Source organism: Kitasatospora sp. NPDC087315 (assembly GCF_044744345.1).
Classification (GTDB): domain Bacteria; phylum Actinomycetota; class Actinomycetes; order Streptomycetales; family Streptomycetaceae; genus Kitasatospora.
The window spans coordinates 100,672-147,126 of record NZ_JBIUYD010000014.1 but is presented as its reverse complement, the minus strand read 5'-3'; the positions used below and the strand labels follow the sequence as shown (position 1 = coordinate 147,126).

40 protein-coding genes, 2 tRNA genes and 1 pseudogene (1 of these 43 only partly in view) are annotated in these 46,455 nt (G+C 73.5%); 16 read left to right on the top strand and 27 right to left on the bottom strand.

Annotated elements, in window-relative coordinates:
- Positions 1-129: 129 nt before the first annotated feature.
- Entirely contained in the window at positions 130-852 is a 723-nt protein-coding gene (locus tag ACIO5D_RS21425; protein ID WP_363614141.1) for a VTT domain-containing protein, read from the bottom strand.
- Between the two features lie 343 nt (positions 853-1,195).
- On the opposite strand from ACIO5D_RS21425, the gene fbaA reads away from it, so the two are divergent.
- The 3 genes from fbaA to ACIO5D_RS21410 all read left to right on the top strand — a co-directional run bounded on the left by fbaA (position 1,196) and on the right by ACIO5D_RS21410 (position 3,812).
- A complete protein-coding gene (gene fbaA / locus ACIO5D_RS21420; RefSeq protein WP_363614139.1) occupies positions 1,196-2,218 on the top strand; it encodes a class II fructose-bisphosphate aldolase in 1,023 nt (340 codons plus the stop codon).
- A gap of 55 nt (positions 2,219-2,273) precedes the next feature.
- Complete coding sequence (locus ACIO5D_RS21415; protein ID WP_363614137.1) at positions 2,274-2,687, top strand: DUF3151 domain-containing protein; 414 nt, start codon at positions 2,274-2,276, stop codon at positions 2,685-2,687.
- Between the two features lie 189 nt (positions 2,688-2,876).
- Positions 2,877-3,812, top strand: a complete 936-nt coding sequence (locus ACIO5D_RS21410; protein WP_400796989.1) for a DUF3152 domain-containing protein — start codon at positions 2,877-2,879, stop codon at positions 3,810-3,812.
- A gap of 116 nt (positions 3,813-3,928) precedes the next feature.
- Here the strand turns inward: ACIO5D_RS21410 and ACIO5D_RS21405 are convergent, their stop codons facing one another.
- From ACIO5D_RS21405 to purS, 4 genes are all read right to left on the bottom strand, one after another.
- Positions 3,929-4,756 (bottom strand): sterol carrier family protein, encoded by an 828-nt coding sequence (locus ACIO5D_RS21405; RefSeq protein WP_400796986.1) that lies wholly within the window; start codon positions 4,754-4,756, stop codon positions 3,929-3,931.
- Positions 4,757-4,822: 66 nt separating this feature from the next.
- A complete protein-coding gene (gene purL / locus ACIO5D_RS21400; RefSeq protein WP_363614131.1) occupies positions 4,823-7,078 on the bottom strand; it encodes a phosphoribosylformylglycinamidine synthase subunit PurL in 2,256 nt (751 codons plus the stop codon).
- Positions 7,078-7,755, bottom strand: a complete 678-nt coding sequence (gene purQ / locus ACIO5D_RS21395; protein WP_363614129.1) for a phosphoribosylformylglycinamidine synthase subunit PurQ — start codon at positions 7,753-7,755, stop codon at positions 7,078-7,080. The genes purL and purQ overlap by 1 nt, the downstream gene beginning before the upstream one ends.
- Positions 7,752-8,006 (bottom strand): phosphoribosylformylglycinamidine synthase subunit PurS, encoded by a 255-nt coding sequence (gene purS, locus ACIO5D_RS21390; protein ID WP_363614127.1) that lies wholly within the window; start codon positions 8,004-8,006, stop codon positions 7,752-7,754. The genes purQ and purS overlap by 4 nt, the downstream gene beginning before the upstream one ends.
- Before the next feature lie 467 nt (positions 8,007-8,473).
- Here purS and ACIO5D_RS21385 point away from each other — a divergent pair, with 467 nt between their 5' ends.
- The 7 genes from ACIO5D_RS21385 (at position 8,474) to ACIO5D_RS21355 (ending at position 13,114) form a co-directional block, all read left to right on the top strand.
- A complete protein-coding gene (locus tag ACIO5D_RS21385; protein WP_238860361.1) occupies positions 8,474-8,791 on the top strand; it encodes an Lsr2 family protein in 318 nt (105 codons plus the stop codon).
- A gap of 128 nt (positions 8,792-8,919) precedes the next feature.
- Positions 8,920-8,992 (top strand) — tRNA-Gly (locus tag ACIO5D_RS21380).
- A gap of 40 nt (positions 8,993-9,032) precedes the next feature.
- Positions 9,033-9,108: transfer RNA gene (locus ACIO5D_RS21375), tRNA-Gly, on the top strand.
- A 198-nt stretch (positions 9,109-9,306) separates the two neighbouring features.
- Positions 9,307-10,314, top strand: a complete 1,008-nt coding sequence (locus ACIO5D_RS21370; protein WP_400658287.1) for an ABC transporter ATP-binding protein — start codon at positions 9,307-9,309, stop codon at positions 10,312-10,314.
- Entirely contained in the window at positions 10,311-11,150 is an 840-nt protein-coding gene (locus ACIO5D_RS21365; protein WP_400658285.1) for an ABC transporter permease, read from the top strand. Before ACIO5D_RS21370 ends, ACIO5D_RS21365 begins: the two co-directional genes overlap by 4 nt.
- A gap of 91 nt (positions 11,151-11,241) precedes the next feature.
- Positions 11,242-12,462, top strand: coding sequence for a sensor histidine kinase (locus tag ACIO5D_RS21360; RefSeq protein ID WP_363614121.1), 1,221 nt, complete (start codon positions 11,242-11,244; stop codon positions 12,460-12,462).
- A gap of 31 nt (positions 12,463-12,493) precedes the next feature.
- Positions 12,494-13,114, top strand: a complete 621-nt coding sequence (locus ACIO5D_RS21355; RefSeq protein WP_363614119.1) for a response regulator transcription factor — start codon at positions 12,494-12,496, stop codon at positions 13,112-13,114.
- Between the two features lie 28 nt (positions 13,115-13,142).
- Here the strand turns inward: ACIO5D_RS21355 and ACIO5D_RS21350 are convergent, their stop codons facing one another.
- The 4 genes from ACIO5D_RS21350 to purD form a co-directional block, all read right to left on the bottom strand.
- Positions 13,143-14,042, bottom strand: a complete 900-nt coding sequence (locus tag ACIO5D_RS21350) for a phosphoribosylaminoimidazolesuccinocarboxamide synthase (RefSeq protein ID WP_363614117.1) — start codon at positions 14,040-14,042, stop codon at positions 13,143-13,145.
- A gap of 109 nt (positions 14,043-14,151) precedes the next feature.
- Entirely contained in the window at positions 14,152-15,693 is a 1,542-nt protein-coding gene (locus tag ACIO5D_RS21345) for a N,N-dimethylformamidase beta subunit family domain-containing protein (RefSeq protein ID WP_363614115.1), read from the bottom strand.
- A 246-nt stretch (positions 15,694-15,939) separates the two neighbouring features.
- Positions 15,940-17,523 carry a hypothetical protein gene (locus tag ACIO5D_RS21340; RefSeq protein WP_363614113.1) on the bottom strand — a complete coding sequence of 528 codons (1,584 nt, stop codon included), beginning with the start codon at positions 17,521-17,523 and terminating at the stop codon, positions 15,940-15,942.
- 538 nt (positions 17,524-18,061) lie between these two features.
- Positions 18,062-19,309 carry a phosphoribosylamine--glycine ligase gene (gene purD / locus ACIO5D_RS21335; protein ID WP_400796983.1) on the bottom strand — a complete coding sequence of 416 codons (1,248 nt, stop codon included), beginning with the start codon at positions 19,307-19,309 and terminating at the stop codon, positions 18,062-18,064.
- Between the two features lie 462 nt (positions 19,310-19,771).
- On the opposite strand from purD, the gene ACIO5D_RS21330 reads away from it, so the two are divergent.
- Positions 19,772-20,557, top strand: coding sequence for an SLATT domain-containing protein (locus ACIO5D_RS21330; RefSeq protein WP_363614109.1), 786 nt, complete (start codon positions 19,772-19,774; stop codon positions 20,555-20,557).
- A 133-nt stretch (positions 20,558-20,690) separates the two neighbouring features.
- On the opposite strand, the gene ACIO5D_RS21325 is transcribed toward ACIO5D_RS21330, so the two are convergent.
- The 3 genes from ACIO5D_RS21325 to ACIO5D_RS21315 form a co-directional block, all read right to left on the bottom strand.
- On the bottom strand, positions 20,691-21,338 hold the full coding sequence (locus ACIO5D_RS21325; RefSeq protein ID WP_363614107.1) for a hypothetical protein: 648 nt from the start codon (positions 21,336-21,338) through the stop codon (positions 20,691-20,693).
- A 115-nt stretch (positions 21,339-21,453) separates the two neighbouring features.
- A complete protein-coding gene (locus ACIO5D_RS21320) occupies positions 21,454-22,563 on the bottom strand; it encodes a GntR family transcriptional regulator (protein ID WP_400761685.1) in 1,110 nt (369 codons plus the stop codon).
- 136 nt (positions 22,564-22,699) lie between these two features.
- Positions 22,700-23,497, bottom strand: coding sequence for a carbon-nitrogen family hydrolase (locus ACIO5D_RS21315; protein ID WP_363614103.1), 798 nt, complete (start codon positions 23,495-23,497; stop codon positions 22,700-22,702).
- A 171-nt stretch (positions 23,498-23,668) separates the two neighbouring features.
- On the opposite strand from ACIO5D_RS21315, the gene ACIO5D_RS21310 reads away from it, so the two are divergent.
- Positions 23,669-24,490: a maleylpyruvate isomerase family mycothiol-dependent enzyme gene (locus ACIO5D_RS21310; RefSeq protein ID WP_400761688.1), complete on the top strand. Its 822-nt coding sequence runs from the start codon at positions 23,669-23,671 to the stop codon at positions 24,488-24,490.
- A gap of 150 nt (positions 24,491-24,640) precedes the next feature.
- Positions 24,641-25,447: a Bro-N domain-containing protein gene (locus ACIO5D_RS21305; protein ID WP_400796980.1), complete on the top strand. Its 807-nt coding sequence runs from the start codon at positions 24,641-24,643 to the stop codon at positions 25,445-25,447.
- Between the two features lie 83 nt (positions 25,448-25,530).
- Here the strand turns inward: ACIO5D_RS21305 and ACIO5D_RS21300 are convergent, their stop codons facing one another.
- The 3 genes from ACIO5D_RS21300 to ACIO5D_RS21290 all read right to left on the bottom strand — a co-directional run bounded on the left by ACIO5D_RS21300 (position 25,531) and on the right by ACIO5D_RS21290 (position 29,595).
- The gene (locus tag ACIO5D_RS21300; protein WP_363614100.1) at positions 25,531-26,877 is read right to left on the bottom strand and encodes an MFS transporter; all 1,347 of its coding nucleotides are present in this window, start codon (positions 26,875-26,877) and stop codon (positions 25,531-25,533) included.
- A 71-nt stretch (positions 26,878-26,948) separates the two neighbouring features.
- Complete coding sequence (locus ACIO5D_RS21295) at positions 26,949-28,178, bottom strand: M64 family metallopeptidase (RefSeq protein ID WP_400761694.1); 1,230 nt, start codon at positions 28,176-28,178, stop codon at positions 26,949-26,951.
- A 184-nt stretch (positions 28,179-28,362) separates the two neighbouring features.
- Positions 28,363-29,595 carry a benzoate/H(+) symporter BenE family transporter gene (locus ACIO5D_RS21290; protein WP_400796976.1) on the bottom strand — a complete coding sequence of 411 codons (1,233 nt, stop codon included), beginning with the start codon at positions 29,593-29,595 and terminating at the stop codon, positions 28,363-28,365.
- A gap of 222 nt (positions 29,596-29,817) precedes the next feature.
- Between ACIO5D_RS21290 and ACIO5D_RS21285 the strand changes: the two genes are divergently transcribed.
- Positions 29,818-30,780, top strand: coding sequence for a hypothetical protein (locus tag ACIO5D_RS21285; protein WP_363614094.1), 963 nt, complete (start codon positions 29,818-29,820; stop codon positions 30,778-30,780).
- A 68-nt stretch (positions 30,781-30,848) separates the two neighbouring features.
- Here ACIO5D_RS21285 and ACIO5D_RS21280 read toward each other — a convergent pair whose 3' ends face one another.
- The 3 genes from ACIO5D_RS21280 to pdhA are packed head-to-tail and all read right to left on the bottom strand — an operon-like array spanning position 30,849 to position 34,416.
- Positions 30,849-32,273: a dihydrolipoamide acetyltransferase family protein gene (locus ACIO5D_RS21280; RefSeq protein ID WP_400796973.1), complete on the bottom strand. Its 1,425-nt coding sequence runs from the start codon at positions 32,271-32,273 to the stop codon at positions 30,849-30,851.
- Positions 32,274-32,287: 14 nt separating this feature from the next.
- Positions 32,288-33,262, bottom strand: coding sequence for an alpha-ketoacid dehydrogenase subunit beta (locus ACIO5D_RS21275; RefSeq protein WP_400660056.1), 975 nt, complete (start codon positions 33,260-33,262; stop codon positions 32,288-32,290).
- The gene (gene pdhA, locus ACIO5D_RS21270; RefSeq protein ID WP_400660053.1) at positions 33,262-34,416 is read right to left on the bottom strand and encodes a pyruvate dehydrogenase (acetyl-transferring) E1 component subunit alpha; all 1,155 of its coding nucleotides are present in this window, start codon (positions 34,414-34,416) and stop codon (positions 33,262-33,264) included. The genes ACIO5D_RS21275 and pdhA overlap by 1 nt, the downstream gene beginning before the upstream one ends.
- Before the next feature lie 428 nt (positions 34,417-34,844).
- On the opposite strand from pdhA, the gene ACIO5D_RS21265 reads away from it, so the two are divergent.
- Together ACIO5D_RS21265 and ACIO5D_RS21260 are read left to right on the top strand one after the other, a co-directional pair.
- The gene (locus tag ACIO5D_RS21265; protein ID WP_363613757.1) at positions 34,845-35,504 is read left to right on the top strand and encodes a response regulator transcription factor; all 660 of its coding nucleotides are present in this window, start codon (positions 34,845-34,847) and stop codon (positions 35,502-35,504) included.
- Between the two features lie 67 nt (positions 35,505-35,571).
- The gene (locus ACIO5D_RS21260) at positions 35,572-36,660 is read left to right on the top strand and encodes a phosphotransferase (protein WP_363613759.1); all 1,089 of its coding nucleotides are present in this window, start codon (positions 35,572-35,574) and stop codon (positions 36,658-36,660) included.
- Between the two features lie 109 nt (positions 36,661-36,769).
- Here ACIO5D_RS21260 and ACIO5D_RS21255 read toward each other — a convergent pair whose 3' ends face one another.
- The 9 genes and pseudogenes from ACIO5D_RS21255 to ACIO5D_RS21215 all read right to left on the bottom strand — a co-directional run.
- Positions 36,770-38,545 (bottom strand): protein kinase domain-containing protein, encoded by a 1,776-nt coding sequence (locus ACIO5D_RS21255; RefSeq protein ID WP_363613761.1) that lies wholly within the window; start codon positions 38,543-38,545, stop codon positions 36,770-36,772.
- Between the two features lie 111 nt (positions 38,546-38,656).
- Positions 38,657-40,021 carry a protein kinase domain-containing protein gene (locus tag ACIO5D_RS21250; protein ID WP_363613763.1) on the bottom strand — a complete coding sequence of 455 codons (1,365 nt, stop codon included), beginning with the start codon at positions 40,019-40,021 and terminating at the stop codon, positions 38,657-38,659.
- Between the two features lie 291 nt (positions 40,022-40,312).
- On the bottom strand, positions 40,313-40,918 hold the full coding sequence (locus ACIO5D_RS21245) for a bacterial proteasome activator family protein (RefSeq protein ID WP_363613765.1): 606 nt from the start codon (positions 40,916-40,918) through the stop codon (positions 40,313-40,315).
- Between the two features lie 194 nt (positions 40,919-41,112).
- Positions 41,113-42,030 (bottom strand): hypothetical protein, encoded by a 918-nt coding sequence (locus ACIO5D_RS21240; protein ID WP_400796969.1) that lies wholly within the window; start codon positions 42,028-42,030, stop codon positions 41,113-41,115.
- 138 nt (positions 42,031-42,168) lie between these two features.
- On the bottom strand, positions 42,169-43,146 hold the full coding sequence (locus ACIO5D_RS21235; protein WP_363613769.1) for an NAD(P)H-quinone oxidoreductase: 978 nt from the start codon (positions 43,144-43,146) through the stop codon (positions 42,169-42,171).
- Between the two features lie 46 nt (positions 43,147-43,192).
- Positions 43,193-43,756 carry a YbaK/EbsC family protein gene (locus tag ACIO5D_RS21230; RefSeq protein WP_363613771.1) on the bottom strand — a complete coding sequence of 188 codons (564 nt, stop codon included), beginning with the start codon at positions 43,754-43,756 and terminating at the stop codon, positions 43,193-43,195.
- A gap of 54 nt (positions 43,757-43,810) precedes the next feature.
- Positions 43,811-44,845, bottom strand: a complete 1,035-nt coding sequence (locus ACIO5D_RS21225; RefSeq protein WP_400660060.1) for a potassium channel family protein — start codon at positions 44,843-44,845, stop codon at positions 43,811-43,813.
- Between the two features lie 17 nt (positions 44,846-44,862).
- On the bottom strand, positions 44,863-46,089 hold the full coding sequence (locus tag ACIO5D_RS21220) for a molybdopterin molybdotransferase MoeA (protein ID WP_400761073.1): 1,227 nt from the start codon (positions 46,087-46,089) through the stop codon (positions 44,863-44,865).
- Positions 46,086-46,455: pseudogene (locus ACIO5D_RS21215) on the bottom strand (NTP transferase domain-containing protein); it runs 569 nt beyond the window's last position. The gene ACIO5D_RS21220 and the pseudogene ACIO5D_RS21215 overlap by 4 nt, the downstream one beginning before the upstream one ends.

The window sequence follows — 46,455 nt, the reverse complement described above, 5'->3', positions numbered from 1 at the left end:
ACCCCCCACCCCCCCCCCCACCCCCCTGCCCGCCGGGGCTCTCGGGCCGGGGGCCCCGGGGGGGGGGGGGGTTTTTTTACACACCAACCACCCCCCCCGGCCCCGGCCGTTCGTCGTCGGAAGCGGTGCTCAGCCGCGGCGGTGGCGCCCGCCACCGGCCTGCACGGTGTCCTCGTCGGCGGCCTCGACGGCGCCGCCCGCCTTCTTCTTCCTGCGCTCCCGTACGACCTCCACCAGGATCGGCGAGATCGAGAGCAGCACGATCAGCAGCACCGCGGGAATCAGGTACTTGTCGATCACCGGGGCCAGCGCGTCACCGAAGAAGTAGCCGATCATCAGCATCGACTCGGTCCACAGCACGCCACCGATCACGTTCCACAGGAAGAACGTGCGGGCCGGCATCTCCAGGGTGCCCGCGACCGGGTTGAGGAAGGTCCGGACGATCGGCATGAAGCGGGCCAGCACCACGGCCTTGCCGGGTCCGAACTTGTTGAAGTACTCCTCCGCCTTCAGCACGTACTCGCGGCGGAAGATCTTCGATTCGGGCTTGTCGAACATCTTCGGTCCGACCTTCACCCCGATCTGGTGCCCGAGCTGGGCGCCAGCGATCGCGGCGAGCGGGGCCCCGATGGCCAGCGCCGTGATCGACAGCCGGGCCCCGTCCCCGAGCACCGACGAGGCGGCACTGGAGGCGGCCACGCCTGCGATGATCAGCAATGAGTCACCCGGGAAGAAGAACCCGACCAGCAGGCCGGTCTCCGCGAAGATGATCGCGATCAGCCCGATGGCGCCGACGGACGAGATCAGTGATTTGGCGTCGAGGAGGTTGACGGCCAGCTGGTTGTAGTCCACGGCCGCAGGATAGCGGTCCCGGATAAACACGGGCATCGGCCCACAGGTCGAGGCGGCCACATCCTCCGGTCGCACGCGAGGAGTGGCCCCGCGGGCGCCGCCGTCCCGACTGGCGGGCCGCATGGTGAACCCGGAGCACGAGTCTGGGAAGATGGCACAGGCGTCCGGACCGCGGTCGCAAACACCCTCATTGTCGTGCCGCGGCGGTCACCTCGAACCTTGGTACAGGCGAGCCGCCCCGCAGAGCCGCGCGTCGGCGCCGGTACCCCGGAGTCGTAACGAAGGCGTACACAGCGTCGGACAGCACCGTCCGTACGCCGCAACCCGACAGGAGCGGATTCGCATGCCCATCGCAACTCCCGAGGTCTACAACGAGATGCTCGACCGGGCCAAGGCGGGCAAGTTCGCCTACCCGGCCATCAACGTGACCTCGTCGCAGACCCTGCACGCCGCGCTGCGCGGCTTCGCCGAGGCCGAGAGCGACGGCATCATCCAGATCTCGACCGGTGGTGCGGAGTTCCTGGGCGGCCAGCACAACAAGGACATGGTGACCGGCGCCGTCGCGCTCGCCGAGTTCGCGCACGTGGTCGCCGCCAAGTACGACGTGACCGTCGCGCTGCACACCGACCACTGCCCGAAGGACAAGCTGGACGGCTACGTCCGCCCGCTGCTGGCGATCTCCGCGGAGCGCGTGGCCAAGGGCCTGAACCCGCTGTTCCAGTCGCACATGTGGGACGGCTCCGCCGAGACCCTGAACGACAACCTGGCCATCGCCGAGGAGCTGCTGGCCAAGGCCGTCGCCGCCAAGATCATCCTTGAGGTCGAGATCACCCCGACCGGCGGCGAGGAGGACGGTGTCACGCACGAGATCAACGACGAGCTGTACACCACCGTCAACGACGCCGTCCGCACCGCCGAGGCCCTGGGCCTGGGCGAGCGCGGCCGTTACCTGCTGGCCGCCTCGTTCGGCAACGTGCACGGCGTCTACAAGCCGGGCAACGTCGTCCTGAAGCCGGAGCTGCTGCGCGAGCTGCAGGACGCGATCGGCGCCCAGTACGGCAAGAAGGACCCGTTCGACTTCGTCTTCCACGGCGGCTCGGGCTCCTCCGCCGAGGAGATCGCCGTCGCGCTGGAGAACGGCGTCGTGAAGATGAACCTCGACACCGACACCCAGTACGCCTTCACCCGCCCGGTCGCGGACCACATGTTCCGCAACTACGACGGTGTGCTGAAGGTCGACGGCGAGGTCGGCAAGAAGAACACCTACGACCCGCGCACCTGGGGCAAGCTCGCCGAGGCGGGCATGGCCGCCCGGGTGCTGGAGGCCGCCCAGCAGCTGCGCTCGGCCGGCAACCGCCTGAAGTAAGTCCCCGCCGAGGCAGGGTCCTTCCCTCGTGCCCCCCAGTGGTTCACTGGGGGGCATGAGCACACACCAGAACCTTCTCGGGGGTCCGCCCCCGACGCACCTGCCCGCCGAGCCCGCTCCGCTGGAGCTGCTGGCCGGCGGTGCCTCCCCGGCCGAGGTCGCGGCGAAGTACCCGACCTCCTCGCTGGTCTGGGCCCAGCTCGCCGACGACGCCTTCGCCGCCGGCCGCACCGTCGAGTCCTACGCGTACGCCCGTACCGGTTACCACCGCGGGCTGGACGCGCTGCGGCGGGCCGGCTGGAAGGGCCACGGTCCGGTGCCGTGGGAGCACGAGCCGAACCGCGGCTTCCTGCGGGCGCTGCACGCGCTCGGCCGGGCCGCCGCCTCGATCGAGGAGAAGGAGGAGGCGGAGCGCTGCGCGCAGTTCCTCCGGGACAGCTCGCCGACCGCCGCCGCCACCCTCGGCTGACCGCTCCCCGACGCACCGCACCCGTCGGCACCGCCCCTGTCGCCCGCCCGGCGGCAGGGGCGGTTCTGTTGCCAGATCTGCATACTCGGTATGTGGACATTCGGCAATCCGGCGTGCCAGGGTGAGGCCATCAGGGGGGCGCGCACGGCAGTTCGGGGCGGCCCCGCCCGCCCGACAGAAAGCCTCCACGTGCCCGTAGTTCGACCCGCTCAGCGCAGCAGCCGCACCCGCGGCACCCAGCCGGGCGCCGGCCGCCGTAACCGCCGGCGTCGTCGGCTCGGCCCGGGGATGACCGCCGCCCTGCTCGCGGCCGTGACCGTGCTCGGCGGCACGCTGTACGCGCTGAACCGCCCCGACGCCCTGCCCGGCGCCGGTCCGACCGCCCAGGGCCGGGTCGCCCCGCCCGCCGACAGCACCCCGGCACCCACCGCCCCCGAGCCCGCCAAGAGCCCGGACACCGCCCCGCCGCCGCCGGCGGCGCCCGCCACGACACCCGCACCGACGCCGGCCCTGACCCAGGCCGCGACGCCGACCCCGGAACGGAACACCCCGGACCCCGGACCCGCCAAGGGCGCGGGCACCTTCACCGTCGCCACCGGCTCCGCCGCGCCGGTCGGCGCCGGCAACATCCGCCGCTACCGGGTGGAGGTCGAGGACGGCATCGGGATCGACCCGGCGGCCGCGGCCGCGCAGATCCAGGGCATCCTCGCCGACAAGCGCGGCTGGACCAACGACCGCAAGAACGGCTTCCAGCTGGTGGCCGGCGGCTCGTACGACTTCACGGTGAAGATCGGCTCGCCGGCCGCCGTGGACCGGATCTGCGGCCAGGCCGGTCTGGACACCCACGGCGAGGTGAACTGCGCCGTCGGCAACCAGGTGATGGTCAACGTCAAGCGCTGGAACACCGGTTCACCGCAGTTCAGCGGCCCGATCGACGAGTACCGGGCACTGATCGTCAACCACGAGGTCGGCCACCGGATCGGCCACGGGCACGAGACCTGCCCCGGCAAGGGCAGGCCCGCCCCCGCGATGATGCAGCAGATCTACGGCCTCAAGGGCTGCGAGTCCAACGCCTGGCCGTACTCGGCCGAGGGCTCCTACCTGGGCGGCCCGTCGGTGCCCTGAACCGGGCACCGACGGAACGGCTCTGAGCCGCCCTCACCGGCTCCCCCTCCCCGGAACACGCCCTGACCGGCGAGCCGCCGTCCCGGGCCGCCGCACTCCCGGGAGCCGGGCCCGGATCAGCCGAGCACCGGCAGGTACGCCCGCAGGTCGCTGCGCTCACCGCTCGCCGACACCCTGTCGGCGTCCACCGCGGACGCCCAGTCGGTCCGCCCGGTGGCCAGCCGGATCCAGGTGAACGGGTCGGTCTCGACCACGTTCGGCGGGGTGCCGCGGGTGTGCCGGGGGCCCTCGACGGCCTGCACCACGGCGTACGGCGGGATCCGCAGCTCGACGGCGCCACCGGGGGCCCGGTCGGCGAAGGCGTCGGCCAGCAGCCGGGTGACGGCGGCGACGGCCTGGCGGTCGTGCGGGAAGGCGGCGAGGCCGAGCGCGGCGGCCAGGTCGTCGGCGTGCACGACCGCCTCGACCAGCCGGGTCACCAGCAGGTCGGAGAGCAGCATCGAGCCCAGCCGGATCTCGAACCGCCGCTCGGGGTCGGCGGCCTCGTTCCTGGCGAGGGCGGCGATCAGACCGCTCGCGGCCCGCTGGAAGGCCGCCGACACCGAGGCCGGGTCGCCGCCGAACTCGCCCGCGGCCTTCTCCCGGGCCTGCTCGTCGAGGAGCGGTGCCACCGTGCCGACCCCGGCCACCCAGCGCAGCAGGTCCAGCGGGGGGCGGCCCTCCAGCGGATCGTCGAAGTGGGCGGGGACCCAGTCGAGCTGGACGGCGGTGTGCGCGATCAGCTCGCGCACCGTCCACTCCCCCAGCCGGGTGGGCCGGGCGAGCAGTTCCACGGCGTCCGGGCGGGCGCAGAGCCCGTGCACGGCGTCACGCAGCGCGGCGGTCTGCGCCACCAGCGCGGCGCGCACCTTCTGCGGCTGGTATGTACGGGACTTGGGAGGCATGCCCCGCAGCGTACGCCGGGGGGCGGTCCACCCGGCTGAGTGGACCGCCCCCCGGTACGACCGCGATCAGGCGAGCAGAGCCTCGATGACGCCGGTGTGGGCGTCCTTCAGCTCGGCCAGCGAGACGGTGAACTGGCCCTGGACGTCCAGGACATCGCCGTCCACCACACCGATCCGGGTGGCCGGCAGGCCACGCGCGGTGCACATGTCGTTGAACCGGAGCTCCTCGCTGCGCGGCACCGCGACGATCGCGCGGCCCGCCGACTCGGAGAACAGGAACACGAACGGGTCCTGGCCCTCGGGCACGATGATCCGCGCGCCGTGGCCGCCCTTGAGGCAGCTCTCCACCAGCGCCTGGCCGAGACCGCCGTCGGAGAGGTCGTGCGCGGCGTCGATCATGCCGTCGCGCGAGGCGGCGATCAGGATGTCGCCGAGCAGCCGCTCGCGCTCCAGGTCGACCTTGGGCGGCAGACCGCCGAGGTGGTCGTGGACCACCTGCGACCAGGCCGAGCCGCCCAGCTCGTCCGCGGTGTCGCCGAGCAGGTAGAGCAGCTGCCCCTCCTCCGCGAAACCGATCGGGGTCCGGCGCGTCACGTCGTCGATCACGCCGAGCACCGCGACCACCGGGGTCGGGTGGATGGCGGTCTCGCCGGTCTGGTTGTAGAGCGAGACGTTGCCGCCGGTGACCGGGGTGCCGAGCACCAGGCAGGCGTCGGCCAGACCGCGGGTGGCCTCGGCGAACTGCCACATCACGTCCGGGTCCTCGGGGGAGCCGAAGTTGAGGCAGTCGGAGACGGCGAGCGGCTTGGCACCGCCGGCCGCGACGTTGCGGTACGCCTCGGCGAGGGCCAGCTGGGCACCGGTGTACGGGTCCAGCTTGGTGTAGCGGCCGTTGCCGTCGGTGGCGACCGAGACGCCGAGGTTGGTCTCCTCGTCGATCCGGATCATGCCGGAGTCCTCGGGCACCGAGAGCACGGTGTTGCCGAGCACGTAGCGGTCGTACTGGTCGGTGATCCAGGACTTGGAGGCCTGGTTCGGCGAGGAGGCGACCTTCAGCAGGTCGGCCTTCAGGCCCTCACCGGTGGTCGGCCGGGCGAGGCGCTCGCCGGTCGGGGCGTCGGCCTGCAGCGCGTCCTGCCAGTCGGGGCGGGCGTACGGGCGCTGGTAGGTCGGACCCTCGTGGGCGACGGTGCGCGGCGGCACGTCGACCACCAGCTCGCCGTGCCAGAAGATCTCCAGGCGCTCGCCGTCGGTCACCTCACCGATGACGGTGGCGATGACGTCCCACTTCTCGCAGATCTCCAGGAAGCGGGCGACCTTGTCGGGCTCGACGATCGCGCACATGCGCTCCTGCGACTCGCTCATGAGGATCTCCTCGGGCGAGAGCGTGTGGTCGCGCAGCGGTACGGTGTCCAGCTCGATCCGCATCCCGCCGGAGCCGGCCGAGGCCAGCTCGCTGGTGGCGCAGGACAGGCCCGCGCCGCCGAGGTCCTGGATGCCCTTGACGAGCTTCTCGCCGAAGATCTCCAGGGTGCACTCGATGAGGAGCTTCTCCTGGAACGGGTCGCCGACCTGGACGGCGGGGCGCTTGGCCGGGCCGGTGGCGTCGAAGGTCTCGGAGGCGAGCACCGAGACACCGCCGATGCCGTCGCCGCCGGTGCGGGCGCCGTACAGGATGACCTTGTTGCCGGCGCCGGAGGCCTGCGCGAGGTGGATGTCCTCGTGCTTCATGACGCCCACGCACAGGGCGTTGACCAGCGGGTTGCCCTGGTAGCAGGAGTCGAAGACGACCTCGCCGCCGATGTTCGGCAGACCCAGGCAGTTGCCGTAGCCGCCGATGCCCGCGACGATCCCGGGCAGCACGCGCCGGGTGTCCGGGTGGTCGGCCGCGCCGAACCGCAGCGGGTCCATCACGGCGACCGGGCGGGCGCCCATCGCCAGGATGTCGCGGACGATGCCGCCGATGCCGGTGGCCGCGCCCTGGTAGGGCTCGATGTACGACGGGTGGTTGTGCGACTCCACCTTGAAGGTGACCGCGTAGCCCTGGCCGACGTCGACCACACCGGCGTTCTCGCCGATGCCGACGAGCATCGCGTCCGAATCCGGCTTCTTCTCGCCGAACTGCTTCAGGTGGACCTTGGAGCTCTTGTACGAACAGTGCTCCGACCACATGACCGAGTACATCGCGAGTTCGGCGCCGGTCGGGCGCCGGTCGAGAATCTCCCGGATGCGTGCGTACTCGTCCTTCTTGAGGCCGAGTTCGGCCCACGGCTGGGCCGCGTCCGGGGTCTGCTCGGCGTTCTTGACGGTGTCGAGGCTCATCAGGCGTTCACCAGCTGCTTCAGGACGGAAGTGAAGAAGCCCAGGCCCTCGGTGGTCGGACCGGTGAGCGGCTCCACGGCGTGCTCCGGGTGCGGCATCAGGCCGACGACATTGCCGGCGGCGTTGGTGATGCCGGCGATGTCGCGGTACGAACCGTTCGGGTTGACGTCCAGGTATCGGGCGACCACCCGGCCCTCCGCCTCCAGGGCGTCCAGGACGTGCGCGTCGGCGACGAACCGGCCCTCGCCGTTCTTCAGCGGGACGACGATTTCCTGGCCGGCCGAGTAATCCCCGGTCCAGGCGGTGGCGGCGTTCTCGATCCGCAGCTTCTGGTCGCGGCAGATGAAGTGCAGCGAGTCGTTGCGGGTGAGCGCTCCGGGCAGCAGGTGCGATTCGCAGAGCACCTGGAAGCCGTTGCAGATACCGAGAACCGGCATTCCCAGCTTCGCCTGCTCGATGATGGTGTCCATGACCGGCGAGAAGCGGGAGATGGCACCACAGCGCAGATAGTCGCCGTAACTGAATCCGCCCGGCAGGACGACCGCGTCGACCTGGTGGAGATCCTTGTCACGGTGCCAGAGCGCGACCGGCTCGGCGCCGGCCAGGCGGACCGCGCGCTGCGCGTCGCGGTCGTCGAGGGAGCCGGGGAAAGTGACGACGCCGACGCGGGTGGTCACTTGCCCTCCTCCTCGACGCGGACGGTGAAGTCCTCGATCACGGTGTTGGCGAGAAAGGTCTCGGCGGCTTCGCGGATACGGGCGAGCACGGCGTCGTCGACCGGGCCCTCCAGCTCCAGCTCGAAGCGCTTGCCCTGGCGGACGTCGGCGATCCCGGCGAAACCGAGACGGGGCAGTGCGCGCTGCACCGCCTGTCCCTGGGGGTCGAGAATCTCCGGCTTGAGCATGACGTCGACTACGACGCGTGCCACTGGCACTCCCGGTGGTGTCTTCGTGAGGCGGGGGAACTCCAGACTACCGGGGGTTTCGGGCGGGATTGCTGGCCGGGGAGCGCGACGCGCGTAGACCCGAGACCCTTACGGCACAAGGGTTCCGGGCCCCCGGACCGCCCCGGAGCCGCCCCATTTCACCGGATTCGACAGCCCGAACGACAACGGCCGAAGAACACCCGAATACCGGCACTCCGGGACAGATCGGCCAGCCGTGCGCACCGGTATCCGGTAGTCGGGCGAAGACACGTGAATATACGGAAAAGAAAGCCGGACTCTTCGATTTCGACCCGCTTCGGGTGCAGAATAGGGCCACCTGCCGCGGCAAGTGCTGCGTATCCGGCGTGCCATCAGGGCTGCCCGTATGCGCTTGCGCGAGTGGTGCACATCAGGCCACAGGAGCGCACCCCCGTGCCCTTCGGCCGAATTGCCCGAGAGGATTGACACCCATGGCTCAGCGTGTAGTCGTCACGCTCTCCGACGACCTGGACGGCGGCGCCGCCGCGGAAACCGTCCACTTCGGCGTCGACGGGAAGTCGTACGAGATCGACCTGTCTCTGGACAACGCGGAAAAGCTGCGGGAGGCCCTCGCTCCGTTCGTCGCGGCCGGCCGGCGCCAGAGCCGTACCGGAAAGTCCTTCCGCCGCACCGCGCTCACCCCGGACCCGGCCGCCGTGCGCGCCTGGGCCCAGTCGCGCGGCATGGAGCTGCCCGCCCGGGGCCGCATCCCCAAGCACGTGTACGAGGCGTTCGCCGAGGCGAACTGACCCCGCCGGGACCAGGTCGCTCCACCCGCCCGAAAGGGTGGGGCGACCACCCCGATCGATGAGGTAGAGTATTCCTCGTCGCCCCAACGGAGAGATCCAAAGAGGCGGCCGGTGCCACCAGGCACCGTGCGGACGTGGCTCAGTTGGTAGAGCATCACCTTGCCAAGGTGAGGGTCGCGAGTTCGAATCTCGTCGTCCGCTCGCAGTGCGCGAGCACAGCACAACTCAATAGTTTCACCATGCGGACGTGGCTCAGTTGGTAGAGCATCACCTTGCCAAGGTGAGGGTCGCGAGTTCGAATCTCGTCGTCCGCTCCAGTACGAAGGGCCCCCTCGGTCGAGGGGGCCCTTCGGCATTCCCCGGCCCTTCCGCCCGCACGGAGCCCTGAAGCGGGCCGCGGCCCCCTGAAGCGAAGCGGACCCATGACATTTGTCATCGCCGGCCCGTGGATCCGCACCCCGTTCTCATGATGACGCGCACTGCCCGCAGCGCCCGGGCGGCGGAAAGCTTGAGGCATGGAAACGAGCCAGCGCCTCCACTCGACCGACCGCGTGATCGAGGTCACCGACCTCCACCGCCGCTACGGCCCCGCCGGTGCCACCGGCTACCACGCGGTGCGCGGCGTCGACCTGGCCGTCGGCCGCGGCGAGCTGTTCGCGCTGCTCGGCACCAACGGAGCCGGCAAGACCTCCACCATGGAGCTGATCGAGGGCCTCGCCGCCCCCAGCGGCGGCCAGGTCCGGGTCCTCGGCCACGACCCGTACCGCGAGCGTGCCGCCGTCCGCCCCCGGATCGGCATCATGCTCCAGGAGGGCGGCTTCCCCGGCGACCTCACCGTCGCCGAGACCGGCCGCAGCTGGTCCGGGATGACCAGCGGCGCCCGCCCGCTCGACGAGGCCCTGGAGCTGGTCGGCCTCATCGGCCGCCGCGACGTCCGGGTCAAGCAGCTCTCCGGCGGCGAGCGCCGCCGGCTCGACCTCGCGATGGCCCTGCTCGGCCGCCCCGAGGTGCTCTTCCTGGACGAGCCCAGCACCGGCCTCGACCCGGAGGCCCGCGCCGCCGTCTGGCGCCTGGTGCGCGAGCTGCGCGCCCAGGGCACCACGGTGCTGCTCACCACGCACTACCTGGAGGAGGCCGAGGAGCTGGCCGACCGGCTGGCGATCATGCACGGCGGCCAGGTCGTCACCGCCGGCACGGTGGCCGAGGTGATCGCCGGCCGGCCCTCCCGGATCACCTTCGAGCTGCCGGAGTTCGCCGGGACCTCGCTCCCCACCCTGCCCGGCGCCGAGATCACCGCCGACGGCCGCAGGTTCACCGTGCAGACCCCGAGCCTCCAGGCCACCCTCACCGACCTGCTCGGCTGGGCCAACCACCACCGGGTCGTGCTCGGCGCCCTGGACGCCCGCAGTGCCTCGCTGGAAGAGGCCTTCCTCGCCATCGCCTCCGAGGCCGCCCACCAGCCCCCGGCCGACACCCCCGCCGCTCCCACCGCCCGCCGCCGCCTGATCGGACTCGCCCGATGACCACCGCCACCGCCGCCTCCGCCGTCACCGCCGCCGGCCCGCAGAGCACCGCCGTCCGCCGGCTGCTGGCCCTCGGCCGCGCCGAGGCCACCCTGCTGCTGCGCAACCGGACCGCGCTGTTCACCGCCCTGCTGCTGCCGCTGCTGCTGGTCGCCGGACTGCACAGCCTCCTCACCCGGCAGGCCGAGTCCAACCCCGGCCTCGACGTCGACTCCGCCCTGGTCAACGGCACCGTCGGGATGGTCCTGGCCTTCGTCGTCTACTACAACCTGACCGGCGCGTACGTCGCCCGCCGCGGTGAGCTGGTACTCAAGCGGCTGCGCACCGGCGAGGCCCGGGACATCGAGATCCTGGCCGGCACCGCGGTGCCCTCGGTCGCCCTCGCCCTGATGATGTGCACCGTGGTCGGCGTCGTCGGCGCCTCCGCCCTGAAGCTCAGCGCCCCGGTGAACCCGCTGCTCATGCTCGCCGGGCTGGTCCTGGTGATCGGCACCCTGATGGCCCTGGCCGCCGTCTCCAGCGCCTTCACCAGGACCGTCGAGAGCGCCGGCATCACCACCATGCCGATCCTGCTGCTCAGCCAGTTCGGCTCCGGCCTGCTCATCCCGCTGGAGGTCATGCCCGACCGGATGGCCGACATCTGCCGGCTGCTGCCCACCACGCCGGCCTTCCAGCTGATCCGCCTCGGCTGGTTCGGCACCGACGGCTCCGCCGCCGCCACCGGCTTCGCCGGCACCTGGGCCACCGCCGCCCCACACCTGGTCACCGGCAGCATCTGGCTCGCCCTCGCCGCCTGGGGTGCCGTCCGCTACTTCCGTTGGGAGCCGCGTCGCTGACGACTACCCCGCCATTCGAAGGATTCGATCCCCGCGCCACCTCTGATATGAAGGCAGCAGCACGATCATGATCGAACGGGGAGCAGACCAGATGGACGTCCGGGCACCGGTCCGCCGATGGAAGGGCTCCGGCAAGCCCCAGCGCACCGAGCTCTACCTCCGCTGGTCGCTCTACTCGATGCCGCTGTTCCTGCTGCCGGTGATCATGCTGGCCGTCGTCTCGACCGCCGAGCAGGGCGGCTCCCCCGCCGCCGGCCGGGTCGCGCTCGTCATCGGCCTGGCCTCCACCCTGCTGACCCTGCGCGCCTACCGCACCTCGCTCGACCACTACCTGAAGCGGCCGACCGACCACCTGCGCTGGCTCGCCGTCACCGGCGCGGTCGCCGTGGCCGGCTCCTGGGCCGTGCTGCTGCTCGGTCCGGACCGCGGTGACCAGGACGGCCCGCCGTTCACCGTCACCGTGGTCGTCGCCCTGCTCGCCTCGGCCTTCGGCCCGGTCAGCGTCGGCCTGACGGTCCGCCAGGCCTGCCGCGCCGGACTCGGCGCGCTGCTCCTGGTCGCCCCCGCCCTGCTGCTCGCCGGGATCAACCGCCCGACCACCGCCGGCGTGCTGGTCGGCGCCCTCATCGGGATGGCCTTCATCGGCTCCAGCTGCCGCAGCTTCGCCTGGCTGCAGTCGGTGGTCTGGGAGCTGGACGCCGCCCGCGAGGCCCAGGCCCGGCTGGCCGTCGCCGAGGAGCGGCTGCGGTTCTCCCGCGACCTGCACGACGTGATGGGCCGCAACCTCACCACCATCGCGCTGAAGAGCGAACTCGCCGTCCAGCTGGCCCGGCGCGGCCGCCCGGAGGCCGCCGACCAGATGACCGAGGTGCAGCGGATCGCCCAGGAGTCCCAGCGCGAGGTCCGGGACGTGGTCCGCGGCTACCGCACGGCGGACCTGCACGCCGAGGCGATCGGCGCCCGGGCCGTGCTCCGCGCCGCCGACGTCGCCTGCGAGATCGACCTCGGCGCGGAGGCGGACCGGCTGCCGCTGCCGGTGCAGTCGGTGCTCGGCTGGGTGATCCGCGAGGCCACCACCAATGTGCTGCGGCACAGCGAGGCGGACCACTGCACGATCCGGCTGCGTCGCGAGGACGGCCGGGCGGTGCTGGAGCTGGAGAATGACGGGGTGCCGGCCGTGCCGCTCCCCTCCCAGGGCAGCGGCACCGGCCTGCGCGGGCTGCGCGAGCGGCTCGCCGCGCACGACGGTGAACTGGCCGTCCCGGCGACCGGACCGGGCCGCTTCCGGATGATCGCCACCGTCCCGATCTGACGCCCCGCCCGTACGGAAGAAGGCCCTCCCGATGACCGACACCGCCCCCGTCCGCATCCTGCTCGCCGACGACGAGCACCTGATCCGGGGTGCGATGGCCGCGCTGCTCTCCCTGGAGGAGGACATCACCGTGATCGCGGAGGCCGGCTCCGGCACCGAGGCCCTGGCGATGGCGAAGGCGCACCGCCCGGACGTCGCGGTGCTGGACCTGCAGATGCCCGGGCTGGACGGCATCGAGGTGGCCACCGAACTGCGCCGGGTGCTGCCGGACTGCCGCTGCATGATCGTCACCGGCCACGGCCGCCCGGGCTATCTGAAGCGGGCGCTGGAGGTCGGGGTGCGCGGCTTCCTGCCGAAGACCGTCTCGGCGGCGGACCTCGCCGGGATCATCCGCACCGTGCGGGCGGGCGGCCGGTACGTCGACCCGGAGCTGGCGGCGGACGCGATCAGTGCGGGCGAGACCCCGCTGACCCCGCGCGAGACGGACGTGCTGGAGCTGGCCGCCGACGGGACCTCGATCGCCGAGATCGCCGAACGCGCGTCGCTCTCCCAGGGGACGGTTCGCAACTACCTCTCCTCGGCGGCCACCAAGCTGGGCGCCGAGAACCGCCACGCGGCGGTGCGGATCGCCCGCGAGCACGGCTGGATCTGACCAGCGGTGCCCGCGGGCGGGCGGCGGACTACTCCCAGCCGAGGCCGGTCAGCCGCTCGTAGGCCTCGACGTACTTGGCCCGGACCCGCTCGACCACCTCGGCCGGCAGCCGCGGCGGCGGCTGCTCGCTCCTGCGGTCCCAGCCGGAGGCCGGGGAGGTCAGCCAGTCGCGGATGATCTGCTTGTCGAAGGACGGCTGCGGGTGACCGGGCTCCCACTGGTCGGCCGGCCAGAAGCGGGAGGAGTCCGGGGTGAGCACCTCGTCGCCGATCACCAGCTCGCCGTCCAGCAGGCCGAACTCGAACTTGGTGTCGGCGAGGATGATGCCGCGGTCACGCGCGATGTCCCGGGCCAGCGCGTAGATGTCGAGGGTGGTGCGGCGCAGCCGGGCGGCCAGCTCGGCACCGATCCGCCGGGCGGTCTCCTCGTAGTGGACGTTCTCGTCGTGCTCGCCGACCTCGGCCTTGAGCGCCGGGGTGTAGATCGGGCCGGGCAGTTCGGAACCGTCCTCCAGGCCCTCGGGCAGCGCGATGCCGCAGACGGTGCGGGAGGCGCGGTACTCCTCCAGGCCGGAGCCGGCCAGGTAGCCGCGGGCCACGCACTCGACCGGGACCATCTCCAGGCTGCGGCAGACCAGCGTGCGGCCCTTCCAGTCGGCGGGGGCGCCGGCCGGGACCTCGGTGGAGATCACGTGGTTGGGCACGATGCCGGCGATCCGGTCGAACCACCAGAGCGACATCTGGGTGAGGATGCGGCCCTTGTCCGGGATCTCGTTGGGCAGCACCCAGTCGTACGCCGAGGTGCGGTCGCTGGCGACCATCACCAGCTCACCGGACTCGGCGCGGTAGAGGTCGCGCACCTTGCCGGTGTGCAGGTGGACCAGGCCGGGTACCTGGACCGGCTCGGGCTTGGTGACAAATCCGCTCAAGGTCGTCTCAGTCCTCAGGGGTGGTTCGCGGGCGTGTGGGGCGCGAAAGGGGAGGTCACTGCCTCCGAGTCTTTCACGGACGGCCGGAGGGGCACCCGCGGCCCGGCGGTCAGCCGTTCTTGCCGAGGCGGTCCAGCAGGTTGGCGGTGGCCCGCTGGATCCGCTCGTCGGTGAGCCCCGGCCGGCCCAGCGCGGGCGACCAGGCGAAGGTGCCGGCGGCGAACACGTACGCGCCGCTCGGGGCCCGGTACAGCGAGGTCTCCTGGTACCGGGTGCGGCCCATGAGGTCCTGGTACGGGGAGTGCGCGAGCAGCACCCGCTCGGTGTGCTCGGGCAGCGACACCCTGGGGTAGTAGCGGTCGGCCTCCCCCGCGACCAGGCCGGGCAGCTCCTCGCCCTCCCGGACACCGGTGCCGTCCCAGAGCCAGTGCGCGGTGTGCCGGGCGACCAGCGGGACGGGCGAGGCGACCCGGCCGGAGTACTGCAGGCCGAGCAGGTGCTGCTCCGGCTCGCCCGCGTCCCGCCAGAGCGCGCTGGCGGCGCCGGACACCCCGGCGGCCGGGCTGCCGGGCTCGACCTTCTGCCGCTTGCGGCAGTTGAGCAGCCGGTTGGGCTCGCCGGACGGCGCGGCGCTCAGCTCGACCCGCCAGTACATGGTGTTGGCGGAGAGGAAGACCAGGGAGGTGCCGTCGTCGCGGGCCCGCTCGACCGTCCGGCGCATCGGCTCGGACCAGTACTCGTCGTGGCCGGGGAAGACCAGCGCGCGGTGCCGGGTCGGGTCGACCAGGCCGGCGTGCAGGTCGGTGGCGGTGGCGTAGGAGAGGTCGTAGCCGAACCGCTCGGCCCAGCGGATGAAGTCGTAGGCGTGGCCGACGTGCAGCGGCAGGCCGGCGGTGGCGTGCGGACGGTCGAAGGAGACGGTGACGGCCGCCTCGGGCTCGCCGACGAGCCGGCCCTGGCCGTCCCAGGCGTGGTAGAGGCTGGCGCCGCTGCGGCCGTCCTCGGGGAAGAGGTTGTAGGCCTGCCAGGTCACGTCCGGGACGACCAGCAGCAGCTCGGCGGCGTGCACCCGGTCGTCGAGGTCCCGGACGGTGAACGGGATGTGGCTGCGGTCCAGCATGTCGGCGGTGGTCAGGACGGCCACGTACGCGCCGGGCGGCCAGTGGGCGGGGATCTGGAGCCGCCAGGAGTGCCACCAGTGGTGGCAGGAGACGGTCCGTCCGACGACCAGCGGGGCGGGCTGGGCCAGCCCGGAGATCAGCGGGCTGGACGTCATGTGGTGGGCGCCGTCGCCGTTGTAGTGACCGATCCGGTAGACGTCCACGGTGAACTCGCGGGGCGGGTTGACGGTGACCCGGAGGTCCACCGAACCGCCGGGGCGGACCACACCGGCCGAGGCGAAGCCCTTGATCTGCTGCACCACGTCGTTGGCGCCCCGCGGGGTGCCGACCGGCGGCTTGGGTCTGGTGCCCCCGGCGAGCGGCTGCTGCCCCGGCGCGCCCACCGAGACGTACCAGGGGACACCGCCCTCCGCTCCCGCCAGGTATTGGTCCGGGCTGCGCAGCCAGGGCAGCGGGCCCTGGCCAAAGGGGTCGGAGACGCTGTACGCGTGCGTTCCCGACTCCCAGCGGCGGTTGAGTTCCGTCCCCACGTGCCCCTCCCGGGTGCACCTCCGCCGGTTGGCATGTGCCTCCCGGTTGTGCGTGCGGACTAATACACCACACTGTGCTGGCGCTGCGTCACCCTACGGTAGCAACTAGTGGTGATGAATCTTCGGGCCCGGCACCGAGAGGGCCTTTGGCCTGCGAAGACCTTCCGAGGCCAGGCCGCCGCAGGGGGCGCGTGGCCGGCCGCCGAGCGCCGCCCCGGAGCAGGCCGGCGTGGTCCCGGATCCGCCTCAGAGGCGGACCGGCTTCTCCAGCCGGACGTCGGCGGCGTCCAGCCAGCCGCGCAGCGGGCCGTCCTGGCCCTGTTCGACGGCCTGGGCGACCGGTCCGGCCAGGTCCGTGCGGCGCACCCCGCCGAGCATCAGCACCGGGCCGTCCAGCCAGTCCAGGCCGGGGGTGGCACCGGCGGTGTCGACGGCGGCGCAGCAGACCATCGCGGTGACGTGGTCGATCAGGAGGTCCCGCCCGGTGCGGACGGGCTCCAGCAGCGGGGCGGGGGCCGTGGTGCGGGCGAGCTGGGCGGTGAGTGCGGCGGCCAGCCGCTCGCCGTCGCCGTCGGCGAGCCGGGCCAGCAGCCGGGTGAGGGTCGGGGCACCGGGGCGGGCCTGCGGGGCGAGCCGGTCCAGGGCGGACTGCAGGGCCGCGGCGCGGATGCGCCAGCCGGCGTCCACCACCTCGGCCGGGTAGTCGGCCCACTCCAGCTCCCGCCAGGCGCCGTCGGCGGGCCGGCCGAAGAACAGCTCGGCCGCGAGCAGCGAGACCGCCTCGTCCACCGTGCCGGGCTCCTCCAGCAGGTCGCAGGCGGGGCGGTCGCCGAGCCTGCTGCCGTAGCCGTCGGCGGCCAGCCGGTCGCGCCGGGACAGCTCGGTGAGGGCGGCGACCACCCCGGCGTTGAGGTGCGCGGGGTGGCGGCCGAGCCGCCAGGCAGGCAGTGCCACCCGGGTGAGCAGCCGGTCCCAGCCGGCGTAGGCGAGGCCGACCTGCTCCTGGGCGGCGATCCGCAGGCCGTAGTCGACCGCCCTGGCCTGCTCGGAGGCCCAGGCGGCGACCGCCCGCTCCAGTTCGGCGGAGTGCGCGCGACAGGCGCCGAGCAGCCGTCGGGTGATCCGGTCGGTCAGCGCGGCCGGGCCGCGGCGGGGCGGCCGTACGGGCCCGGGAGCGGGGACTCCGCCGAGGCCGGGGGCGGTGCCGGGTCCGGCGTCCAGGCTGGCGTCCAGGCCGCGCAGGAAGCGGCGGGCGGCGGCGATCTCCGGATCGGCCGCGGCCGCGGTGCCGGCCACCACGGGCGCGAGCAGGGCGCGGAGCTCCCCGGCCCGCATCCACCAGAGGAACGGCGAGCCGATCACCAGGGCGGGGGCGGGCGGCTCGTGCCCCGGGCGGTGCGGCCGGGACCGGCCCTCGGGCCGGGGCGGCGGGACGTCCTCCAGCCAGCTGTCGCAGTCCGGGGTGAGGGCGATGGCGGAGGGCGCGGGGACCTCCAGCCGCTCGGCCAGCTCGTCGATCAGCCGGTAGAGCTCGGGCGCCTGCCTCCGGTCGAGCGGGACGACCGGGGTCTGCGGCGGGACGGCCCGGCGGTAGGCCCGCGCGGCCAGGCCGGCCACCAGCAGGGTGACGGCGGCCACCGCGCAGACCACCCAGCGGGCGGCGTCCCAGCCGGCGCCGTCCGGGGAGCCGGGCGCGCCGAGGCGGCCGGTGAGCCGGCCCGCGAACAGGACCACCGCGACGGCGGCGGGCAGTGCGGCGACGGCCAGGGCGAGACCCCGGATCCGCAGCACCGCCTGGGCGTGAGCGCGCGCGGTGTCGACAGCGGCCATACGGTGCGGCACCCCCTTCGGAGCCCTCGGGCGCCCGGCGACGGGCCCTGAGCAGGCTCGAACGATCAGTTCCGACCGGGAAGCGGTGGCGTCCGATCCCGGTAGTACATGCTGCGTGGCGCTTCTGCCATTGTTGACGCCCAGGTCCGGGCCGGTGTTCCGGATCGCCCCGGTTTCCACTCGTCCCGGTGACGCTGCCCGGTTTCCGGACGACCCACGGCCCGGCCGTGCGAAGCGCCCGGATGTGCCGGCCCGGCCGGACGCCGTCCAGCATCCCCCCGCGGGCACGGCGCTACCCGGCGGCGATCACAGCGGCCCCGGTGGTGACACCTGCGATCCAGCGCACCATAAGGCCGGGCACCCGGTTACGTCAGCCGGATGCGGGCGGTGTCACTCGATGGGCTGGATTCCGGCCGCCGAACGGTGTGGCTCCCCCCGGACCGCTCCGGCACTGTCTCCCCCGGAAACGCCGGAGGGTGCTGCGTCCATGGGGGTTGTTTCCCCTCGACGCGGCACCCTCCGGTCAGTGGACCGCCCGTTACAGCGCCGCCTTCAGCGCGATGTCGGTGCGGTGCTGGCCGCCCTTGAGGTCGATCCGGCCGACGGCCTCGTACGCCCGGTCACGGGCCTCGGCGAGGTCGGCGCCGGTGGCGGTGACGGAGAGGACCCGGCCGCCGGCGCTGAGCACCCGGCCGTCCTCGTCCGCCCTGGTGCCGGCGTGCAGCACGTACGCGGTGCCGTCGACGGCCTCGGCCGCGGCCAGGCCCTCGATCACGTCGCCGGTGCGCGGCGCGGCCGGGTAGCCCTCGGAGGCGACGACCACGGTGACCGCGGCGCCGTCGTCCCAGCGCAGCGGCTCCAGCTGGTCCAGCGTGCCGGTGGCGGAGGCGTACAGGACGCCCGCCAGCGGGGTGCGCAGCCGGGCCAGCACGACCTGGGTCTCCGGGTCGCCGAAGCGGGCGTTGAACTCGATCACCCGGGTGCCGCGCGAGGTCAGCGCCAGGCCCGCGTAGAGCAGGCCGGAGAACTCGGTGCCCCGGCGGCGCAGCTCGTCCACGGTCGGCTGCAGGACGGTCTCCAGGACCTCCTCGACCAGGCCCTCGGGCGCCCACGGCAGCGGCGAGTAGGCCCCCATGCCGCCGGTGTTCGGGCCCTCGTCGCCGTCCAGCGCGCGCTTGAAGTCCTGCGCGGGCTGGAGCGGGACGACGGTGCTGCCGTCGGTGACGGCGAACAGCGAGACCTCGGGGCCGTCCAGGTACTCCTCGATGACCACGCGGTCACAGGAGGCGGCGTGGGCCAGCGCGGCCGCGCGGTCGGAGGTGACCACCACGCCCTTGCCGGCGGCCAGCCCGTCGTCCTTGACCACGTACGGCGCGCCGAAGGCGTCCAGCGCCTCGGCGGCCTCGGCGGGGGTGGTGCAGACGTACGAGCGGGCGGTGGGCACGCCGGCGGCGGCCATCACGTCCTTGGCGAAGGCCTTGGAGCCTTCCAGTTGGGCGGCCCGGCCGGAGGGGCCGAAGACCGGGATGCCGGCCGCGCGCACGGCGTCGGCGACGCCCGCGACCAGCGGGGCCTCCGGGCCGACGACGACGAGGCCGGCGCCGAGCCGCCGGGCGAGGTCGGTGACCTGCCCGCCGTCCAGCTGGTCGACCGGGTGGACCGTCGCCACCTGCGCGATCCCGGCGTTACCCGGGGCGCAGTGCAGCTCGGTGACGGCGGGATCTAGGGACAGAGAGCGGCACAGGGCGTGTTCGCGGGCGCCGCCGCCGATGACGAGGACCTTCACGCTTCGCAAGGGTAGTCGGTGGCCGGTTCAGGCCGCTCTCCGGTCCCGTCGGAAGCTACAGACCGGGCCCGCGCGCACGCCCCCGGCCTCGGAGGAACCTCCAGGAAACGGCCCGCGACATCCGCGCCGGGTGCCCGGGTCAGAACGGCGGGTCACCGGGGCCTCGCTCGGACGGGTGAAATCTCGCCGCCCCCCGCAACCCTCCCACCTTGGTATCCAGTGGCCGAAACCAGTAACGATCATTGGAGAAGCGCCCACATGGTCAGCCATTTGGCGGTAAGAAGTGCTGTTGGACAACCACCGGCAGCCGGTCGGTACGCGACCTCCCGGGCACCCAGACTCGCCCGTGGGCGTCGCGCGTCCAATGCGCCATCCGATGTTTCACCGCCCGCCAGGTCGATGACACGTCAGGTCGGCGCACTGTCAGACCCAGCAGTCCGCCCGCCACAGGGAGCCCCACAGGTGAGCCAGCCGGAAATGCAGCCCGAGGAGAGTGCCTGGGGCAAGGAGGTCGGTGAGGAGGACCAGCCCGTCGCGGCCGTCGCGCGCCGGGAGTCCACCCGTCGCCGGACCGATCTGAGCACCCGCCAGTTCCCGCTCGGGGACTGGGGCGAGCCCGCCGAGCGCCTGGAGGAGCTCTACCGCTGGTCCGAGGAGCGGGCGGTGGAGGCGATCGAGTGGTACCGCCGGGACCGGGTGTGGAAGCGCCGCTGGGCCCGGCTGCTGCGCTTCGGCACGGCCGGCTTCGCGGTCGGCGGCGTCACCGCCCCGCTGGTGGACCTCACCGGCTCGGTCGCCAACGCCACCAGCTGGGGCTACGTCGGCCTGGCGCTCTCCGCCGCCTGCTACGGCGCCGACCGGGTGTTCGGTCTGACCTCCGGCTGGATGCGGGACGTCAGCACCGGCCAGGCGCTGCAACGCCGTCTGGAGGCCTTCCAGTTCGACTGGGCGTCGGAGTGCGTGCGGGAGGTGCTCGGCCCGACCGAGGGCACCGCCGGCGAGGCCGCCGAGCGCTGCCTCGGGGTGCTGCGGCGGTTCTGCGAGGACGTCTCGGACATGGTCCGCAGCGAGACCTCGGAGTGGATGCTGGAGTTCCGGGCGAACATGACCCAGCTGCCCACCCAGAGCCCCGGCAGCTGGGGCGGGCGCAGCGAGTCGGGGGGCGGCGCCCAGGTGCGGATCCTGCCGCCGCCGGGCACCCGGCCGACCATGCCGCGCCAGCGGCCGCCGGAGGGGCCGCTGCGCTGAGCCGCCGCGGGCCCGGCCGGGGTGCGTGCCGGGCCCGCGGCCGGGGTGGCGGCGGGCCGTGGCGCGCTCGTGGTCGTCGCCGGCCGCTGCCGCTGACTGTTGACCGTTGGCCGTTGGCCGTTGGCCGTTGGCTTCAGGCGAAGACGACCATCGAGCCCTGGGTGAGGCTGCGGGTCGCCGCCGCGTACAGGCCCGACCAGGCGTGCCGCTCACGGGCGAAGGGGTGCAGGTCGTCCAGCGGCGGGCCGAACGGCTGCTCCAGGCCGGTCGGGCCGAGCGGCCGGGTCGGGTCCGGCGGGTTGAGCGGGTCGATGTCCAGCGCCGGCGCGACGGCCTGCAGTTCGCGCAGCAGTCCGTGGCTGGAGCCGAGCGGTCCGCCCGCGGAGAGCAGCGCGTCGTCCACCAGCGGCGCCGCGAACTCGATCGGCACGTACGCGCCCGCGTGGTCGAAATGCCAGACCAGGTGCGACTGTTCGGCGCTGCTCTCGAACATCTCCAGCAGCTGCTCGTAGTCGCCGCCGAGCGCGTCCACCGGCGTGATGTCCAGGCCGGTGAGGCCCAACAGGTAGGCGCGGCGCAGGAAGTGCAGCGAGTCGTAGTCGAAGGCGGCTATCGGCTCGACCGCCCCGCTGATACCCGGGACGTACTGGTAGACCGGCACCTCGGGCAGGCCGTTCGCGGCCAACACGGCGTTGTAGAGGGCGAGATCGTCCCGGAAGGGATTGTCGGGGCTGTGGCTCAGTACGTCCACGAGCGGGACGAGCCAGAGGTCGCAGGCCATGGGCCGGCTCTTCCTCTCCGGGCGGCGGGGGTCGTTCGCGGACACGGACGACGAATGGACGGGTCGGTACCCGGACGGTCGGCGAAAGGACCGGCCGGTTCGACGACCGCCCACCCTACCGGCCCGGCGCGCGATGCGGGTCGGGCCTGCCCTCAGGCCTGCTCTCGGGCTTCCCCCCGGGCAGTTGACCGGAGGGCGGGTCGGGCAGCCGGCGGCCGAACCGCCCGTACGGCACCGAGCGCGGCTGCGGCACCAGGCCGAGGCCCAGCCCCAGTTCGCGGCCGGGCTCCCGGTCCTCGTCCTCGTCCTCGTCTTCATCCTGATCGGGACCCCGGTCCGGGGCCTGGCCCGGTCGCCCACCGTGCGAGGGCTCGGCCGGGCCGGACTCCATGCCACCGGGCAACCCGTCCCCGTGCACCACCCCGCTGTGCCCGGCCGACCCCCGTCCCTGCCCGGCCGCGGGCTCCTGGTCCGGCTCGCCCTGGCCGGACCAGGGCAGCAGCAGCCCCAGGACACCCACCGACTCCACCGGCTGCCCGGCCAGCTCGGCCAGCAGCCTGACGGTGAACAGGTTGTACTCGCAGACGATCCGCCGCGCGCCCGCCAGGTCCCGCGCCTCGATCACGTCGACCAGCTCGCCATGACGGTCCCAGCAGACCCCGGCCAACTCCGGCAGCGTCCGCAGATAGGGGGCGGCGAACATCCAGGACTGCACCCGCAGCCAGTCCAGGTAGTCGACGATCCGGCGGTTGCCGAGCAGTCCGGCGACCTCCTGCCAGAAGCGGCGGTCGCAGCCGACCATCACGTCCAGGTTCCCCGACCGGGCCGCCCGCAGCGCCGCGTCCGCCCGCCGCCGCAGCGACGGCAGCCGGATGACGTCCGGCAGCGCCGACCGGGCGGACAGCTGGCGGAAGTAGCTGTCGGTGAGCAGCACCCGGGACTCGAAGATCTCCAGGAAGTCGTCCCAGCCGAACTCGGGCACCGTGAATCCGCGGTGGTGCTCGACCCGGAGCAGCCCCTGCGCGCCCAGGTCCACCAGCGCCTCACGGGCCGGGGTCGCCGAGACCCCGTACAGCTCGGCGATCTCCTTGACGGTGAAGTTGCGCCCCGCCGCCAGCCGGCCGGCCATCATCTCCTCGCGCAGCGCGCCCGCGATCTGCTCGCGGAGGCTGTTGCGCTGGATCACGGGGCGGTTGTCGCCCTCGCCGATGCCGGTGCCGGACATGCGCGCGACCTCCTCGGGCGGGCTCGCCGGCCTGTGCCGCGGCAGGCCGACCGAAGAACGGCTGGGAACACGACGAATGCTCATCTTCTCAAACATGCCGCCGTCGTGTACAAGCACCCTTCCCCGGGGCGCGGCGTCACCGCTGCACAGGCGCCGGAATGCCCAGCAGCCGGTCCCGGTGTACCGGGAAGTCCGCGCGGGCCTTGGCCACCTCCGCCGGATCGAACTCCACCGTCAGCACCTCCTCGCCCAGTCCCGCCTCGGCCAGCACCCGGCCCCACGGATCCACCACGATGCTGTGGCCCGCCTGCTCGACCCCGCCGTGCGTCCCGGCCGTGTTGCAGGCCAGCACGTACGCCTGCTCCTCCACCGCGCGGGCCCGGTTCAGCAGCGTCCAGTGCTCCCGCCGGCGCTCCGGCCAGGCCGCCGGGACCACCAGCAGCTGCGCGCCCGCGTCCAGCAGGGCCCGGAACAGCTCGGGGAAGCGCAGGTCGTAGCAGGTCGCCAGGCCCAGCGTGCCGAAGTCGGTGACGGCGGTGACGATCTCCTGCCCGGCGCCCATCACCACCGCCTCGCCGCTGTCGAAGCCGAAGCGGTGGATCTTGCGGTAGGTGTGCACCAGCTCGCCGTCCGGGGCGAACAGCAGCGAGGTGTTGTAGATCGGCCCGTCCGGGTCCCGTTCGACGATCGACCCGGCGTGCAGCCAGACCCCGGCCGCCCTGGCGGCCGCCGCCATCGCGTCGGAGGTCGGCCCGTCCAGCGCCTCGGCACCGTCCGACCAGAGGTCGTAGGCGAAACCGCCCAGCGGCCACAGTTCCGGCAGGACCACCAGGTCCGCCCCCTGCTGCGCCCGGACCAGGGCCGCCGCCCGGGCCCGCCGCTCGGCGGGCGGTTCGGCGTCGGAGACCGAGAGTTGGATCAATGAAGCGCGCACAGTACCACCGTCCACCGCAAGAGTCCTACGATCGTCACCCGAAAGCGCTGCCCTGCTCTCACCAGGCAGCGTAACGTGCGGTTAGCGTGTGTGCCCGGAAGCCGGACCATCCCGGACGATCCCGTGCAGGGCACGTGTGGCAAGGCAGCTGACGGAGGGCCGGAGATTCCCGTGACGGACAACCAGACCGTGCAGGCTTACACCGAGGCGTGGACGCAGTCCATCGAGTCCATATCCGAACTGGTGGCCGCCCTGCCCACGGACTCCTGGAACCGGGCCACCGAGTGCCCCGGCTGGTCCGTCCGGGACGTCGTCTCGCATGTCATCGCCGTCGAGTCGGAACTGCTCGGCGACCCCCGCCCGATCCACTCGCTGCCGCGCGACCTGCGCCATGTCACCACCGAGTTCGCCCGCTACATCGAGCTGCCGGTCGACAAGCGCCGCTGCCACACCGTGCTGGAGATGACCGGCGAGCTGGAGTACACGATCATCCGCCGCTCGCGGGCGCTGCGGAACGCCAAGTACACCCCCTCCGAGCCGGTCCGCTGGCCCGCCGGGCCGCACACCCGCGACCTGCCGTACCACGAGCTGCTGCGCCGCCGGGCGTTCGACGTCTGGGTGCACGAGCAGGACCTCCGCCGCGCCCTCCACGAGCCCGGCAACCTGGACTCCCCGGCCGCCATGGTCGCCCGCGACGTCCTGCTGGAGTCACTGCCGAAGGCGGTCGCCCACGCGGCCGGCGCACCCGCGGGGACGGCCCTGGTCGTCGATGTCACCGGCCCGGTCGAGTTCCTGCGCACCGTCCGGGTCGACTCCACCGGCCGCGGCACCGTGGACGGGTCGATCAGCCTCGCCCCCGACGTCCAGCTCACCCTCGACTGGGAGACCTACGTCCGCCTCGCCTGCGGCCGGGGCCGCCCCGGCCACGTCACCGTCGAGGGCGACCGGGAGCTGGCCGCCCGGGTCCTGGCCAACTTCTCCGTCACCCCGTAGCGCCCCCGACTCACCCACCCGGCGTACGCGCGGCAGCACGCGCCGGGTGGCGGGCCTCGCGCTTCCGTCCGGATGCGTGGGACCAGTACCTCGTCCGTTCGTCCTCGTTGTTCCGGGCAGTCGTCACCCGGAAGAAGGAGGGGCGTTCAGATGGACGACGAACGGACGCGGATGGTGCTGGTGCGGTCGAGCTTCCCGGTCACGGGGCAGCCGATCCGGGTCGTGCTGATCGACGGGGAGCCGTGGTTCGTCACGGCGGACGTGTGCGCCGTCCTCGGCAGACTGAATCCCAGCCGGGTTCGCCAAGTGGTCGGCGACGACCACACGCGGGTCGTCAACTCGCGCTCGATTACCCTAACTTTCGGGAAGGGTAATGGCGTTTCCGCAGGTCAGAAACCCTACGAGCGCGGAAACCCGATGCTCAACGTGATCAGTGAGGCCGGTCTGTACACGCTGGTCATGCGGTCCAACAAGCCGAGTGCCCGCCCCTTCCAGGAGTGGGTCACCCGCGACCTGCTCCCCTCCGTCCGGCGCGGGGACACCGACGTGCCCACCCAGCGGCGACGGATGGCGGAGACGCTGGCGGAGGCGGTCGGCCGGCAGGTGCAGATCGTCGCGGAGATCGACCGCGACGGCGGGCTCGGCGTGCACATCCGCTCGGACGGGACGGTGCACTGCCGGCACGGCGAGATGGACTTCCACATGCCGAGCCGGGAGGAGGACAGCGGTCCGCCCTTCGGCGGCTACTTCTCCTGCCCCGGCGTGGAGCGGGTGGGCATCCGGGGCAGCCGCCCGATCCCGCTCTGCGCCAAGCTGAAGCTGGTCGACCTCGTCCGTCTGCTGGCGCCACCGCCGACCGCCGTCGGGGACGGGCAGCTGGTCGTGGAGCTGCACGATGCCCGGATCTACGGAACGGCGCGGCAGATCGCCGAGCTGATGCGCGAGTACGGCCGCTGACCCGGCCGGGACCGTGGACGTCGGGCATCCCCCGGAAACCACCGCCGGGCCGGGGCAGTCCGACGTCCACGCCGGCCGGGACGCTACGAGGCCCCCGCGGCGACCTTGCGGCGCAGCCGCAGGATCATCACGGTGCCGAGGGCCAGGGGGGCGTACTGCCAGCAGAAGGCCCAGCGGAAGGCGGCCGCGGAGTAGGTGTCGGTACCGGCCGGGGTCAGGGCGTCGAGGACGACGCCGATGCCGAACAGGGTGATCATCGTGCCGATGAAGCCGCCCATGTTGGCGATCCCGGAGGCGGTGCCGAGCCGTTCGACGGGGTTGTGCGAGCGGGCGTAGTCCAGGCCGACCAGGGAGGCCGGTCCGTTGCTGCCCATCACCAGGATGATCCCGACCACCAGCCAGAGCGGCGGGTGGCCGCCGGGCCAGGCCAGGGTGATCGCCCAGCCGACCGCGGTGACGGCGATGACGGTGAGCACGATCGGCATCCGGGCGCGGGCCGTGCGGGAGAGCACCCGGCCGAAGAGGAGGCCGAAGGCCATGTTGCTGAGCACCAGCAGGGTGAGCAGCCCGCCGGCCTCGGCCCGGGACAGGCCCTGGGCCTCCACCAGGTAGGGCAGGCCCCAGAGCAGGCCGAAGGCGTTGCCGGGGAACTGGGTGGTGAAGTGCACCCAGAGCCCGAGCCGGGTGCCGGGCTCCTGCCAGGACTGGCGGATCTGCCGGCCGACGGCCGGCCGGGGCGCGCCCTCCGCGCCGGGGTGCGGGGCGCCGGCCGGGGCCTCCTGGAGGAAGAGCGCGACCAGCGCGAAGACGGCGACACCGAGCAGCGCGATCGTGGTGAACGTCGGCGTCCAGCCCTCGCTGTGCAGGGCCTGGGCGAGGACCACGGTGGTGACCAGGTTGCCGCCCATCCCGGCGAGCCCGGTCAGCTGGGCGACGAACGGGTTCTTCGCGGCCGGGAACCAGCGGGCGGCGATCCGCAGCACGCTGATGAAGGTCATCGCGTCGCCGCATCCGAGCACCGCCCGGGAGGCCAGCGCCGGGCCGAAGGAGGAGCTGAACGCGAAGGCCAGCTGGCCGGCGCTGAGCAGCAGGACGCCGAGCAGCAGCACCCGGCGCGGGCCGAAGCGGTCGACCAGCAGGCCGACCGGTATCTGCATGGCCGCGTAGACCAGCACCTGGAGGATCGAGAAGGTGGAGAGCGCGGAGGCGCCGATGCTGAAGCGGTCGGCGGCGTCCAGGCCGGCCACGCCGAGACTGGTGCGGTGGATGACGGCGAGGATGTAGACGCTGACGCCGACGGACCAGGCCAGCCAGGCGGCGCGGCCGCCGGGTGGCGGCGGGACCGTGGTGCCCGGGGGTGCCGGTTCGGCGGTGGAGCGGGGAGCGGGGACGGTCAGGGGGCGGGTGGAAGAGGCGGGCTCCGCGGTCATAGTGCACCCAGATTAGTCATCCCATCATTGGACGCCTAGGACGGGGTGGCAGCGATCGGACACGAACCACCTCAGCCGGTGACCGTCCAGGACACCGACCTGGTCATGTACCGGTCGCGAAAGGCCTCGTCCCGGACCCAGTCGGTGGTGTCCCGGACAGTGGCGGTGACGGTGGCGCTGTGACCGGGCGCCAGGTTCAGCTGGGCGCTGTCGAGCCAGCTGCGGTCCGGCGCCGACGGCTCCACCGGGGTGCCGTCCACCTTCCACTCGACCCGCAGCTGCCGGGCTCCGGTGAGCGGCAGCGGGTGCACCTCCAGCCGGGGGCGGCCGGAGACCTCGCCGGGGGCCGGCACGGGGGTGTCGGTCGGCCGGACCCGGCGGTAGATCTCCTCGATGATCGCCTCCCGTGAGGGCAGGTTGTAGGCGCCGCCGAGGGTCCGCATCACCGAGTCCGGGGTGGGCCGGTAGACCCCGTTGGCGCTGCGGTACGCCCCGACCGTCCCGGCGCCGTCCGGGGACACCGCACCCAGCCAGCGCCACCACTTGGTCTGCTTGCGGCGCATCTCGTCGGCGTTCTCGGTGGAGAGGTTGGGGTAGTCGGTGTCGTCCGGCGCGCTGTCGTACTCGTCGCCGAGGTCGCCCACGGTGTGCCCGATCTCGTGCTGGATGATCCGGCCCGCGTCCGGGCTGCCGCCGGCCAGGGTGGTGACCCCGGTGCCGCCGGCGCCGCCGTACTCGGTGGAGTTGGCCAGGGCGATCAGGTACTGCGGCCCGGTGCCCCCGCCGGCGACCCGGGCGGTGGCGGACTCGTCGGCGCAGAGCAGCCGGGCGGTGCCCTCGCACCAGAAGTGCATGCCGAGCGGGGTGCCGGGGCCGCGGCTCCGGCCCTCGGTCTCGGCGATGCCGGAGACCGGGGAGACCACCTCGACCCGCCGTATGTTGAAGAAGCCCTGGTAGCTGCGGAACGGCTCGATCTCCATCAGCGAGTGCCAGGCCCGGTCCGCCTGCTGGCGGAACAGCTCCTGCTCGCCCATGGTGTAGCCGTCGCCGAGCAGCACCAGGGTGATCCGGTTGGCGGGGTCACCGGTGCGTCGTATGTCGACGGTCGGGGCGGTGACGGCACGGAGGTCGGCCTGTTGCACGGCGTGCGGCGGCACCGCCCGGTCCGCCGGGGAGCCGGCCCCGATCGCACCGAACGGCGACGGTCCGACCAACTCCAGGGCGGCGGGCAGAACCGCGGCGGACACCAGCACGAGCGCGGCCAGACTCCGTACGAGACGGCCAGGGTTGCCAGGCGGCATACGGGTGCGTCCTCGGGGATCCGGTCACCCGGCGTCGCCCGGGTGGTGGACGCGAAGACGTACCCGGAGGGCGTGTCGCCCTCACCGTCCTACGCAAATGTCACCGACCTGGCCGAACGACCCGAACCACCCCTGTCATACCAATCAGTTCGATCGGGTGGCCGATTCGGGTGGTCCGTGGGCCTCAGGCCCGCTTCGGCGGCCGTGCGTTCAGCACCAGATGGGCGCCGAGGCCGAGCAGCAGTCCCCAGAAGGCCGAACCGATGCCGGCCGGGCTCATCCCGGAGGCGGTGGCCAGGAAGGTCACCACGGCGGCGTCCCGGCCCTGCTCGTCGGCGACGGCCGCGGCCAGGCTGCCCTGCAGCGAGGCCAGCAGGGCGACCCCGGCGATCACCGCGATCAGCTCCTTCGGCAGGCCGGTGAACAGGCTCACCAGCACCCCGCCGAAGCTGCCCATCAGCAGGTAGCACACGCCCGCCGACATGCCCGCGACATAGCGCCGGCGCGGGTCGGGGTGGCTCTCCGGTCCGGCGCAGATGGCCGCGGTGATCGCGGCCAGGTTCACGCCCGGCGAGCCGAACGGCGCCAGCAGGACGGAGAGCCCGCCGGTGGTGCCGATCAGCAGCCGGTCGTCCGGCCGGTAGCCGAAGGCCCGCATCACCCCGAGGCCGGGGGCGTTCTGCGAGGCCAGTGCGACGATGGTGAGTGGCAGCGCCAGTCCCACCATGGCCGGCCAGGAGAAGGCGGGCACGGTGAACACCGGCCGGGTCGGACCGCCCGCGCCGAGGTGCACCTGCAGCCCGACGGTGCAGGCCGCCAGGACGCCGCCGGCCAGGAGCGCGGCCGGGACGGCGTACCGCGGGGCCAGCCGCCTGGCCAGCAGGAAAGCCGCGAAGCTGCCGAGCACCAGGGCCGGTGCCCCGTGCACGGCACCGAAGATGCCGGCATCGAAGGAGAACAGGATGCCCGCCAGCATCGCGTTCACGATCCCGGCCGGGACGGCGGCGATCAGCCGGCCGAACAGTCCGGTGACTCCGAACAGCGCCACCACCACCCCGCTCACCAGGAAGGCACCGACCGCCTCCCGGTACGGGTACGCGCCCAGGCTGGTCACCAGCAGCGCGGCGCCCGGAGTGGACCAGGCGGTGATCACCGGTGTCCTGGTCCACCAGCTGAGCAGCAGGCAGGTCAGCCCGCTGCCGACGGCCACCGCCCAGATCCAGGACGCGGTGTGCGCCTGGTCCAGCCGCCCGGCGGCGGCCGCCGCGAGCACCACCACCAGCGGCCCGGAGAACGACACCACGATGCACACCAGCCCGGCCACCAGCGCCGGTACCGAGACGTCCTGCCGCAGCGAGCGCCGCCCGGCGCGGTCCGTCCGCCCGGCGTCGGGACGGGTTATCAGCTCCTCTGCCATCCCGGCAGTATCCCGGAGCCGGGCGGCCCGGCCGGGCCGCCCGAGGATTCCCGAAAAAACTTCCGGACCCGCCTGCAACCCCCGGCGGGGATGGACGTCTTTACGGATGAAGGCACGGAGAGCGAGACCGGCAGGGCCGGGGGGCGCTACCGCCGTACAGGGGCGGAGCCGGTCGTCTTCACCACACACACCGTCAGTACGTCGACCCTGGGGAGTCACGTCATGCGCAAGTCCGTTATCTCCGCTTTTGCGAAGAACACCCCCTCGCGCTCCGGCCGTCGCCGCGCCGCCACCCTGGCCGCCACCGTCCTGCTCGCAGGCTCCGTCCAGCTGCTCACCACCGACACCGCCTGGGCCTGCGGCGCCCCGCTCGGCGCACCGGCCGGTGCCTCGGCGCCGAAGGCGGCGGGCCCCTCGGCGAAGGCCGCCGACACCCACCGGGGCACCATCGACGCGGGCTTCTTCATGACCCCCGGTCTGACCGTCCTGGCGGGCGGCCCGAAGGTCGAGATCCCGGTCGAGGTGGGCAACTTCACCGGTGCGCCGTACCGGAAGGCGGTTCCCTCGCTCTCGTTCTTCAACGAGAACGGCGGCGCGCCCCTGCGCGCCGAGGACCTGACCGTGGAGGTCAGGAGCACCGGCGCATGGCAGAAGGTGCCGCTCGTCCGCGGCTGCGACCCGGTGCTCTACGCGACGGCGCCCAAGGGCGAGCCCGTGGCGGACGGCCGGGCCGTGCACTTCACGTTCCGGGTCGGACTGGCCGCGAAGGCCCCGGCGGATCTGGACGGCATCCGGGTCGGCCTCACCGCCGACGCGGAGGACGGCAAGCACTCGCCGTGGGTCTTCAAGAACATGTCCGTGACCCACCGGACCACGCCCGCCTCGCCCAAGCCGGCCCCGACCACCAAGCCGTCCGCCAAGCCGAGCAGCAAGCCGAGCAGCACCGCCAAGCCCGTACCGGCCAAGCCGGCCGCCGCACAGACCCCGGCGGCACCGGCGGCACCCGCCAAGGCTCCTGCCGCCACCCCCTCGGCCCCCGCCACCACCGCCCCCGCGGGCACCCCCGAGCTGGCCCAGACCGGCGCGGACACCCCCAACGGGTTCCTCGCCGCCTCCGCCGCCGCCTTCGTCGCCCTCGGCGCGGGCGTCCTGATCGCCGTGCGCCGGCTGCGTCCCCAGCGCTAGCCGGACCACGGACGGCAAGGGGCCCCGCTCCCGCACGCCGGTGCGGAGGCGGGGCCCCTTCGCTTCTTCTAGCCCCAGGTGATCAGGCGCTTGGGGCGCTCCAGCAGTGCGGCCACGTCGGCCAGCACCCTGGAGCCGAGCTCCCCGTCCACCAGGCGGTGGTCGAAGGAGAGGGCCAGGGTGGTGACCTGACGCGGGACCACCTTGCCCTTGTGCACCCACGGCAGTTCCCGGACCGCCCCGAAGGCGAGGATGGCCGCCTCCCCCGGGTTGAGGATCGGGGTACCGGTGTCGACGCCGAAGACGCCGACGTTGGTGATGGTGACCGTGCCGCCCTGCATGTCGGCCGGCGAGGTCTTGCCCTGGCGGGCGGTGTCGATCAGCTCGCCGAGCGCCGCCGCCAGGCCCGAGAGGGTCTTGGCACCGGCGTCCTTGATGTTGGGGACGATCAGGCCGCGCGGGGTGGCCGCGGCGATGCCGAGGTTCACCTGGCCCTTGATCACGATCTCCTGGGCGGCCTCGTCCCACTGGGCGTTGATCTCGGGGTGCCGCTTGATCGCGGTCAGCAGCGCCTTGGCGACCAGCAGCAGCGGGCTGACCCGGATGTCCCGGCCCAGTTCGCCGCTCTCCTTGAGCCGCCGGACGAACCTCATCGTGCGGGTGACATCGACCTGGACGAACTCGGTGACGTGCGGGGCGGTGAAGGCCGAGCTCACCATCGCCTGCGCGGTCGCCTTGCGGACGCCCTTGATCGGCACCCGGACGTCGCCCGAGCCGGACACGGACACCGGCTCGGCGGCGGCCACCGGGGCCGGCGCCTCGGCCGCTGCCGCCACCGCGGCGGCGGCCGACGCGTGGGCGTGCACGTCCTCGCGGGTGATCACACCGTCCGGACCGGTCGGGGTGACCGCGCGCAGGTCGATGCCGAGGTCCTTGGCGAGCTTGCGCACCGGCGGCTTGGCCAGCGGCCGGTCACCGGAGGGCTGCTCCGGCACCACCGGAACGGGCACGGGCACGGACACGGGCACGACGACCGCGGGAACCGGAACAGGAGCCGGGGCGATCACGGTGGTGGTGGTCGTCCGGCGGGCCCGGCGCTGACTGCCACCGGTCCGCGGGCCGTACCCGACCAGCACCTCACGCCGCTCCGGCTCCGCCTCGGCCGGTGCCGGTGCCAGTGCCGGCGCGGGGGCCGCGGGTGCGGCGGCGACGGCCGGTGCGGCGGCCCCGGCCTCACCGGCGACCGCGACCGAGATGATCACGGTGCCGACATCGACCGTCGCGCCCTCCGGGAAGAACAGCTGCTCGACGACCCCGTTGAAGGGGATCGGCAGCTCCACGGCGGCCTTGGCGGTCTCCACCTCGCAGACGACCTGGCCGTCCGTCACGGTGTCGCCGGGCTTGACGTACCAGCTGAGGATCTCGGCCTCGGTGAGGCCCTCGCCGACGTCGGGCATTCTGAACTCGCGGAGCGAGCGAACTTCGGTGGTCATCTTCGCTCCCCGGTTCAGTACGCGAGCGCGCGGTCGACGGCGTCGAGCACGCGGTCCAGGTCGGGCAGGAAGGCTTCCTCGACCCGGGACGGCGGATACGGCGCGTAGTAGCCGCCGACCCGCAGGATCGGCGCCTCCAGGTGGTAGAAGCAGCGCTCGGTGAGCCGGGCGGCCAGCTCGGCGCCCATGCCCAGGAAGACCGGCGCCTCGTGCACCACGATGCCGCGCCCGGTGCGCCTGACCGACTCCTCCAGGGCGGCGAAGTCCACCGGGGAGAGCGAGCGCAGGTCGACGACCTCCAGTCGGCGGCCGTCCTCCTCGGCGGCCGCGGCGGCCTCCAGGCAGACCTTGACCATCGGCCCGTACGCGATCAGCGTGGCATCGGTACCGGGACGGACGATCCGGGCGTCGTGCAGCGCCAGGTCGGCGGCGGCGCCGACCTCGCCCTTGTCCCAGTACCGGCGCTTGGGCTCCAGGAAGACCACCGGGTCGTCCGAGGCGATGGCCTGGCGCAGCATCCAGTGCGCGTCGTGCGCGCTGGACGGGGTGACCACGCGCAGGCCGGCGGTGTGCGCGAAGTACGCCTCGTGCGACTCGCTGTGGTGCTCGACCGCGCCGATGCCGCCCGCGTACGGGATGCGGATGGTGACCGGGAGCTTCACGTGCCCGAGCGCCCGGGCGTGCATCTTGGCCAGCTGGGAGACGATCTGGTCGAAGGCCGGGTAGACGAAGCCGTCGAACTGGATCTCCACCACCGGGCGGTAGCCGCGCAGCGCCAGGCCGATCGCGGTGCCGACGATACCGGACTCGGCGAGCGGGGTGTCGATCACCCGGCTCTCCCCGAAGTCCTTCTGCAGACCGTCGGTGATCCGGAAGACGCCGCCGAGCTTGCCGATGTCCTCGCCCATCAGGAGGGTCTTCGGGTCGTCCTCCAGCGACTTGCGCAGCGCCCCGTTGAGCGCCTTGGCGATGCTGAGCTGACCGGCCATCAGAGGTTCTCCCCCGCCTCGAAGGAGGCCGCGTACGCCACGTACTCGGCCCGTTCCTCATCGACCAGCGCATGCGGCTCGGCGTAGACGTGGTCGAAGATCAGGGTCGGGTCCGGGTCCGGCATACCGCGCACACCCTCGCGCACCCGCAGCCCCAGCTGCTCGCTCTCCGCCTCGACGGAGGCGAAGAACTCCTCGTCGGCCAGGCCCGCGCGGTCCAGGTGGGCCCGGAGCCGGGTGATCGGGTCCTTGGCCTTCCAGGCCTCGGTCTCCTCGGTGGGCCGGTAGCGGGTGGGGTCGTCGGAGGTGGTGTGCGCGCCCATCCGGTAGGTGAACGCCTCGATCAGCACCGGGCCGTTGCCGCTGCGCGCGTGGTCCAGCGCCCAGCGGGTCACGGCGAGGCAGGCCAGCACGTCGTTGCCGTCCACCCGGACGCCCGGGAAGCCGAAGCCGGAGGCGCGGCGGTACAGCGGGATCTTGGTCTGGGTGGTGGTGGGCTCGGAGATCGCCCACTGGTTGTTCTGGCAGAAGAACACCACCGGGGCGTTGTAGACCGAGGCGAAGGTGAAGGCCTCGTTGACGTCGCCCTGGCTGGAGGCGCCGTCGCCGAAGTACGCGATCACCGCGTCGTCGGTGCCGTCCTTGGTGATGCCCATCGCGTAGCCGGTGGCGTGCAGGGCCTGCGCGCCGATCACGATGGTGTACAGGTGGAAGTTCTTCTCGTTCGGGTCCCAGCCGCCGTGGTTCACGCCGCGGAACATGCCGAGCAGGTTCAGCGGGTCGACGTCGCGGCACCAGGCCACGCCGTGCTCGCGGTAGGTGGGGAAGGCGTAGTCGCCGGTGCGCATGGCCCGGCCGGAGCCGACCTGCGCGGCCTCCTGGCCGAGCAGCGAGGCCCACAGGCCGAGCTCGCCCTGGCGCTGCAGCGCGGTGGCCTCGGCGTCGAACCGGCGCACCAGCACCAGGTCGCGGTAGAGGGCGCGCAGCTCCTCCGGGGTGGTGGTGAGCGGGTAGTCCGGGTGCTCGATCCGCTCGCCCTCCGGGGTGAGCAGCTGTACGAGCTCCGGCTGGCCGTCCGTGCCCGTGGCGCGGAGGGTGTCAGGAACGCCGGGGGCCGCCTTCTTGCGAGCCCTCGCCGTGCTTTTGACGGTCACGTTCACTCCTCGGTCTGTCCGGCCGCCCGGGGTCGCCGGTGACCGGTCCGGTCACCGCCTCGCGGGGCGCGCGTGGGTGTGCGCACCGGCTGCAAGGCAGGTGGTGTTCCTGTTCCGACGGCGTCCCTCACGAGAACGTTACCCAGCGACAGCCCTTGGCGCGCTTGCGCTAGGACGTCCTAGTTGTTGGGCTTCCACAGCTGTCAAGGGTGCCGCGCACAGCTCGCCGTCGGATTGGTGGGGGTGGACGGACGGATGTGGCGCAGCTCTCAATTCGGTCGCCTTCAGGACACCAGCGCACGTTATCCGGGCGGAGCCCTGTACGTAAGGGGGTTACCGGCATCGATTTCGACCGCTCTGGCCTGATAACGATCCCGCGCCGGTTTGGACGGCAGGTCTTTCACAGGGTGATATGGGAGGCTTTGCACGTGACTGACAACGGACAAATCAGGGTATTCCTGCTCGACGACCACGAGGTGGTCCGGCGGGGCGTCCACGATCTCCTCTCGGTCGAGGACGACATCGAGGTGGTCGGTGAGGCCGGCACGGCGGCCGAGGCGCTGACCCGGATCCCGGCGGTCCACCCCGATGTCGCGGTGCTCGACGTCCGGCTGCCGGACGGCAACGGGGTCGAGGTCTGCCGCGAGATCCGCTCCCGGCTGCCGGAGATCAAGTGCCTGATGCTGACGTCGTTCTCGGACGACGAGGCGCTGTTCGACTCGATCATGGCGGGCGCCTCCGGGTACGTCCTGAAGGCGATCCGGGGCACCGACCTGATCGCCGCCGTCCGGGACGTGGCGGCCGGGAAGTCGCTGCTCGACCCGGTCGCCACCAGCCGGGTCCTGGCCCGCCTGCGCGACGGCGGCGAGAAGGAGGACGAGCGGCTGGCGCAGCTCACCAAGCAGGAGCGCCGGATCCTCGATCTGATCGGCGAGGGGATGACCAATCGCCAGATCGGCAACGAGCTGCATCTGGCCGAGAAGACGGTGAAGAACTACGTCTCCAGCCTGCTCGCCAAGATGGGCATGGAGCGGCGCACCCAGGCCGCCGCCTTCGTGGCCCGGCACCAGGCGGACCAGCAGCACTGATCCGATTCGGATACATAGCACTGATGGTTTGTCAAGGGCCCCCGCAAGGGGGCCCTAACCTCTGGCTGTGACTTTCAGCCAGACCCTCGCCTGCGCCCCGGCCCGCCCCGACCTCGCCGCACCGCCCATAGGGACCCTCAGCCCGCCCGTCCCCCACGCCGCCCTGGCCGAGGTCCTGCACCGCTACCGGGTGGGGCGGCTCCTGACCGCCGAGCCCGTCGCCGAGGGCCTGCTGAACCGGGGCTACCGGGTCACCACCGAGGCCGGGACGTACTTCCTGAAGTGCTACGTCGACGCCGCCACCGCCAACCGCCCGGCGATCACCGCGCACCACCGCGCGATGGCCGCGCTGCACGCCCTCGGGCTGCCGGTCGCTCCCCCGCTGGCCTGTGCCGAGCGGTCCGGGACGGTGGCCGCCTTCGGCGGCCGGCTGTTCGCGCTCTTCCCCTGGATCGATGGCCGACACCGGCACGGTACCGACCACACTCTCCCGCAGTGCGCCGCACTCGGCGCGCTCCTCGGCCGAGTGCACGGCGCACTGGACGATGTGTGCGCCCCCCTGAGCCAGCCCTCCGGCTACCGCAGCGCCGACCCGCTGGACAGCGCCCGGCTCGCCGCTGACCTGCGGCAGCGGGCCCGTGAGCACCACCCGTACGGCGAGCTGGACGCGCTGGTCGAACGGCGCCTCACCGAACGGCTGAACCTGCTCGCCGAGTACGCCCACCGCCGGCCCGCCCCCCAGGCCGCCCCGCCCACCGGCTGGACCCACGGCGACTTCCACGGGCTCAATCTGCTGCACAAGGACGGCCGGATCTCGGCGGTCCTGGACTGGGACAAGCTCGGCCCCCAGCCGCGCGCCGAGGAGGCCGTCCGCGCGGCCACCCTGCTCTTCAACGACCGGACCTCCGGGGTGCTCGACCTCGTCCGGGTCCGGCACTACTCACAGGCCTACCGGGCCACCGGGGCGGCCACCGCCGAGCACCTGGCGGCGGCGGTGCACCGGGTCTGGTGGGAGCGGCTGAACGACTTCTGGATGCTCCAGTGGCGCTACCAGCGGGCCGACCACCGGGCCGACCCGCTCTACCCCGCCTCGGCGGGCCAGCTGGCGTGGTGGTGCCAGGAGTACGAGCAGGTCCTGGACGCCTTCGCCAACTGACCCGGACGGCCGGGGCCCGGACAGCCAGGAAGCCCCGGGGGCGGGTCCGGAAGGTCCGGGCCCGCCCCCGGGGAGACCGGGGAGACCGGGGAAACCGGGGAGACCGGGGTCAGGGGCTCGGCGGCGCCGAGGCCCCCCCGGTGGCCGGCGCCGTCGGCTTGCCGCCCGAGGTCTGGGACGGCTGCGTGGACGGCGAAGGGCCGCCACCACTGGTCGGCGTACCGGTCGAGCTGGGCGTGGTGCTCGGCGACGGGGTGGACGTCGCCGACTTGGTGGTGGTGGGCGTGGGCGTCGGGGTCGGCGTGTGCTTGCCCGACGGCATGCTGGGCGCCTGGCTCATGTTGCCGCCGCCGCTGTTGTTGTTGTCGGTCGGCTGCTGCGGGCGCTTGGTGTTCTGGGCGGACGGGGCCGCGCTCGGGTTGGTGCCCGGCGTGGGGGTCACGGCTTCCGACGAACTGACCGCCGGGGCGGGCGTGGGAAGGTGCCCGTCCCGGTCCCCGGTGCCGCCGTTGCCGCCGCCGCTGAGCGCGAACGCGATGCCGACACTGGCCGCGACGACCACCGCCGCGGCGCCGGCCACCCAGCCCCACGGCCCGCGCCGCCGGCCGTGGCCGTGCCCGTCGTCGTCCCCGCCCGAACCGTCACCACCGTAGGAACCGCCGTAGGAACCGCCGACCGCCGGATAGGGCGACGCCGGGGTCTGCGGGCCGCCGGCCTGCTGGTACGGCAGCACCGCCGTCGGCTCACCGGGAGCGGCCGCGCCGTACGGCGCCGTGACGGCCGTCTCGCCGTCCGCGCCGACCATGGGGGTGGCCCCGCTGTGGCCCTGGCCGGCGGCCGCCAGCCCGGCGGCCGCGGCGCCGGCCGCCCAGGGGGCACCGGCCCCGTGCATCTCGCGCAGGGTGTGCTGGACGTGGGCGCGGAACTCGTCGGCGTCCTGGAACCGGTCGTCCGGGTTCTTGGCGAGCGAGCGCAGCACCATCGGGTCGAGCGCCACCGATACCCGGGGGTTGGCCTGGGACGGCGGCATCGGCGGGTCCTGGACATGCTGGTAGACCACCGAGAGCGGGGTGTCGCCGGTGAACGGCGGGCGGAGCGTCAGCAGCTCGTAGAGCATGCAGCCGGCCGCGTACAGGTCGGAGCGGTGGTCGACCGGCTTGCCGAGGGCCTGCTCGGGCGAGAGGTACTGCGGGGTGCCCATGACCATGCCGGTCTGGGTCATGGTGCTGGCGGCGCCGGTCAGCGCCCGGGCGATGCCGAAGTCCATCACCTTGACCGCGCCGGTGGTCGTGATGATCACGTTGGCGGGCTTGATGTCGCGGTGCACGATGCCGTGCCGGTGGCTGTAGGCGAGCGCCTCCAGCACCCCCGCGATGATGATCAGCGCCTGGTCGACCGGCGGCGCCTCCTCGTCCACCAGCAGCTCGCGGACGGTCCGGCCCTCGACCAGCTCCATCACGATGTACGGCGTCGACTCCTCGCCGACGTGCTCCTCGCCGGTGTCGTAGACCGCGACGATCGAGTGGTGGTTGAGCGCCGCGACGGCGTGCGCCTCGCGGGTGAAGCGCAGCCGGGCGATGTCGTCCTGGGCGAGCTCGGGGCGGAGCAGCTTGACCGCGACGGTCCGGCCGAGCCGGACGTCCTGGGCGGCGAACACCTCGGCCATGCCACCGCGGCCGAGCCGGTGGGTCAGCCGGTAGCGGCCCTCACCCACCGTGCCGAGCGGGGCCGCGCTGCCCCGGCCGGGCGTGTGCGGGCCGCCGCCGACCGGGGGGAGCGCGGTGGTGGCGGCGTCGCTACCGGGTTCGGACACCTTCGGGGCCCCGCCGGTCTCGCCGGTCGTCCAGGCGCCGTCGTCGTCGTCCGGATGCTGCGTCTGTGCCATCGCTCCTCGCCCCGGGCCTTCGCTCGGATCGCGGTGCCCTGTCGCTTCGTGTCCCCGAACGCTACCGCCTTCGGCCTGCCCCTGTAGCACACCCGATCCCGGCGGACCGCGTCAGAGCAGGCCATTCCGGTCGGCCGGACCGTCCAGGCGCAACACGGCCGCGGTCCGCTCGGCACCGCGCGTGCCCGTGCCGGAACCGGCGTCCTTCTCCGCCCGGTTCACCACGATGGCGATGATGATGACCGCGAGCACGATCACACCGACGATGATGCCGATGATCACCAGGGCCGTGGAGCAGCCGTTGCCGCCGGACGCCGGGGCCGGCTGGAACGGCGGCGCCGGCATCGGCTGCGGGGTCTGGAACGCGGGCGGCGGCGTCTGGAAGGCCGGCGGCGGCGTCCGGTACTGCTGCGGGAACGGCTGCGGGGTCTGCGGGGCCTGCGGCTGCGGGGTCTGGAACGCGGGCGGCGGGGTCCGGTACTGCTGCTGGAACGGCTGCGGCGTCTGCGGGGCCTGCGGCGCGGCGTGCGCCGAGCGCGGACCGTCGGTGATCACCAGCGGCGTGCTCGCGGCCAGCTGGTGGCCGCCGCCGCCCTTCTCGGCCGCGATCAGCCGCTCGGCCTCGTCGCGCATCGCCGCCGCGCTCGGGAAGCGGTGCGCCGGGTCCTTGCGCAGCGCCGTCGCGACGAACGCGTCCACCGCCGGGCCGACCGAGCGGTTGAGGGAGGACGGCGCCGGCGGCTCCTCCTGCACGTGCTTGTAGGCGATCGAGAAGGCCGAGTCGCCGTCGAAGACCAGCTGGCCGGTGAGCATCTCGAAGAACATCACGCCGACCGAGTAGAGGTCGGAGCGGGCGTCCACCGGCTTGCCGAGGGCCTGCTCGGGCGAGAGGTACTGCGGGGTGCCGACCACCATGCCGGTCTGGGTCATCGACGTCACACCGGACTCCAGCGCCCGGGCGATGCCGAAGTCCATCACCTTGACGACGCCCTTGCGGTCGAACATGACGTTGCCCGGCTTGATGTCACGGTGCACCAGGCCCTGGTCGTGCGAGGCCTCCAGCGCGTTCAGCACGCCGACGACGGCCTTCAGCGCGTCCTCGGTGGGCATCGCACCGTACTGCGCGACCGACTCGTTGATCACATCGCGCAGGCCCTTGCCGTCGACCAGCTGCATCACGATGAACGGCGTGGTCGAGCCGTCCGGGCCGACGTCCTCGCCGCTGTCGTAGACCCGGACGATGTTCTCGTGCTCCAGCCGGGCCACCGCCTGCGCCTCGCGGCGGAAGCGCTCCTTGAACGACGCCTCGTGGCCCAGCTCGGCGTGCATGCTCTTCAGCGCGACCTGCCGGCCCAGCACGTTGTCGTACGCGAGGTGCACGGAGGCCATGCCGCCCTCGCCCAGCAGCCGCTGCAGCACGTACCTGCCGTTGCCCAGGGAGAAGCCCTCGACCGCCGCGTTGCCGTGCTCGCTCATGGTCCTCTGCTCCCCCTCGGTGCGGCCGTGCCGCCGCGACCGTGACGTTCGGTCTCGTCCGTGCGTGGTCGGGCCCGGCCCGCTGGCCTGCCCGGCCCCCGTCGCGGCGTTCGCCGGGCCTGCGACAGGGGCCAGGGTATCGGCTCGCCACGACGGTGATCGGCACCGGGCCGACCCTCCGTCCGGGCCGCGAGCCCTTACCCGTCGGTAGTGCGTGAACCGGTCCGCCCGGTGCCGCGTCGTGCCGGTACGTCCGGCACCGGGCGCCCCGGCCGACGTGCGGCGGCCGGCCTACAGGTACGGGCCGGAGCGGATGCCGCGGCCCTCGCCGGGCTCGTCGTCCTCCAGATCACCGCCGTGCAGGCCGGGCGGCAGCGCCCGCCGCATCTGCTCCAGCTGCGCCCGCGCCGCCATCTGCTGGGCGAACAGCGCGGTCTGGATGCCGTGGAACAGCCCCTCCAGCCAGCCCACCAGCTGGGCCTGCGCGATCCGCAGCTCGGCCTCGGTCGGGATGCTGTCCTCGGTGAACGGGAGCGACAGCCGCTCCAGCTCGGCGACCAGCTCGGGGGCCAGACCGAGCTCCAGCTCCTTGATGGAGCTGGCGTGGATGTCCTTCAGCCGGGCGCGGCTGGCCTCATCGAGGGGAGCCGCCCTGACCTCCTCCAGCAGCTGCTTGATCATGCTGCCGATCCGCATGACCTTGGCGGGCTGCTCCACCATCTCGGTCACCGGGAGTTCGCGCGGTCCGTCGCCGTCGTCCCCGGTCGAGGCGGTGAACCCCTGGCCCACCGGCAGCCCGTCCGGTCCGACGATCAGCACCTTCTGGCCGTCCTGCGACTGCCCGCCCGCGGACTGGTACAGCTCGTGCGACGAGCGCTCGTTCATCGGATTCGTCATGAACAACATTCTCTCTCACTGGGGTTGGTCGGGCGGAAGCCCCCGGCCGCACCACCACCGGCCGCTCCGGCCCGCCGGGCACGACGGTACGCCCGTACGCGGCGGGCCGGTATCCGTACGCGTACTCAGTCGGCGAGGCGGGCCGGCGGGAACGGCGCCCGCGGAGCCGCCCGGCCCGCCGGCCCGCGCGGGGTTCAGCCCTTGCGCAGCCGCAGGCCTATCAGGCCCAGGCCGCAGCCGATCAGGCCGAGGCCGGCGCCCAGCGGCAGCTGGAGCGTGGAGGCGTCGCCCCAGTGGGCGGGTACGGCGGCCGGGCCGACCGCGACGGGCTGTCCGGCGGCCACCGTCGCGCTGTCGAGCGCGGTGGCGCCGTCGGCCGGGGCCGGGGCGTCCGGCGTGCCGGGGTCCGCGTCCGAGGCCGGCGGAGCGGTCTCGGCGGACCGGTCCGGCACCTGCGCCCCCGGCTGCCCGGCGGGCTGCTCCGGAGCCTGTTCCGCAGCCTGTTCCAGGGCCTGTTCCGGGGCCTGTTCCGAGGTCCGGCCGGGAACGGAGCCCGGGGCGGACCCGGGAACGGCATCCGGAGCGGAGTCGGGGGCCTGCTCGGCGGCGGCCTCGGCACGCTCGGGCGCCGAGGCGGGCCGGTGCCGGTGCCCGGCCGCGTCCCGGTCGGCCCAGAACCTGCCCCCGGCCGGCCGGGGGCGCCCCGTCCCGTGCTGCGGGGGTACGGCCGCCGGAGAGGACGTGGCGCTCTGCCGCTCGGCGGGGCCGGGGTCCGGTTCCGCGCTCGCGGGCGTCGCGGCCGCCGGGGAATGCGACGCGGGGGAACGCGACATCGAAAAACGTGGCGACGACGGCGGTGTCCCCCCGGCCCGGGCCTCGGGACCGGCGCTGGTGGCCGCCCCCCGGGGTCCGACCGGGTGCGGCCAGGCAGCGGCCGCGGCGAGCGGCACGACGGCCAGCGGCAGGGCCAGCCCGAGCACCACCGCCGCCAGCAGTCGCTGCCCGCGGAGGGCGCCGCGACGGCGCGGGCGCCGGCCGGCAGAGGAGAGGGAGTAGCCGTGGGACGGTGTGGCGGGCAGCGGCCCGAGAAACGCGTTCGAAGATGCGGCCACGGTCGGAGGTCCTTCCGACGGCCGACCGCGCACAGGCGGGGTCGGCGGCGGGACAGCTCCGCACCAGCCTCACACAATCCGACCATCCAGGCATTTCGAACAGCCGTACACCAACCGCCGCACCGTCGCCGGCCCCGCTCAGGCCCGCAGGACCACCTTGCCGACCTGCTCGCCGTTCTCCAGCACCCGGTGCCCGGCGGCGGCCTCGGCCAGGGGCAGCACCCGGTCGATCACCGGCTTCACCACCCCGGCCTCGACCAGCGGCCAGACGTGCTCGCGCACCGCCGCCACGATCGCCGCCTTCTCCGCCAGCGGCCGGCCGCGCAGGTTGGTGGCGATCACCGCGCCGCGCTTGCGCAGCAGGGTGTTGAGGTTGATCTCGCCCTGCACACCGCCCTGCAGCCCGATGATCACCAGCCGGCCGTTGACCGCCAGCGCGTCCACGTTCCGCTGGAGGTACCTGGCGCCCATGATGTCCAGGATCACGTCCGCCCCGGCGCCGCCGGTGGCCTCCCGGAGCACCTCGACGAAGTCCTGCTCGCGGTAGTCGATCGCGATGTCGGCGCCCAGCTCGGTGCACCGGGCCAGCTTCGCGGCGCTGCCCGCCGTCACCGCCACCCGGGCGCCGACCGCCTTGGCCAGCTGGATCGCCAGCGTCCCGATGCCGCTGGCCCCGCCGTGCAGCAACACCGTCTCGCCCGGCCGCAGATGGGCGACCAGGAAGATGTTGGACCAGACCGTCGCGGCGACCTCCGGCAGCGCGGCGGCCTGTTCCGGGCTCAGCCCCTTCGGCACCGGCAGCAGCTGCCCGGACGGCACCGCGACCCGCTGCGCGTAGCCGCCGCCGGCCAGCAGTGCGCAGACCTCGTCGCCGACCGCCCAGCCGGCCACGCCGGGCCCGAGGGCGACGATCCGCCCCGAGCACTCCAGCCCGGGATAGGGCGAACTGCCGGGCGGCGGATCGTAGAAGCCCTGCCGCTGGAGCAAGTCGGCCCGGTTGACCGCGGTCGCCGCCACCTCGACCAGGACCTCGCCCTCGCCGGGCACCGGATCAGGCACCTCGGCCCAGACCAGCGCCTCGGGCCCGCCGGGTTCGGGAATCGTCATCGCATACATGCCCCGAAGCTACTGCGTACCGGCCCCGGTCGGGGGTGCGCCCCGCTCAGCCGGCCAGGCCCTGCAGCACCTCGGCGCCCGGAAGTCGGGCCAGCGCCCAACCGGGCAGGATCAGCTTGCCGCGCCGCCGCCCGCTGCCCACCAGGACGTAGGGCGCCTCGGCGACCGCCGCGTCGATCAGCAGCGGCCAGCCGGCGGGCAGCCCGACCGGGGTGATGCCGCCGTACTCCATGCCGGTCTCCGCAACCGCCGCGTCCATCGGCGCGAACGAGGCCTTGCGCGCGGCCAGGTGCCTGCGGACGGCCTTGTTGACGTCCACCCGGGTGTGCGCGAGCGCCAGACAGGCGGCGAGCGCGGTCTCCCCGCCGCGCTTGGCGGCGACCACCACGCAGTTGGCGGAGGCCTCCAGCGGTGCGTCGTAGGCCTCGCAGAAGACCGCGGTGTCGGCCTTCTCCGGGTCGGTGTCCACATACAGCACGGCCCGGGCCGCCTCCCGGGCGTCCCAGTCCGCGAGGGCGGCGGCCACCGGCCCGGCGAGGAGGCCACCGGCCTCCAGCGCCGGGGCGACCGACTCGAACGTGCCGAAGGGTGCTCGTGGTTGTTCACTCATGGCACGGACTGTAGCGAAGCGCCCGGACCGGCCGGATCCGCCCGCCGGCGGTGCTCACTTGATGACGATCAGCCGGTCGGTGAGCTGGAGCACGGCGGCCTCCGGCTCGGTGTAGTTGATCACCCGCCGACCGCGGACCACCGCGACCACCAGGTCCGCGCAGTCGCGCGGGCCGTGCCCGGCCTCGGCCCGGGTGACGGGGCGCTCGATCACGTCCAGGCCGTTGCCGTAGGTGAGCAGGTCCTCCATCACCGCGCCCGCGTGCGGGCTGACCATCGACATCCCGAGCAGCCGGCCCGCCGAACTGGAGCTGGTCACCACCACGTCGGCGCCGCTCTGCCGCAGCAGCGGCGCGTTCTCGTCCTCCCGCACGGCCGCCACCACGGTGGCCCCCTTGTTGAGCTGACGCGCCGTCAGAGTGACCAGAACGGCGGTGTCGTCCCGCTCCGGGGCCACCACCACCCGGGCGGCGGTGGGCAGTCCGGCGCGCAGCAGGGTGTCGGTGCGGGTGGCATCACCCACCACGCCCACCAGACCGTTCCGGGCGGCCTGGTCGATCACCTTGCGCTGCGGGTCGACGACCACGATCTCGTCCTTGGACACCCCCTGGCCGATCAGGGTGTCGACCGCACTGCGGCCCTTGGTGCCGTACCCGATCACGACGGTGTGCTCCCGCACGGTGGACCTCCAGCGGTTCAACCGCCACTGCTGGCGGGTGCGTTCGGTGAGCACCTCGAGCGTGGTGCCGACCAGGATGATCAGGAAGAGCACGCGCAGCGGGGTGATCACGAAGATGTTGGTGAGCCGGGCGCTGTCGCTGAACGGCGTGATGTCGCCGTACCCGGTGGTGGAAAGCGTCACGGTGGCGTAGTACGCGGAGTCCAGGAAGCTCAGCCCGCCACCGGCGTTGTCGTTGTAGCCGTCCCGGTCCAGCCAGACGATCACGGTGGTGACCACCAGCACGGCGAGCGCCAGCAGCAGTCGCGAGCCGACCTGCCGGACCGCGGGCTCGGACCGCCGGGCGGGCAGGACGACACCGGCGTCCGCCCAGGGCTCGGTACCGGGGGCGGGCGCGCCCAGCCGGGACAGACGGCCGCGGCGGGTGCTCACGGGACCTCCAGGAGTTCGACGGCGGTGCCGGCCGCCACCCCGCCGGGCGGCACCACGGCGAGCGCCTCGGCGCGGGCCAGGCCGCGCAGCATCGCGGGCCCGTCGAAAGACAGCGGGACGGCGCCGCTCACGGTGCGGCGGACCGGCAGCAGCCGGGTGTCCACCGGGTGACCGGCCAGATCGACGGCGGCGGGTGTGACGGCCGGTTCGCCCGCGACCCGGCCGCTGCGGGCGTACAGCAGTGGCAGGGCGAGCGTGACGACGCCGGCCACCGCGGCCAGCGGGTTGCCGGGCAGTCCCACCAGGTGGCGGCCGCCGGGGAGTTCGGCGAGCAGCATCGGGTGCCCGGGGCGGACGGCGACGCCGTCCACCAGCAGCCGGGCACCGGCCGCGGCGAGGGCCTGGTGCAGGAAGTCGACCGGACCGGCGGCGGTCCCGCCGGTGGTGACCACCACATCGGCGGTGGAGTGCCTGACGGCGTCCCGGAGCAGACCGAAGTCGTCCCGGACGGCGCGGGGTTCACCCGTCTCGGCCCCGGCCGCCCGCAGCCAGGGCGGCAACAGCGGGCCGAGCGCGTCCCGGACCCGGCCGGGCAGCGGTGGTCCGGAGTCCAGCAACTCGTCTCCCAGAACGAGCAGTTCGACCACCGGACGACTGCGGACGGCCAGCCGGTCGTGACCACAGGCGGCGGCCAGGCCCAGGACGGCCGGGCCGACCGGGGTGCCGGCGGCGAGCAACTCCTCGCCCCGGTGGCACTCCTGGCCGCGCGGACGGACGTCCTGGCCGGTCGTCAGCGATCCCGGGGTGCGGTCGTGCAGCAGCACCCCGTTCCGCTCACCGTGCTCACGGCGGAGCACCGCCGTCGCACCGGGCGGAAGCTGGGCGCCGGTGGCGATCTCGACGGCGGCGCCGTCGGCCAGCGGCAGCACGGCCGCCTGCCCGGCCAGCAGCCGGCCGGCGACCCGCCACGGACCCGGCCCGGCGACGGCCCAGCCGTCCATCGCGGAGGTGTCGAAGGCCGGCAGGTCGGTGAGCGCGGTGAGCGGTTCGGCGAGGGTGTGGCCGAGCGCCCGCCCGAGCCCGAGGCTGAGCGGCGGCAGCGGACACCGCCCGGCCCGGCGGGCGCGCTCACGGGCCTGCGGCCACGTCAGGATGCCCGGCCCGGCGGGCGAGCCGGTGCCGGAGGGCGTGCCGGCCACGATGGTCTCCTCGACGGTGTTCACGGCTGTCCCGACTCGTCCGGTGCCGTCCAGCGCCCGGCGAGCGCCGCGGTCCGCCGGGCGGCCTCGGCGACGGCCTCCGGGCCGCCGCCCTGCTGCGCGGCCGCGTAGCCGACCAGGAAGGCGGTCAGCGGTGCGGCCGGCCGGGCCACCCCGTGCGCGACCACCCGGGCGAGGTCGAGCAGTCCGGGGACGTCAACGTCCAGGTCGATGCCCAGGTCGGCCCGGACCTCGGCGATCCAGTCATCCAGCGTGCGCTCCATGGGCCCCATGCTGCCTGATCTCGGGTTTCCCCGGGATGTTTGCCCGGTGGGCGACGCGCGTCGTTTCGCTCACGCCGTCGTTCCGCCCTGAACCGGGCCGACCTCC

Excerpts from the sequence above, each read along its gene's own strand:
- fbaA (WP_363614139.1), top strand. The coding sequence starts at position 1,196 with ATGCCCATCGCAACTCCCGAGGTCTACAACGAGATGCTCGACCGGGCC.
- ACIO5D_RS21415 (WP_363614137.1), top strand. The coding sequence starts at position 2,274 with ATGAGCACACACCAGAACCTTCTCGGGGGTCCGCCCCCGACGCACCTG.
- ACIO5D_RS21405 (WP_400796986.1), bottom strand. The coding sequence starts at position 4,756 with ATGCCTCCCAAGTCCCGTACATACCAGCCGCAGAAGGTGCGCGCCGCG.
- purL (WP_363614131.1), bottom strand. The coding sequence starts at position 7,078 with ATGAGCCTCGACACCGTCAAGAACGCCGAGCAGACCCCGGACGCGGCC.
- ACIO5D_RS21385 (WP_238860361.1), top strand. The coding sequence starts at position 8,474 with ATGGCTCAGCGTGTAGTCGTCACGCTCTCCGACGACCTGGACGGCGGC.
- ACIO5D_RS21370 (WP_400658287.1), top strand. The coding sequence starts at position 9,307 with ATGGAAACGAGCCAGCGCCTCCACTCGACCGACCGCGTGATCGAGGTC.
- ACIO5D_RS21365 (WP_400658285.1), top strand. The coding sequence starts at position 10,311 with ATGACCACCGCCACCGCCGCCTCCGCCGTCACCGCCGCCGGCCCGCAG.
- ACIO5D_RS21360 (WP_363614121.1), top strand. The coding sequence starts at position 11,242 with ATGGACGTCCGGGCACCGGTCCGCCGATGGAAGGGCTCCGGCAAGCCC.
- ACIO5D_RS21355 (WP_363614119.1), top strand. The coding sequence starts at position 12,494 with ATGACCGACACCGCCCCCGTCCGCATCCTGCTCGCCGACGACGAGCAC.
- ACIO5D_RS21340 (WP_363614113.1), bottom strand. The coding sequence starts at position 17,523 with ATGGCCGCTGTCGACACCGCGCGCGCTCACGCCCAGGCGGTGCTGCGG.
- ACIO5D_RS21325 (WP_363614107.1), bottom strand. The coding sequence starts at position 21,338 with ATGGCCTGCGACCTCTGGCTCGTCCCGCTCGTGGACGTACTGAGCCAC.
- ACIO5D_RS21320 (WP_400761685.1), bottom strand. The coding sequence starts at position 22,563 with ATGTCCGGCACCGGCATCGGCGAGGGCGACAACCGCCCCGTGATCCAG.
- ACIO5D_RS21305 (WP_400796980.1), top strand. The coding sequence starts at position 24,641 with ATGGACGACGAACGGACGCGGATGGTGCTGGTGCGGTCGAGCTTCCCG.
- ACIO5D_RS21300 (WP_363614100.1), bottom strand. The coding sequence starts at position 26,877 with ATGACCGCGGAGCCCGCCTCTTCCACCCGCCCCCTGACCGTCCCCGCT.
- ACIO5D_RS21295 (WP_400761694.1), bottom strand. The coding sequence starts at position 28,178 with ATGCCGCCTGGCAACCCTGGCCGTCTCGTACGGAGTCTGGCCGCGCTC.
- ACIO5D_RS21290 (WP_400796976.1), bottom strand. The coding sequence starts at position 29,595 with ATGGCAGAGGAGCTGATAACCCGTCCCGACGCCGGGCGGACGGACCGC.
- ACIO5D_RS21285 (WP_363614094.1), top strand. The coding sequence starts at position 29,818 with ATGCGCAAGTCCGTTATCTCCGCTTTTGCGAAGAACACCCCCTCGCGC.
- ACIO5D_RS21280 (WP_400796973.1), bottom strand. The coding sequence starts at position 32,273 with ATGACCACCGAAGTTCGCTCGCTCCGCGAGTTCAGAATGCCCGACGTC.
- ACIO5D_RS21275 (WP_400660056.1), bottom strand. The coding sequence starts at position 33,262 with ATGGCCGGTCAGCTCAGCATCGCCAAGGCGCTCAACGGGGCGCTGCGC.
- ACIO5D_RS21255 (WP_363613761.1), bottom strand. The coding sequence starts at position 38,545 with ATGGCACAGACGCAGCATCCGGACGACGACGACGGCGCCTGGACGACC.
- ACIO5D_RS21250 (WP_363613763.1), bottom strand. The coding sequence starts at position 40,021 with ATGAGCGAGCACGGCAACGCGGCGGTCGAGGGCTTCTCCCTGGGCAAC.
- ACIO5D_RS21245 (WP_363613765.1), bottom strand. The coding sequence starts at position 40,918 with ATGACGAATCCGATGAACGAGCGCTCGTCGCACGAGCTGTACCAGTCC.
- ACIO5D_RS21235 (WP_363613769.1), bottom strand. The coding sequence starts at position 43,146 with ATGTATGCGATGACGATTCCCGAACCCGGCGGGCCCGAGGCGCTGGTC.
- ACIO5D_RS21230 (WP_363613771.1), bottom strand. The coding sequence starts at position 43,756 with ATGAGTGAACAACCACGAGCACCCTTCGGCACGTTCGAGTCGGTCGCC.